The organism is Paenibacillus alba, from assembly GCF_013204855.1.
GTDB classification, from domain to species: domain Bacteria; phylum Bacillota; class Bacilli; order Paenibacillales; family NBRC-103111; genus Paenibacillus_E; species Paenibacillus_E alba.
In genome coordinates this window covers 1-42,444 of sequence record NZ_JABMKZ010000054.1, presented here as the reverse complement: position 1 = coordinate 42,444, position 42,444 = coordinate 1, and the positions used below count along the sequence as shown (strand labels likewise).

The 42,444-nt window shown below is 44.2% G+C and carries 32 protein-coding genes; 6 read left to right on the top strand and 26 right to left on the bottom strand.

The window, feature by feature from the left end; all coding sequences use genetic code 11:
• Positions 1-368 precede the first annotated feature (368 nt).
• Positions 369-1,466, bottom strand: coding sequence for a threonine aldolase family protein (locus HQN90_RS35285; RefSeq protein ID WP_173227524.1), 1,098 nt, complete (start codon positions 1,464-1,466; stop codon positions 369-371).
• Between the two features lie 103 nt (positions 1,467-1,569).
• Here HQN90_RS35285 and HQN90_RS35280 point away from each other — a divergent pair, with 103 nt between their 5' ends.
• The gene (locus HQN90_RS35280) at positions 1,570-1,863 is read left to right on the top strand and encodes a Rieske (2Fe-2S) protein (RefSeq protein WP_173227523.1); all 294 of its coding nucleotides are present in this window, start codon (positions 1,570-1,572) and stop codon (positions 1,861-1,863) included.
• Positions 1,864-1,943: 80 nt separating this feature from the next.
• Positions 1,944-3,284: an amino acid permease gene (locus HQN90_RS35275; protein WP_173227522.1), complete on the top strand. Its 1,341-nt coding sequence runs from the start codon at positions 1,944-1,946 to the stop codon at positions 3,282-3,284.
• On the opposite strand, the gene HQN90_RS35270 is transcribed toward HQN90_RS35275, so the two are convergent.
• From HQN90_RS35270 to HQN90_RS35255, 4 genes are all read right to left on the bottom strand, one after another.
• Positions 3,281-3,907: a LysE family transporter gene (locus HQN90_RS35270; RefSeq protein ID WP_173227521.1), complete on the bottom strand. Its 627-nt coding sequence runs from the start codon at positions 3,905-3,907 to the stop codon at positions 3,281-3,283. The two genes, HQN90_RS35275 and HQN90_RS35270, sit on opposite strands and share 4 nt — an antisense overlap.
• A gap of 218 nt (positions 3,908-4,125) precedes the next feature.
• On the bottom strand, positions 4,126-5,502 hold the full coding sequence (locus HQN90_RS35265) for an MATE family efflux transporter (RefSeq protein ID WP_173227520.1): 1,377 nt from the start codon (positions 5,500-5,502) through the stop codon (positions 4,126-4,128).
• Between the two features lie 135 nt (positions 5,503-5,637).
• A complete protein-coding gene (locus HQN90_RS35260; protein WP_173227519.1) occupies positions 5,638-6,657 on the bottom strand; it encodes a Gfo/Idh/MocA family protein in 1,020 nt (339 codons plus the stop codon).
• A gap of 2 nt (positions 6,658-6,659) precedes the next feature.
• A complete protein-coding gene (locus HQN90_RS35255) occupies positions 6,660-7,502 on the bottom strand; it encodes a sugar phosphate isomerase/epimerase family protein (RefSeq protein WP_173227518.1) in 843 nt (280 codons plus the stop codon).
• A 148-nt stretch (positions 7,503-7,650) separates the two neighbouring features.
• Between HQN90_RS35255 and HQN90_RS35250 the strand changes: the two genes are divergently transcribed.
• The gene (locus tag HQN90_RS35250) at positions 7,651-8,559 is read left to right on the top strand and encodes an AraC family transcriptional regulator (protein ID WP_173227517.1); all 909 of its coding nucleotides are present in this window, start codon (positions 7,651-7,653) and stop codon (positions 8,557-8,559) included.
• Here HQN90_RS35250 and HQN90_RS35245 read toward each other — a convergent pair.
• The 9 genes from HQN90_RS35245 to HQN90_RS35205 form a co-directional block, all read right to left on the bottom strand.
• Complete coding sequence (locus HQN90_RS35245) at positions 8,556-10,280, bottom strand: hypothetical protein (protein WP_173227516.1); 1,725 nt, start codon at positions 10,278-10,280, stop codon at positions 8,556-8,558. The two genes, HQN90_RS35250 and HQN90_RS35245, sit on opposite strands and share 4 nt — an antisense overlap.
• Before the next feature lie 55 nt (positions 10,281-10,335).
• Positions 10,336-11,637, bottom strand: coding sequence for an efflux RND transporter periplasmic adaptor subunit (locus HQN90_RS35240; protein WP_173227515.1), 1,302 nt, complete (start codon positions 11,635-11,637; stop codon positions 10,336-10,338).
• An 11-nt stretch (positions 11,638-11,648) separates the two neighbouring features.
• Positions 11,649-14,762 carry an efflux RND transporter permease subunit gene (locus HQN90_RS35235; protein ID WP_173227514.1) on the bottom strand — a complete coding sequence of 1,038 codons (3,114 nt, stop codon included), beginning with the start codon at positions 14,760-14,762 and terminating at the stop codon, positions 11,649-11,651.
• 115 nt (positions 14,763-14,877) lie between these two features.
• Entirely contained in the window at positions 14,878-16,272 is a 1,395-nt protein-coding gene (locus HQN90_RS35230; protein ID WP_173227513.1) for a sensor histidine kinase, read from the bottom strand.
• Positions 16,269-16,946, bottom strand: a complete 678-nt coding sequence (locus tag HQN90_RS35225; RefSeq protein WP_173227512.1) for a response regulator transcription factor — start codon at positions 16,944-16,946, stop codon at positions 16,269-16,271. Before HQN90_RS35225 ends, HQN90_RS35230 begins: the two co-directional genes overlap by 4 nt.
• 40 nt (positions 16,947-16,986) lie before the next feature.
• Positions 16,987-17,703 (bottom strand): 7-cyano-7-deazaguanine synthase QueC, encoded by a 717-nt coding sequence (gene queC / locus HQN90_RS35220; protein ID WP_173227511.1) that lies wholly within the window; start codon positions 17,701-17,703, stop codon positions 16,987-16,989.
• A 53-nt stretch (positions 17,704-17,756) separates the two neighbouring features.
• On the bottom strand, positions 17,757-18,437 hold the full coding sequence (locus HQN90_RS35215; RefSeq protein WP_173227510.1) for a 7-carboxy-7-deazaguanine synthase QueE: 681 nt from the start codon (positions 18,435-18,437) through the stop codon (positions 17,757-17,759).
• Entirely contained in the window at positions 18,437-18,910 is a 474-nt protein-coding gene (gene queD / locus HQN90_RS35210; protein ID WP_173227509.1) for a 6-carboxytetrahydropterin synthase QueD, read from the bottom strand. The genes HQN90_RS35215 and queD overlap by 1 nt, the downstream gene beginning before the upstream one ends.
• 63 nt (positions 18,911-18,973) lie before the next feature.
• Positions 18,974-19,255: a hypothetical protein gene (locus tag HQN90_RS35205; RefSeq protein WP_173227508.1), complete on the bottom strand. Its 282-nt coding sequence runs from the start codon at positions 19,253-19,255 to the stop codon at positions 18,974-18,976.
• Positions 19,256-19,471: 216 nt separating this feature from the next.
• Here HQN90_RS35205 and HQN90_RS35200 point away from each other — a divergent pair, with 216 nt between their 5' ends.
• Positions 19,472-20,101, top strand: a complete 630-nt coding sequence (locus tag HQN90_RS35200; RefSeq protein WP_173227507.1) for a nitroreductase family protein — start codon at positions 19,472-19,474, stop codon at positions 20,099-20,101.
• Positions 20,102-20,177: 76 nt separating this feature from the next.
• On the opposite strand, the gene HQN90_RS35195 is transcribed toward HQN90_RS35200, so the two are convergent.
• The gene (locus HQN90_RS35195) at positions 20,178-21,251 is read right to left on the bottom strand and encodes a hypothetical protein (protein ID WP_173227506.1); all 1,074 of its coding nucleotides are present in this window, start codon (positions 21,249-21,251) and stop codon (positions 20,178-20,180) included.
• 154 nt (positions 21,252-21,405) lie between these two features.
• Between HQN90_RS35195 and HQN90_RS38395 the strand changes: the two genes are divergently transcribed.
• Entirely contained in the window at positions 21,406-21,495 is a 90-nt protein-coding gene (locus HQN90_RS38395) for a YjcZ family sporulation protein (RefSeq protein ID WP_208629737.1), read from the top strand.
• A 50-nt stretch (positions 21,496-21,545) separates the two neighbouring features.
• On the opposite strand, the gene HQN90_RS35190 is transcribed toward HQN90_RS38395, so the two are convergent.
• From HQN90_RS35190 to HQN90_RS35160, 7 genes are all read right to left on the bottom strand, one after another.
• Positions 21,546-22,979, bottom strand: coding sequence for a glycosyltransferase (locus HQN90_RS35190; protein ID WP_173227505.1), 1,434 nt, complete (start codon positions 22,977-22,979; stop codon positions 21,546-21,548).
• Positions 22,980-22,981: 2 nt separating this feature from the next.
• The gene (locus tag HQN90_RS35185; protein ID WP_173227504.1) at positions 22,982-25,639 is read right to left on the bottom strand and encodes a hypothetical protein; all 2,658 of its coding nucleotides are present in this window, start codon (positions 25,637-25,639) and stop codon (positions 22,982-22,984) included.
• Between the two features lie 110 nt (positions 25,640-25,749).
• Entirely contained in the window at positions 25,750-26,556 is an 807-nt protein-coding gene (locus tag HQN90_RS35180) for a Cof-type HAD-IIB family hydrolase (RefSeq protein WP_173227503.1), read from the bottom strand.
• Between the two features lie 110 nt (positions 26,557-26,666).
• Positions 26,667-33,665: a PKD domain-containing protein gene (locus HQN90_RS35175; RefSeq protein ID WP_173227502.1), complete on the bottom strand. Its 6,999-nt coding sequence runs from the start codon at positions 33,663-33,665 to the stop codon at positions 26,667-26,669.
• Between the two features lie 13 nt (positions 33,666-33,678).
• Positions 33,679-34,728 (bottom strand): S-layer homology domain-containing protein, encoded by a 1,050-nt coding sequence (locus HQN90_RS35170; protein WP_338042430.1) that lies wholly within the window; start codon positions 34,726-34,728, stop codon positions 33,679-33,681.
• A gap of 253 nt (positions 34,729-34,981) precedes the next feature.
• Positions 34,982-35,737, bottom strand: a complete 756-nt coding sequence (locus HQN90_RS35165) for a pseudouridine synthase (protein ID WP_173227501.1) — start codon at positions 35,735-35,737, stop codon at positions 34,982-34,984.
• A gap of 6 nt (positions 35,738-35,743) precedes the next feature.
• Complete coding sequence (locus HQN90_RS35160) at positions 35,744-37,273, bottom strand: RsmB/NOP family class I SAM-dependent RNA methyltransferase (protein WP_173227500.1); 1,530 nt, start codon at positions 37,271-37,273, stop codon at positions 35,744-35,746.
• Positions 37,274-37,478: 205 nt separating this feature from the next.
• Here HQN90_RS35160 and HQN90_RS35155 point away from each other — a divergent pair, with 205 nt between their 5' ends.
• Positions 37,479-37,988, top strand: a complete 510-nt coding sequence (locus tag HQN90_RS35155; protein WP_173227499.1) for a thioredoxin family protein — start codon at positions 37,479-37,481, stop codon at positions 37,986-37,988.
• A gap of 35 nt (positions 37,989-38,023) precedes the next feature.
• Here HQN90_RS35155 and HQN90_RS35150 read toward each other — a convergent pair whose 3' ends face one another.
• From HQN90_RS35150 to HQN90_RS35135, 4 genes are read right to left on the bottom strand one after another with little or no spacing between them, the layout of a single operon-like run.
• Positions 38,024-39,127, bottom strand: coding sequence for a GerAB/ArcD/ProY family transporter (locus HQN90_RS35150; protein WP_173227498.1), 1,104 nt, complete (start codon positions 39,125-39,127; stop codon positions 38,024-38,026).
• Between the two features lie 11 nt (positions 39,128-39,138).
• Positions 39,139-39,372, bottom strand: coding sequence for a hypothetical protein (locus tag HQN90_RS35145; protein WP_338042429.1), 234 nt, complete (start codon positions 39,370-39,372; stop codon positions 39,139-39,141).
• Between the two features lie 7 nt (positions 39,373-39,379).
• On the bottom strand, positions 39,380-40,558 hold the full coding sequence (locus HQN90_RS35140; RefSeq protein ID WP_173227497.1) for a Ger(x)C family spore germination protein: 1,179 nt from the start codon (positions 40,556-40,558) through the stop codon (positions 39,380-39,382).
• A 37-nt stretch (positions 40,559-40,595) separates the two neighbouring features.
• Positions 40,596-42,194: a spore germination protein gene (locus tag HQN90_RS35135; RefSeq protein WP_246362981.1), complete on the bottom strand. Its 1,599-nt coding sequence runs from the start codon at positions 42,192-42,194 to the stop codon at positions 40,596-40,598.
• Positions 42,195-42,444: the final 250 nt, after the last annotated feature.

Below are 42,444 nucleotides of genomic sequence, written 5' to 3'. Positions count from 1 at the left end.
AAAAGGAACTGGAGTCCCCTATTTAGGGAATTTCAACTCGTTTTAGAGCCAAATTCACCAAATAAGGGACCACAGTTCCGTCTGACCTGCTGATTCACCACTTTTAAGCCAATTAACGTACCACAGTTCCGTTTCAGCTCATTTCTGACTTGCCATGCACGTGCACATGCATATTCATACTCACATACTCTCACTCATACGCATACTCTCATACTCTCTCACGTATACTCATACTCATACTCTTACTCTCTACTCTCTCACGCATACGCATACGCATACTCTTACTCTCTCACTCTCACGCATTCGCATACTCTTACTCTCACTCACGCCGAAGCCGAAGCCCGACTCCCCACCGCAGCCTCACTCACCTATTCGGACCTTGCCCGCAATGTCAGATCCAGCCATTCAAACGCATCGCTAAGCACCTGTTTAGGGATATGCCCATACCGGTCGCCCAGTGATACTTCAAACGAACAGCTTGATTCGTCGCTTTCTCTGAGATAAGCAGTTAAACCAACCCCGCAAGTTTCGTACATGGCGATCAAAATGGCTTCCAGCTCCTCCTTCGGGACGTGGATATGGACATGAAACATGTTCGTTACCGGAAGTAGCGGCAGTGTTTCAACAGCATGACAGTGATTGTATCGCTTCGCTAATTCTTTCGCTTCTTCGTAGTATTGACCCATTTTCGTTTGGCGCTGCTTGAAGTAATATTCAGCACTTAAAATATACGGATATAAGCTGATTAAATCTCCGCCATGCCGCCTTTTCCATATCTTAGACTCTTCCGTGAATGCCTCATCACCGGCAAGAACAGCTCCCGCGATTCCGCCAATCCCTTTGTAGAACGACATATAGACACTATCAAAAAGCGCACATATCTCGGCTGCTGACCTCTGGTAATAAGGGAGAATCTCCAACAGTCTAGCACCGTCGAGATGCAGCTTGATGCCTTTCTCGCGACAATAGCTCGAAATAGCTTCTAATTCCTCATAGGCCGGCAGTTGTCCACCGATCTCGCGTTGAGGCAGCTCCAGCAGTAAGCAGGCGATGTCCTCCTTTAGCTCACGCACATCCTCGAGCCGGATCAGCTTGTCCTTATCTGTCAATAAGACGGCTTCAATCTGATGCAACTGCTTTAACCCGTCTTCTTCGTGGATCTCCAGATGACATAACGGGTGATAGGCCACTCGTTTGATCCCTTTGGCATCGCACCAAATTCGCAAAGCGATTTGCTGCGCCATCGTGCCGCTAGGGAAAAATACGGCGGACTCTTTGCCGAAGAAAGCAGCCATTTCCGCTTGAAAGTCTTCAATCACTTTCCCTTTGCCATACTGGTCACTGTCCAGCTCATCTGCATAGTGATTCAAAACTTCTTTTAACACTTGAATATTTCTTTTGCCGTGGCCGCCGATCGGATAAGCCGTTTGCAGAAATGCTTGCTGTAAGGAATTCGTTGTCGTCATTTGTTAATTTCTCCTTTATGGTAGCCTTGCTCCTCCGACTTGGGTTAAAATGAACGTTAGCTTGCAAAATGAGCTTATTCTATGCAAAAAGGGGATTCCCATCATGAAAGAAATCCTGCTCGGAACCAAAGATCAATTTACAACCTTCCCAGCGGAGGTGCATGTACAAGGCAGAGCCTATTTTCTTACAGAGGTTGACGGTACTTATCAACTGCTATCGAGTGTCTGCCCCCATTCCGGTTACACGATAGAACTAGAGAACGGTGAGCTGGAGTGTCCGATGCATGGGTGGACATTCGAACTGCATACGGGTCGCTGTCATAATGTCCCCAGTGCTCGACTAGCCTCCTATGACGTAATCCATAAAGATAGCAGCCTTTTCGCCATAATGGCCTAATAAGCCTCTCCAGTATATTTTACCAATGGTCAAGCTATAATAACAGCTGTTATTATCCTTTATCTGCGTATAGGAGAGCTATGACGAAACAAAAGAAAAATAAATCCACCGCCAAGCTGGCTTGGTGGCAATTGTCTTTGCTGGGCGTGGCTTGTACGATTGGCACCGGTTTTTTTCTGGGCTCGGGCATCGGCATGACAATGGGCGGCGGGTCCGTCATTTTCATGTTTGTACTCGCGGCCTTTGGCACTTATATGGTCTATGATGTTCTGGCGAAAATGACGCAAGCGGACCCACAGCAAGGTTCCTTTCAAACATATGCCAAAAAAGCCTTTGGCCGCTCGGCAGGCTTTGCCAATGGTTGGGTCTACTGGAGTTCAGAACTTCTGATTATGGGAAGCCAGCTTACTGCCTTATCACTCTTCTCCCGTTTCTGGCTGCCAGCGATCCCCATGTGGGTATTCGCCTGTCTCTATGCCATCTTAGGCTTAGGTGTCATCTTGGCCGGGAATCAAGCTTTTGAGCGCACAGAGCGCGTCTTTGCCTTAATTAAAATATCCGCTATCCTCCTGTTTCTCGTCATTGCAGGTGCCGCGGTATTTGGATTTATCTCCGGAAGTCATCATCAACCTCATTTTCCTACGACAAAAGAAGCCTTTCTGCCTTCAGGTCAGCTTGGGGCTTGGTCCTCTTTCATTTATGCCTATTATGCTTTTGGCGGCATTGAAATCTTGGGACTGATGGCCACAAGGCTGAAGCGGCCTGAGGAGGCTCAGAAAGCAGGAAATGTGATGCTTCTCGTATTAACTGCCCTCTATATCGCATCGCTCATTCTGGCTTTAACGCTGCTGCCCCTAGGTGCCGTGCAAGACAAAGAGAGCCCTTTTCAGGCGGCTCTTGGCGCTTACCGACTTCCTTTCGTCCCTCATGTATTCAATGCCATTCTGATCATAGCTGGCTTCTCAACCATGGTCGCCTCTTTGTTTGCCGTAACCACCATTCTCGTTACTATGGCGCAAGATCAAGATGCCCCTTCTATATTTGCCAAAAGAACCAAAGGGATTCGACAAATGCCGCTTCCAGCCATTGGATTTACGACTGGCGGTATTGCGCTTGCTGTTCTTATGGCCCTTCTATTGCCCGAGAAGCTGTATGCTTATGTCAGTACGGCGGCTAGTATTATGCTGCTTTTGAACTGGCTTTTTATCCTGCTCTCTTCGGGTCGGTTGTTGCAGCTCACCCGTTGGGGCAAGCTGAAACGGTATATCGGGATGCTTCTAATCCTCACTGCAATCACAGGAACCCTATTTCATTCGACTAGCCGCCCCGGTTTCTGGGTTAGTCTTCTTTTTATCGTGATCATCGGCCTAGTCACCTTCGGCATGAGCTTCAAATGGAGGAAACAATCGCCACGCCATTAGCCAAAGAGGACATGAAAGGCTTTGAATCCGAAATGCAGGCCAAAGCCAATTAAAGATAATCCTGAAATGATCGAGATGACAGAAAGTGAGCGGGGTGTAAGAAAATGTTTAAAGGTGCTCGCCAAAGAAGCCATAAAGAGATCCCATAGAATAATTCCTATGAATAACATCCCCGTATACAACAGAACGTGATTTCTATCAAATTCAGCAATAGTTTCTGCTAAAACAGATCCGTAAATCCCCACCCAAAAGAGAATAGACAGCGGGCTGGTAATTGACATAATAAACCCGGCGAAGAACGATTTGGCCATCGTTTCTTCTGACTTGTAGTCTTCCTTCTGGAGCTTCCCGGCTCCGATTAAGCTTTCAATTCCCGTGTATAACAAAATAAAGCAGCCAAAAATCCATAGAAAAGTTTTCATGAACGGCGTTGTCAGAAAATGCACGAGTCCGAAATAAATCAGGATGATCAAAATGACATCAGCCAACATGCCTCCAATCCCGACAAGCCAAGCATGAAGAAATCCCCGCTTTATTCCTCTATCCAGCATAGCGGCATTAATGGGCCCAATCGGTGCCGACAGAGATATGCCCAAAAGCAAAAAACTAAGCATCGTTTGCAATTCACTCACCCACTCATTGGTTGATTCACAGCTTGTATCATCCTATTCTAAGGCAATAGCTTGTATAACCAATTGGCACTAAAAAAGTGGTTGACATTCACGTCCTATTGGAACAAATATACCAAAGAAGCGCAGCATTATTTGTAGCATCTACGACATGTCATAACCAAACCAAAAAACACAGATCCCCGATAAAAGGGTCTGTGTTTTGGGGAATACTATTCAGTAAGAACCACGCCAACGGGCTTAACGAGCGCTTTGCTTTTCCAAGCTCCACTTTTCCAGCGAAGATACATCAGGATACCTCGCAGCCATTCATCGACTACAAAAGCAATCCAAATCCCAAACAATCCCATGCCCAGATGAATTCCGAGCCAATAAGCGAGCGGTACGGCAACACCCCACATGGAGATAACGCCCATAAAAACAGGGAATTTAGCATCTCCGGCGGCCCGCAGGGAATTGATAACCACGAGGTTGAAGGTACGCCCAGGCTCTAAGATGATTGAAAGCAGCAAGATCGTTGATCCCATTGCGATAATGTCTGGATTGTCCGTGAATAATCCAAGCAGATTTTTGCGAAAAATAGCAGCAATGCCAACCACGACAAAAGTGACAACAAAACAAATCCGCAGGCTTTTTAGCAAGCGATGATATGCCGCTTTGAATTCACCCGCTCCGACCATATGACCGATAATGATCTCAGTCCCCATGCCGATCGCCATCCCCAGTGCCATGAAATAATTTGTTACGTTCATGACATAGACATGCGTGCTCAAAGCAACCTGCCCAATAATATTCACAAAGCTGACGATCATCAAGTACTGCGACTGCCAAGACAAATGCTCACCCGCTGACGGCAGCCCAATGCTTAGAATCTGTTTCACAATCCGGCTGTCAAAGGTGATGTAGTCTTTTAACCGAATCGGTGCAGGGATTCTACGATATAAAATGACAATGAGTACGATAAGTCCAAGCAACCGACTTACGATGGTTGATACCGCGGCACCAGTGACTCCTAGTTCAGGAAATCCTAAATTACCGAAGATGAGCAGACTGTTTCCCACGACATGAATGATGTTGACCCCAAGCGTAACATACATAACATCTCTAGTTTGCCCGTTCGAACGCAAGACAGAAGAAATGGCGTAGGATAATGCTTCAACCCAAATGAATGCACCAATTAAAGTTAAATATTTCTTGGCAATGTCAACCTGACCTGGGTCCAAATTCATCAAACGCATTAATGATTCACCAAAAACAACTAAGACAACACTTACGATAATACCAAAAATCAAGTTAATTGTGATTGCCAGCGCTGAAATACGGCTCGCTTCTTTCTTGCGGCCTGCCCCCAGATTCTGAGCGACTGCGACGCTAGTTCCGATGCCAACGAAACCAAACATCAGAATACAAAACACAATAATTTCATTCGCCAAGCCAACCGCGCCAGTGACTTGATCCGATATTCGACTTAGCATAAACACATCGGCAGTTCCCAGCATCATCCGCAGAACGGAATCAACGAAGATCGGCCATGTGACCGCGAACAGACTAAGCTTTTTCCAAGATGCTATTGATTCTGTGTCTTTCACTTCGTATGCTCCTTACTTTCAAATGCTTTTAGTTTAGGTTACGTAAGCGATTTCAGTCAAATGCTAGTAATAACCATAAAAAAACCATCAACCCATTCCGCATGGCATTGATGGTTCGTATTCAGCTGTTGCGTTTTATTTGACTTGTACCCAAGCACCGCGGCTGTCTGCTGATGCAATCTCTGCAACGGCAATTTCAATGCTGTCAAGCGTGCTGTAAGCCGTTTCCGTTGGAATAACTGCACCTTGAATCAACGTTTCAACGAAATACTTGATTTCTTGGTAATAACCCATTTCCGCAGAAATCTCTGGTTGAAAGCCTCCGCCTTCATTCAAATTCACTTTCAGAGCATTTCCTTGGAAAATGATATTTCCTTTTTCAAAATTAACGCGGAACTGCATATCGAATCCATAATCGCCTTCGAGTGTCCAGTCGGCTTGCGCATTAATAACTTTGCCATCCTCGTACAAATAGTTGGTGGAGACAACATCGTAACCGCTGCCAGGCACGACATTTTTCGCCAAGCACGAAACCGATTCCGGTTTGCCAAACAACCAATTGATTGTATCAATATCATGGACATGCATATCCAACAAAGCTCCGCCGCTCTTATCCTTCTCGATCAGCCACGGCCCCCAAGTTGGCGTAGCGCCGCCACGGTAGAAATAACCGGATAACGCTTTGCCATACGTTTGTTCTTCCACGGCTTGCTTCAGATAGACGTAAGCAGGCCAGAATCGCAAGCATTGTCCGATCAATAACTGTTTCCCATTAGCTTCTGCAGCTTGGATCATTTCCTGACATTCTTCCGCATTCAGTGCCATCGGCTTCTCACATAGTACATGAACACCGTGATTCAGACATTGAACTGAAATTTCTTTGTGCAAATACGTAGGCAATGTAATGCTGACACAATCCAATTGCTCTTTCTCGAGCATGTTAGCAACACTTGTATATTTATGAAACTGGCTGAAATCAACGCTTGAACCTGTCGTCTCAATATTGCCGCCAGCTCCTTGACCTGAGAGCTTAGTCTCATCGATATCACATAAAGCGACAAGTTTGATCGGAACGCCTTCCGCTTCAAGGCGAACATAATTATCAATGTGCGTGCGTCCCATAAAACCTACTCCGATTAATCCGACTCTCAGCATGATTAGTTCCTCCCTAAGATTGCATTCATAGCACCTGATGTATTGAAAATGATTTGTTCGCCGTAATGGGTATACCCCGGAATCATTTCTGCAATAACATAATCGTCATAACCGATCGCTTCTAGCGCTTTCACGACTTCTGGATAATTCACATCACCGGCAAGCAAATCTACAAAGCCATGCAAGCCTCCAGCTGTGCGGCGATAATCTTTGAAATGTACTTTTTTGATTCGTTTATTCAAAATAGCAATCCAATGCTCAGGGTAACCGGAATAAAGCACGTTCCCTACATCAAAGTAAGCGCCAACAAATGGGGAGTTGATTTTATCAATAAAGTCTCTCATTTCTAAAGGAGACAGCAAAAATTTGTTCCATACATTTTCGATTCCAATTGAAACGTTTTGCGCTTTGGCTTCTGCAGACAGCTCCTGCAGCGCTTCCAAAGCATAGTCGTAAGCCTGATCATAAGGTACGACCTCCGCATCGGGGATGAAATCTACCCCAACGGCTCCTGGCACCACAAGGATCGTATCCACACCAAGAATCGCAGCAAACTCAAGCTGTTTTTTGACGATCGCTTTCGCTTTCTCACGGATCTGCGGATTGCTGCTTGTTAAGGAATAAGTCCAATATAAACCACTAGCTAGGCTGCTGATGGCAATACCCGTTTCATCCGCTAGCTGACGGTAACCTTTGATTTCTTCTGCTGTGCTTTCCAGACTCAACTCACCAGTCTCATTCAATGCGAGCTCAATCCCATCGAATCCAGCGTTTTTCGCTAATACAATCGCTTCTTTCACTTTCAGTGAACTTGGAAATGACCAAATATTGATTCCTTTTTTCATCGTTATCTCCTCCGTCTCTATCATTTATTATAGAAGAGTACATAACGAGAATATTTACCTAAAAAGCCGATTTATTTGCACTTTCCAAAAACGAGTATGGTAAAATTGAGGATGGATTCATTAACCTGAAACAGAAAGGTCGGACAGCATGAAATTTCCACGCTTGCAGCTTCAAGAGTCACTAATCATTCAAAACCTTATTTCCTTTCATTATTTCGAATATGCCAAAGGGTATGTTTTTGAGGGAGAGCAGCATGACTTCTGGGAGTTGCTGTACGTCGATAAAGGCGAAGTTGAGGTGCGTGCCGATGATCAGGTCCATACGCTGCGCCAGGGGAATATGATCTTTCATAAACCAGAGGAATTCCATACCGTTAGTGTGAAGCATGAGCATAAGCCGCCAAATCTGATTGTCATATCATTCGAATGCATATCCCCGGCGATGTCCCATTTTGAGAATAAAATCATTGCTTTAGGCGATCGGGAACGCAATATGCTTTCTTTAATTATCCAAGAAGGATTTCAAGCTTTCCTTCCCCCTTTTGATCAATCTGCCGTTCATCACTTGGCGAGGAATCCGTCTGCACCATTTGGCTCTGAGCAAGTCATCAAATCCAACTTAGAGCTGCTGCTCATTACTTTAATCAGGCATCAAGACCAGTCATTTATCCAAGAGACTGTGAAACAATCTTCTCTACAAAAAGAAAAAGCTGAACAACGAATTGTTCAGCAAATTATTACCTATATGCAAGCCAATCTCTCGCAATCTTTCACCCAAGACCACTTATGTCAAACTTTTCACTTGGGCAAAAGCCGCTTAAAGGAGCTCTTCCAAACGCAATTGCAAACCAGTGTCATGGAAACCTTCAAGTCTCTCAAGATCGAGCAAGCGAAAACATTGATTCGCGAAGAGCCCTACAATTTCACAGAAATTGCTGCAATGCTTGGCTATACGAGCATACACTATTTCTCGAGGGACTTTAAGAAAGCGGTTGGCATGTCTCCCTCTGATTACGCCAAATCGGTGAAAGCCCGTGTTCAGCGGGATCAGAATTAACCCTTAATCACTTTCACCAATCGTTTCGAAGTCCCATTTGGCGTTTCAATCGTTTCATACACGTTCACAGTGTAAGGGTAGCTAACTTGATCAGTCGTAATGTTCGATGCATCAATCGTTTGAACACCGCTAATTAATTTATTCGGTCCTGTGAACGTCGCATCCTTCGAACCTACCACACGTCCGGCACTATCCACGATTTCAAATCTTAATTTGGAGAAATTGTTGTCTACGACAACATTCTCTTTTTGCGTAATCCCCAAATCAAGTCGGAACTTGTACGAATACGTCAATTGTGGCGTCGTCTGCGTGCTTACAGTGACATCGTTGAAAACCAGATCAAACGGATACAAGGAAATCGTTGAATCTGTTCCTTCTTTCTGAACATCCGTTTGCAGAGCAGCAATCGTCGTTGTATAAGGTGCCGCGGCTGCTGCATCAAGCAGCTTCAGGGAGAAGCTTGTGCCCGCTTCTGTTTGCGGAACCACATAAGCATAGCTGACCACGTAGCTTAAGCCTGGATTCAACATCGTCGTCACATTCGTTTGACGTGCTCCTTGATACGTAACCCCTTGTGAACTGACCAATTCAGATTGGAAATTCGGTGTCGCGATAGGCGCACTGCTCGTATTCGTTAATTTGAACTTAGCCACCGCTGTTTGATAACCCTCGCCTGGATTCTCGTGAAGATGAAGTTCCATCAACGATACTTGTGTTTGCTTATCGACAACTTTCGTTAATGGATCAAATGCAATCGGTTGGCCGATCGTATAAGGCACAGCAGTTGATTTCTCTTGATCCGCTTTTGGCCAGCTAATTGCTAGTTTACCCGTTGCTAGAGTCGTTGCTGGACCTTGACCTTCACCTTTAGACGCGAATGAATCCGTAGACAACACAACCAAGTTCGTTAAGGTCACACCATTTTCAACCGGGATCGCATAATGCAGGTATTTCTTCTCTCCGGCTTCCAAGGTTACAGGCTCTGCTTCGGAACGTTTGCCTTCATAGTTTTTCTGTTCGGATTGAGCATCCACGCGGAAAGCAGGTACCGTTTCTCTTCCTTCACCAGGATTGCTAGCCAAGAGCGTAATTACGGCTACGCGGCCTGTTGCCGTATCCTGCATGGACGTTTCAACTGTGGAATAGCTTAAACCGGAATTAACACCTGGAATCGTAAAGGATTGGCCCCAAGCCAAGTTGCCCAAATTTTGCAAAGCGGCTGCTCCTGTCCCGCCATACCAAACGGATGCCGTAGGCATAGTAAGCAGCGTAGTTTCTACTTTAGGGTAGGAATAGATATCTACATTTACAAAAGAAAGCTGGCTGACTTGACCGATTTCTTTGCTGTCAATCGAAGTCATATATACAAGCTCGCCGATTTCTTTGGGCTGCAAGGTTTCTTTGTTCCCTGCGCTAGGTTTCAGTGTATAGGAAACACCGCTCGTTGTTTGCAAACGCAGCTCATGTTCAGGCACTCTGTTCTGAGTCGTACCTCCGTTATACAGTCGAACAGTAACAGCAAGCTGAGAGCCGGACGCTGTTGGCGTCACGGCTACACTTTTAATCGCTGCACGGATATCACTAGTCAGTCCGTAATTTACAGTAGGAGCCGAAGTTACAGCCGATCCCGTATCAGCTGCCCAAACGGTCATACCACCTTGAACGAGCATCGTACCCAGTACAATGGCAGTCAGGCTTGTTTTCCATGGATTCTTTTTCATTTATATACTCTCCTTCATATGAAATGTTCACAGATGTCTATTCGTTCTCTGATGTTTATTTCTTGGCTTCAGGTGTCGCAGACGGAGCTGCTGAAGCAGCAGCACTATCTACTTTTTGCCCGTCTTTCAACGTGTTTTGCCCCGTTACAACTAGATTCTCGCCATCTTTTACGCCTTCAATCACTTCCTGATACTCTCCATTAATACGACCCAATTTTACTTTCCGTTTCGCATATTGATCGCCTTGTTTAACAAAAACATACGTATCTGACTCTTCACGAATGACGCTCAACGTAGGAATCGCCACTACTTTCTCTTCCGTTTCGGTCGTCAACTGTACCATGAACCGGGTACCTGGCTGCAGCTGATGATCTGCGTTGGCTACCTCCAGCTCTAACGTGTACGTTTTGGTTGCAGCACTCATAATGGGTGCTAAGTAGCTGATTTTGGCTGTTCCCTTTTTCTCGGGTTGATCCGGATTATAGTAAACAAGCTCTTGTTTACCTTTCACAAGCTGGTAGTTGGTTTCGGATAGCTCCGTTTTAATTTTAATAGGATCAATCTGCTGTACTTGACCTACTTTGCCTGCCGCGGCATTCACCGATTGTCCAACTACGACATTGAAGTCCGTTAAAATACCGCTGCTTGGCGCTTTGATTTCATAATTTTCTAAGGAACGAGTTGCGTCATCCAGAGCTAGGGTTGCTGATTCAGCTTGCGTCAGAATGGATGAGATTGAATCTGAGTTGTCAAATGCGGACAGCTTGCTTCGAGCCGCGTCCAAATTCATCTGCGCGTTGTCCAGCGCTTGTTTCACTTGATCCACTTGATGCTGAACGACAAGTCCTGCGTCATAATCATTGCGAGTTTTATTATAATCTTGCTGAGCATTGGTAAGGGCTGTTTGCGAACGCGTCACGTTGTCCGCCAAATCTTTGCGGTTATTTACTTTGTTGTCTTTGGCTTGCTGCAAGGACTCTTGTGCGCTTCTTAAGGAAAGCTCGCTCTTGCGCTTGTTTGACACGGCATCCTTATTATCAAGAACGAAGAGGACGTCGCCCTTTTGTACATACTCACCGCGGTTTTTCAGAACTTCGGTTACCTCGCCATTCGCTTTGGCTACGACATCCAGCGTCGTACCTGCCGCTACATCTGCAACCTGTTCAATCGGATTGCTGATTTTCTGTTTCTTAATTTCTTCCGTTTTAATCGTTCGTGGCGCTAATTGAACGGTTGCCGCTCCTTTTGCCCCTGGTGCTGAACAAGCTGAGGCGAGGACCGCGGCTGCTGTAAGCAGTGCGATCACTCCCATCGAGCGATATTTGAATTTACGTTTCCGAGAACTATCGTTAATCATCTATGTGCCTCCTATACCTCTAACGTACTTGTTGTTGTTTGTTCGGAACCTTTTTTGCGTTTGAACATACGACCAAAACGATTCTTCATGCTTTCTATCAATTCATAAATGATAGGCACGACAACGAGTGTCAGCAAAGTTGAAGTAATCAAACCACCGATAACAACAACGCCCAATCCTTTACCGATTAACCCGCCTTCAGCGGAAATTCCTAAAGCTAAAGGCACGAGGGCCATAATCGTAGCGCCTGCGGTCATAATAATCGGACGAAGTCTTACTTTCCCTGCTTCGATCAATGCATGACGTACGGTATAACCTTCTTCGCGCAACTGCTGCGCTCGGTCGATTAAGACAATGGCGTTCGTCACGACGATACCGATCAGCATGAGGAATCCGATCATGGAGGTTACAGTGAGCGGTTCTCTCGCAATAACAAGCCCGAGCAGTCCTCCAATAACAGCGAGCGGTAAAGAGAATAGAATCGCGAAAGGTGCGCTGGCATTGCCAAAAGCCAGTACCATGATCAAGTAAACAACGAATATGGCAGCTGCCATAGCAACGAACAATTGTTTGAAGCTGTCGTTAACATCATCCGACACGCCTGTGACTTTCGTCGTTACGCCTTCTGGCAATTGAACGTCTTTCAATGCAGTGCCTATTTTAGCACTGACGGCTGTTTTATTCTTATCGTTAATTTTCGCTGTAACTTTGACAAGCTGCTGCTGATCTTCACGCGCCAGCGAAGCAGCGCCTTTAGTTTCATTGATTTTCGCAACCTCTTTGAGCAACACTTTAGAGCCGTTTGTAGCGGTTAATGGGATATTACCCAACTTCTCAAGGGTATCTTTATCCACTTTTTCCAGAGATACTGTCGTTGTATAGACAATATTGTCAAACTTCATGTCGCCCAAACTTTGTTTCTGAATCCATGCACGCGCTGTATCTCGAACTGAGGATGAGCTCAAGCCATACGCTCTTGCTTTCTTCTGATCCACAGCGATTTCAATTTCGGTTTTCGCATCACTTAAATTATCGGCAATCTCGCTAAGCTCTGGGAAAGTTTGCAGCTTCTCCTTCACCAGGCTTGCCGCTTTTTCTAATTGCAATTGGTCTTCACCTTGCAAGGTGTAAGCAAAGTCTGTCGATGCACCGCCAAAGTCACCTTCCATGGACTTGGACTCCACTTCTGAGCCGTTTGGCAATTCAGATAAAATGTATGCCTTCATTTCAGCAGTTACCAGTGTAGGATCAACTTTATCATTCAACTGAACGAAAATTTGCGAAGCGTACGGTGTCCGTTCATCATCTTTCCCGGCGTAACCGACTAAGCCTTCAACAAATTTAAACACGGGCTCACCCGTAGAATCCTTCGCACCTAGGAAGAAAGTCTCGATTTCTTTGGTTTTCGCATCTGTCGCTTCAAAAGAAGTGGCATAGGGCAATTTCAATTGGAAGTACAGCGTTGTCGAAGGTGCAGCAGCTGGCAAGAAAGCAACAGACAGGAACGGTACGGTTCCTGCGACCGTGACAACGAGCAGCAGCAATGAAATAAGCAGTGTTTTAATACGATTTGTCAAGCTCCAAGTTAATACTTTTTCATAGAATGTTGTCAAACGTGTCGGTTTGTTTTCATCATGATGCCCCTTGCCTGGCTTACTTCGAAGCACAAGCAGTTTGGACAGCATCGGAATCACGGTTAAGGCAACAATTAAGGAAGATAATAGAGCACAAGCGATCGTTAATGCAAAAGGTCTAAAGAATCCGCCGATTACACCTGTTACCAAAGCTAGTGGAGCAAAAACCCCTACAGTGGCAAGCGTTGAAGATGTAATGGCCATGGAAACTTGTTTCGTTGCTAACGCGATAACAGATTCTTTGCGTTCTTGCGCTTTTTCCAAGGAAGCATAAATATTCTCAATAACGACAATCGAGTCATCGACGACACGTCCTACTGCGATAAATATACCGCCAAGCGTCATCGTATTCAGGGTTAAGCCCAACTGGGACATTAACAGCAAGGTAATCAAAATCGATAACGGAATCGAGACGAGAACAATTAACGTCATCCTTACGTTTCTTAGGAAAACCAGAATCATCAAGGATGCCAGAATGGCCCCAACGATACCTTCACGCACAAGTCCAGCAATCGATTCTTTAATTTGATCGGCACTGTTATAGGTATTTTTGAAAGTAATATTCGGAAGCGTGTGCTCCCATTCGCCAATCATTTTCTCAATAGAACTTGAGAATTCGACGGCATTGGCACTGCCAGCTTTGTACAAAATCATACCGATCGCTGGTTTGCCATCCAATCGACCATTGAAATCTGACTCCGTAATGGCCTTAACTTTGGCCACTTGGTTGAGCAGCACGATATCGCCCTTCGGCGTAGTAATCTCCACCTGTTCTAGGTCGAATAAGCTGGATAAATTACCGGTAACACGGGTCATTTTGTTATTGCCGCTGATTTCGACACTGCCAATCGGACTTGCGGCCGCGGCAGAAGTAATGGCGTTACTCACCATGCCAGGTGATAGTCCATAAACATCGAGAGCAGAAGCATCCAGCTCGATATCAAGGGACGTGCTTCTGGCACCAATAACGTCCATATGGTCAATCCCTTTAATGCCTTCAAGTCCTGGTTTGATTTTATCTTTGAAAGACTTATCAAGCTCGGTTTGACTGACCCCATCATTTGCATAAGCAACTAAATAGTTGGATGGGAAGGATGCTGCCCCAAATGTGGAGGCCTTCGGCGCTCCTGCTGTGGCTGGAAGCTTAACTTCGGCTAGCATGTCTTGCACAGCTTGCTTTTTCTTATCAACGTCGACATTTTGTTTGAACATGATGATAACCATCGAAAAGTTATCACTCGACGTTGATTGCATCGAATCCAAATCTTCTAGATTAGCTAGTTTTTCTTCGATTGGATCCGTAATTTCATCCATGACATCCTTCGGCGCTCCGGTATACGTCGTAGTTACCGCAACTACCGGGAAGGAGACGTTAGGCATGTTCTCAACTTTAAGTTGTGTAGCTGAATAAAGTCCGCCTACAAAAAGCATGATCATGATTATGAATAATGCCGAAACATTTTTCATAGAAAAGTGTGTAAGTCGATTCATTCCTTTACTCCCCTCATCAAGTGATTCTATGTATAAGATACAGGTACAATATGAACCCAATATGAACAAACCAAAAAAACCTTGGAAATAATAATAGCCTCCAAGGTTTTTCAGCTTATTTCTTATGAGAATTGAACATCACGGGGATCGTAACCGTAAATTGTGTGCCTTGATCCATTTCACTATGTACTTCAATGGTACCATGATGAAGCTCAACAATTTTACGGACAATCGCCAGACCCAAGCCGCTTCCATCTGTCTCTCGCTGCCTGGCCGAATCAGCCTTATAGAACCGGTCGAAAATCCGTTCTTGATCCGCAGCCGCGATGCCCCTGCCGCTATCCTGAATCCGAACTCGCACCCGATCATTGAGGGGCTCCAAGCGAATGCGAATCGTGCCTTCTGGCGGCGTGAATTTAATCGCATTACCCAATAAATTCATCCAGACCTGACTTAATTGATCGGCATCTGCTGTTATTTTCACGCGTGGAAGCTCCAAATCCAGCTCCAACTGCTTACTTGTCCATTGCGGTTCATAGAAAACAGCCACTCTGCGCAATTGTTCGTCCAAATCAAATAGGGTTGGGTGAAAAGGATGGTGTTCGGATTCGAGAGAGGCTAGCTTCAATAGATTTTCACTTAGGCGGGACAAGCGTTCACTTTCACGTTCAATGATTTCCAAATAAAAGCCCCGCTCGGACTCATCAATTTCGGAACCTCGCAATGCTTTCGAGAAGCCACGTATCGACGTTAACGGTGACTGAATCTCATGCGAAACATTCGAAACAAAGTCCTGTCTCATCTGTTCCAGCTGTTTCAACTCGCCTGCCATATGATTGAAGCTTTGTGCAAGCTTCCCTAATTCATCTTTCTGATTGGAGGAAACATGCACGTTGAAATTGCCGCGGGATAGCCGTTCAGTAGCCAGAGTCAGCTTCTTCAGCGGATTTACCAAGTAACGCGAAGCGATCAGAATCAGCAAACTGCCCACAGCAAGAACGATGACAAGGACGGAAATAATGATGGTCTGCGCTTGGTGTTTGGCCATTTCATTGAAATTGGGATGAATGAATATCGCATAGGTTTTATCTCCGACATGCAGCGGCAGTCCGATTTTCATGCGATTAAAGGGATCTTTCGGCATCTCATAATCCAAGCTTTTATAAATATTTCCGGCTAGGACATCAGCAACCTCCCACTCCTGAATGCGTGGAACTCCCTTTTTGTCCAATTTAATTGGGGTTGTAGACTCCCCTTTTTCATTAAATAAAGTAAAGCTGTAATTCTCATTGAGCCGATTGCTCCCAGACAGAAAAGAGTCCAAATTCTTCGGTTGTACGTCCTGGCTTAAGGTAATAATTTGCTTGCCCATCGCTAACATTTCCGCTTGGACGTCACTGGAAATCCAATTCGTGAATAGCACCGTAGCAAGAGGAAAAGCGACTAACAAACTGATCACAACGACAGCTAAAAAAGTCAGGACAACTCTCGTATACAGGGACTTAATCATGCTCTCACCTCAAGCCTGTAGCCAAGTCCACGTATCGTTGCAATTCGAAACTCCTCCGTTACAGGTTCGAAGCGTTCACGCAACCGTTTAATATGAACATCCACTGTACGTTCATCGCCTTCATAATCCATTCCCCAGATTTGCTCGATCAGTTGGGTACGAGTGAAAATTTGTCCTGGGTAGCTTGCCAGCTTATATAGCAGTTCGAACTCTTTTAAAGGCAGCAATAGACGTTGATCTTGCAACCGAACCTCTAGACTAGTACGATCAATCGTTAACTGGCCCAGTGCAATCGTCTGAGAAACATTGATGCGGTAGCGTTTCAACAATGCTTTGACACGCATGACCAGCTCAACAGGGTCAAAAGGCTTCACTAGGTAATCGTCCGTGCCCAGCTGGAAGCCTTTCACTTTATGGACAGACTCACTTTTGGCTGTCACCATTAAGAGAGGAAGATCGCTGTACTGCGCCCTTAACTCGCGGCATAGCTCCCAACCATCCATCAAAGGCATCATTACATCCAGGACGACAAGATCCGCTTGCGTCGTTTCAAGCATTTTAAGTGCTTCTTGCCCATTCTTGGCTTGTATGACAGTCAAGCCTTCTCCAACCAAATAAACGCGAATCAGCTCCCTGATATCTGCGTCATCATCCACCACCATCACTCTGGTCATGCAACGCTCCGCCTTTCCACCTGCAGGTGCTTGTACGATATTAAATGAGATATGGGATAGGGTCCTTAGAACCTGCTTCTTCAAAACCTTTCAAGCGCAAGCGACAGCTGTCACAGACGCCACAAGCCTCAGCTTTTCCGTTATAACAAGATGTCGTCAGTTCATAAGGCACGCCAATTTTCAAGCCTTCTTCAATAATCTTGGCTTTGGTCCAATCAATCAGAGGGGTTTCGATCGTGATGCCTTTGCCTTCCACGCCAACCTTCGTCGCAAGGGCGATCACTTCTTCTACTTTATGAATAAACGCTGGACGGCAATCGGGATAGCCGCTGTAATCCAGCGCATTGACTCCGATATAAATGGCTTCTGAACCCGTCACTTCCGCATAGGATGTGGCAATGGAAAGAAACAGCAAATTGCGCCCTGGGACATACGTAACTGGAATTTCTGATTCACCTGCATCTGGATGTGCACCATCCATCACATTAGGCACTTCAATCGTATCATCCGTTAAGGCACTTCCGCCAAAATCGCGCAAGAAATCCAGCTTGATGATCTTATGATGATTGCTCACACCATAATGTTCAGCCACTTGCTTGGCATTCTCGATTTCAATCTTATGACGCTGGCCATAGTCAAAAGATAGCGGATATAACTCATATCCGGCTTCCTTGGCAAGTCCCATGCAGGTTGTACTATCTAATCCGCCACTTAAAATAATAACGGCTCTTTTCTTCGTCACTTCGCTGCTGCTCATATCGACACCTCTTTTGTATTCTTGTGTGGCACAAATCTTAAGCGATGCTCCCGTTACACTCCGCGCATCGCTGGATCCCAAATAATTTTGTGAAGCTGCATGTTCAGCTTCACCTTGGACAACCCTGCAGCCAGCATATGCTCGACAAGCTTATGCGGCGGCATCGTCTCCCACACGGGGCTGAACATCGGCAGCGCCTTCGTCGGATGCTGCTCCAGCACCTCTACCGCGGTGCGGAAGTCCAACTCGCTGCCGATGACGAACTTCAGCTCGTCCTGCTCGCGCAGCAGCGCGAAGTTGCTCATGATCATCTGCTCCATCTCGCCTGAATCCGGCAGCTTAAAGTCCATAATGTAGCGCACCTTCGGCGAAGCGACCCGCTCCACGAACAGGGCAAGATCGATCGCGCCGTTCGTCTCGATATGCAGGTCATCGACCTGCTCAAGCTCAGCGAGCGCCTCAATCAAGGCAAGCGACTTCTCGCCGTACAAGAGCGGCTCGCCGCCGGTCAAACAAATATGCCGGGAGCGGAACGAACTGACCTTGCTGACAATCTCAGCAATGGTCATGACGTTCTCTGCCTCGGCGGGCGGGTAGCTGTACTTGGTGTCACACCAGGAACAGCGCAGGTTGCAACCAAAAAGACGGACGAAGACTGTCGGGAACCCTGCACGGGTTCCCTCCCCTTCAACCGTCTCGAAGATTTCCACCATCGGAATGCGGATATCTCGCATTACAGATCCTCCTCCATCATTGCGCGCGTAATCGCCGCGTAGCTGGTCGGCGTCTCCCACAAGCGAATTTCTTCCAGCTTAATCGCAGGGAAAAGCTGCTCATCCACAAGCGCTTGATGAATTTCTTCGTACATCCAGACGACCATATTTTCAGCCGTCGTATTCATAGCCGGCAGCACATCGTTCAAATATTTATGGTCCAAGCGATCTATGACGCGTTCCTTGGCAATGCGTTTAATATCTCCAAAATCTATCGCGATCCCTCGGCTATCTACTTGTCCGCGCATGATAACTTGCAGCTTATAGGTGTGGCCGTGCAGATTTTTACATTTTCCCTCATAACAATGCAAATGATGCGCACTGTCAAACGTAAACTCTTTGGAAATCAAAACAAATTTGTTGTGATATTTTAATTGGTTCTCTTGGATGTCGCGCCCCAACATTTGCACATCTCTGGGGATGTCGTAGCTCATATCTATCACCTCATAAATTATGAAAAAACAGTACTCTACATGATATCACGAGGAGCACCCTTCTCACAATCCATCTGTCGGATTCCTTCTTCCTTTGTGTGTCCAGTCCAAATGACTGCGAATTTCCTGAATGCGTTCATTTTCACTGCGCAAATCCATTTCAATCAGCGCCGTTAGTGTTTCAATTTGACTTACCACCGTTTCGGGAAGTTCCACCTCTTCAACTGATTTCACAATATACAGCAAGCATTGCAAAGTCTCGTCCATTAGACTCTTTTTCTTCCCTGTTAGAACAACTTCTGACAAAAAAATAAGGTGGCTCAGCTCTTTTTGCGTCAATTTCAAGAGGAACATCCCCTTTCTTCTTTTCATTATCCAACATTTTCCGACATCGCGGAAGACTCTCTTGACAACAATAACTATAACATTTATGATTACAGTATTAATTGTTATAGAAATGTTTACAGTTAAGCAGCTTTTGTACTAATATTTACATGCATGCTTTCTAACCAGATAAAACACACTAAAAAGAATTTATTATCTTTCCTGGAGGGAAACCAAATGAGCACACAAGTTCAAAATGAAGTATTAAAAGTATTAGAAGAGCGTCATTCCGTTAAGCAGTACCAAGTAGGACACCAAATTCCAAAAGAAGTGCTTGAGCAAATTCTAACCGCAACATCCCAAGCTCCATCAGCTTGGAACCTCCAACACTGGAAGCTTCTCGTTATTGACGATCAAGCACAAAAAGAGAAATTGCTTCCTATCGCTTATGGACAAAAACAAATCGTTGAAAGCTCCGTAGTTATCGCTATTCTGGGTGATCTTGAAGCAAACAAAAATGCTGATGCCGTGTTCGGTCCAGCCGTAGACGCAGGTTTCATGCCGCAAGCGATGAAAGACAACCTTGTTGCTCAAATCGAAGGCGCTTATCAACACCCGCAAGTTGCTCGCGACGAAGCTATTCGCAACGCTTCCCTCGCTGCGATGCAGCTTATGGTTGCCGCTAAATCCCTTGGCTATGATACTTGCCCAATGGGCGGCTATGACGCAGGCAAATTCGTCGAGGCGTTCAACGTGCCATCCCGTTATGTGCCTGTTATGCTAATCAGCTTAGGCCTGGCAGCTACTCCTGCAAGATCCGCAGGTCGTTTCTCCTTAGATCAAGTTGTTGTTTCCAACTCTTTCTAAGTTCAAATAAGAAAAGGCATGCCTTCCATCTACTTATGGAAGTCCATGCCTTTTTATATGTTTATATAAGCATCTATCAATGAAATTGATCGGTCTCGAACCAGATTTCATCAATAAGCTTATTTCTGTAAAGCATCGAGACATTGAAGGTTTCATAGTCTTTTTCCTTATCCAGCTCATCCAGCAGCAAAGAAGCTATCAGCTCCCGATCATCCGAATCTCCTGGCTCGCGGAAATCAATGAACCCGGTTAATTGTCGTGAACTAACATCAACAGTTGCAGTACCAATGGGTAACCCACCGTAGGATTGCTGATAAATTTCATACGTCAATGTATCTCCATCATCCCTGGCCATTACGATCGTATAATCCTCTGGATTGGGTGGAGTCAGGGCATCCACTTGGATCTCATCAGCCAAGTCTAATAAATCAATATGTGTCAATTCGATTGTATCAATCGTTTCTCCCTTATAAATCATGTTGAAAACAAAGGAATCCGTCTCATCCTCATTGAAATCAGCGACGATCAGCTCCGTTACCAAATCCATCTCTTCCACAAAAGGATCAAACTTCCACTTCACATCTCCTACCACATCTGAACCATACACATGGGTTGCCACTTCAGCAACCAGCTCCGATTCTTTATCATACACATGGTACTCCACACGATTTCTGTTCTCGCCAACAATCACAAGCTCATAGCCTTGATTCTTCTTGCGCTCCTCAATCATATCCATTTGATCCAGCCCATAATCCGCATCAATATCCTCAAAGCGGTTCTCATCACTTACCCACTCAAATTCGACTTCATCCTGATGCAAATCGGCTAAAGCATCCACTTCGAAGATAGCTGGTTGCAAAGCATGATCTGTGGCAATCACAAAATCATACTCACTATAGCTGACTAACACCTCGCAATCCTTTATGCTGTATGCATCAATCACATCCTGAATATAAGACTGTACGAACTCGTACACCTTATTTTTGTTTGTAATCGTTATAGACTGCTGCTCCAGATGAATCGAGCCTTTAAGTCGATCCGATTCCCTGTAGACTAGCGTTAACGTACCGACAAACTCTCCATTATACATAATATCGCAGACTTCACCGCCTGCTGTTTTCAGGTCAGGTCTAAGCATAATATCGGCCACGACTTTATTCGCCTCCTCTACAGATCTTATGATTCTTCCGTAGATTCCCCCAACATCGGCCAAATTATGAGTAATCAGGATAAACGTCTATACACATTTGTCCCCGGGTTCATATCCTATCTTATAAACAGTAGTTAAAAGGAGGAATTCATACATGTCCGCTGTCGGAGGTTACTCATCGGCTGGTGCCATTCTGGTACTTTTCATTTTGTTGGTCATTATTACTAGTGCTTTTGTACTCTAAGATAAAAGCAAAGAGACGGTTTCCACCACGTGGAGGCCGTCTCTTCTTATTTAAGCATGATCCTTATTTAAACGTTGACGCTCGGATTCGATTGCTGTGATCTTGGATTTCATTCCTTCTGTTATGTCCGGGTGATTCAGATGTTTGTTGAAAATCCCTCTGGCTCTGGATAATTTCCCGGCACGCATCGCAAGCTCTCCTAACGCAACCTCAGCTTTCCATTCTCCGATCTGGTAATCAGCACTTACGCTGCCGCGATAGTTTGGCAAACAGGTTAGCGATTTCTTAATACTACTCTCCGCTAATCGGAGTAAAGCATCTGCTTGTTTCATCCGTACCTGAGCCAAATTAAAATGCATATCTGGGAAATCCGGATTTAAGGTTATCGCTTTAAGACAATATGTCTCAGCTTGCGAATAGTCCTTGCGTACCATCATCATTTGAACAAGGAATTTGTATACGTCAGGCATCCTGCCGAATGAAGGCGTTTGAAGCCCTAATCGTTCTGCTTCCAGCAGCGCAGCTAATGCCTGTTCCTCTTCCCCTGCTCCAAGTGACTCACGACCGTAATATAACCAATGTCCGGGATTATCAGGTTCTTCCTGCGTCATAAGCTTCAATAAGCGAAGATTTCGCTCAAATTTGGCTCTGCTTTGCATAACAGACGGCTCATATCCGTGATGCTGCAGTCTGATTTTAACCGCTCGTCGGTAGATGTCATTGTGAAATATCCCTTTGCTAGTTCCAATCTGCTCATGAACACGTCCAAGAAATCTAAGTCCTCTCCGTACTGGGAACATACGAATTTGCGAGAAATCATGGTACACCGTGCCACTTACCTGATTCAGATGCCAAACATGCAGAGCAGGAACGATGTCCAGATGATGAAATACACCAGCTGCTTCTCGGACTGAAGCAACGTCTTCAGGCACTAGAATATCATCAGCATCTACCCATATGACCCAGTCCGATTCCACATGTGGAAGTCCACTATTTCGAGCTCCCGCGAAATCGTCCTCCCATGTAATGGGAATCACCTTTACTTTCGGATAGCGAGCTGCAATCCTTCGTGTTTCATCCGTTGAGGAATCAACGACAAGAATTTCATCAACCGCACCTTGCAGAGCCATGATGCAATTGGCAATGTTCGCGGCTTCATTTTGAGCCAGAATGGCCGCTGCAACAGTTACCTTCGGCACCTTCAGCAGTTCATCTATATCTTCGCGTCTCTGGGCAGAAGAAACTTGTCCCAGCTTCTTGTAAATATGATTCACCCATTGGGCTTGAGGATCAAGCAGCCAGGCACGATCGAATACGCGCTTGGCCGCTTGGCCTTGATTCTGAAGGAGGAGAGCTTCACCTAACATGACCCAGAGTTGGGCATCTAACGGATTTTTACTTATGGCTTGTTTTAAAACATTTTCGGCCTCTGTGAATTGCTGCTGCTGGAATAACGCAATGATGGATTCTTGTAGTTGCTGCATATTTACTCCGTTGGCTTAACAAATGGGACGATAAACTCCCGACTTTCGCTCTCTGGTGTACCTTTTTCAGGATCAATAATGAATATGGTGTTGGTATGTGTGGTTTCCGCATCTGAAATCCTCATCGTGTAACCACCCGTTTCATATGTAATTTCTGAAACAGTCGTTACCGTTAAATAGTTGAAGAAATTACCGGCAAGCGTATTTGCGTCAAATGCTGGGTATAGACGCTTAAAACTTATGGCTGGTTTGCTTGTCCCATCTTCAGGAGTACTGCTTGGCGAGATCACGTTGATTTTAAAATCGTTTTGATACCAATCATACCCTCTGAAACTTGCAGACAAGATTTTCATAGAAGAACTTGTACCAGCACCGGAAACGGCAGCATCGAATTTCAAATAATTATTTTCATAAACAGCAGCAGTTACCGAAGAAACATTACTTGATTTGGCACTGAGCAAAGTTTTATCTGAACCTAACCCCCAATAGCTATTGATATCCAAAATAAAGCTGCTGGTCCCCGCTGCATTTGATTCATACATATCCATTTCATTATTGATTTGAGGGAATAAAGTATTTTTATTATCAATCTGAACTTTTAATATCGTGGGAACTTGGTGTATAGCGTCATAAGCTTGTATTTCTCGAATGACAGATGAAGAATTGACTACTGAACTTTTTAACATACTTCCTGTAACAGGCATTTCGTAAACCGATCCACTGAATGGCACAATCTTAACTTTATAATGCATTTCATCAGCTTCAGGATCTGTAAAAATTTCGCTTAAATCAATCTCTGATCCACCAGATAAATGAAGTGCCGCGACACTTGGATCATAATCAGGGTTAGAGGCATCATTTGAAAAGTGTTTGACTAGCTCATTTCCAACATTTAATGCAGGAGCTTGGTTAGGAGTACCAGGCGATTCACTAACAGTAACTTTAAAAGTTTCTGCCTCAGAATAACCACCATAGTTATCCATCCCTCGCACAGTAAACGTGGTCTCACCTGCACTAATCGGCTTTATGTACCAATTATGATTATCTTCATTGCGATAAAGCTTAACATTATTATTATCCGAAACAATATCAAGGGATATGGAATCTTCATCTTCATCGATAAAATAGTCTTCTAAAATGCCTAAACTTATTTCCCCGCTTGTTTGTTCGATCGTCCGATCTACAAATGGATTTGGCAGTCCATCGAGTACCAAAACAGGACTATGGTTTTCCCTTACTGTTACCTGAAAAGAATGAGGTTCCCCTATTCCGCCGCTGTTATCTTTTGCAGTTACTGTAAGCGTGGCAGTACCTGCTTCCTTCGATCTTAGACGTAAAGTCCCTTCAATATCGACAATGTCGGCAACTTCCGGATTGCTGGAAACTTTCTCAACGGTTATCGGATCGGCATTAGGATCAATAAACAGCTCTTCGATTCTTCCTAAATCTACAAATTGCCATTCAATTGTACTTCTATTAGTAAACGAATGCCCTTCTTGTAAAATAGGCGCCCCATTCACTTTCACTCTAAACGAAAGCGGAATGGAACTACCGCCATGATTATCGTTGGCAGTAACTGTGATTATTGCTTCTCCTGCTGTATTTGCTTTTAAATACCAACGATTATCTACTTTTCTAACCAATTCTGCATGATTATTATCCGTAGTTACAGATAGAGTAATAGGATCCTCGTCTGGATCAGTAAAAAATTGTTCCAATACGCCTAAATCTATTTCCACCGTACCATTCTGTATCGTGCGATCCTTAAATGGATTGGCTTGACCATTCAAAGTAAACACTGGAACGTGATTCTGCGTAGCAGTTTGAACCGATACTGTAAATGGAGGCAATACTACACTATTTCCATGATTATCAGTTGCTGTAATTGTAAATTCTGTTATCCCAATACGATTAGCCTTGATGCTCATACCTGGGGGTTTGGCTTGAAGTTCAGCGGCATGATCACCTTCCACGTTAACTGCCGATGAACTTACAGAAATGATATCGCCTTCATCCGGGTCAGTAAAATAACTGGCAAGACTATCTAAATCAATCTCTTCCCCTATAGTAAGATCTTGATCATGAAATGGATTGGTTTGATTTACAAAAGGAGGATGGTTGCCTTCGGTTGTTCCAGGAATTTTGGCGGGGCCGATTGTGGAGAGAAGATTCTTAACAGAAGCAGCATCCGTGTAATGAGATGGATTGGCAATCATTTTTTGGACTGTATCTACAATGTTGAAACTTCTTGGTTCTGCAGCCAATGCATCTACGATCACGTCAAAAACTTCTTTAAATCGTGCTCCATCGTTCCTATAATTTATCGTAAAAGTTGCTGTCCCGACTGAACCAGGATGAATTTTCAACAAACCCGCTGATTGGTAACTAGCTTCAAAACCGGCAATGCGTGGATCACTCGAGGTAATCTCAAAATTAGAGGCATACGTACCTAAAATAGATTTCAAATCGATTATTTTCAACCTGTCGGATAGCGGAACGACCAGATTGCTCATCTCATCGACTAATGTAGGTTCTGTTTCATAGGCAGATACATTCAGCTCAAAAGGCGTTCCTGCCACAAACGGCATGCTTGCCAGAACAGAAGTCAATGCTACTGTAGCCGCTTTCCTCTTCTTGCTTGGCCTTATCTTGTTTCCCAAAATCATCACATCCCTGACTAGTATTCATGCTCTCATTCTATCATACGCTATAATATGGAAACACCCCTGAAACGACAAAAATCCCCAAAAAGCGAGGATTTTATCCAAATTTAATATGATAAACAATATTTAACTAAAGCTTCATGCACACCTTGTTCATTATTAGAAGATGTGACAGCATCCGCGGCTTTCAACACACCCTCAGGAGAATTGGCCACAGCGATACCTAAGCCGGCAAAATCCATCATTTCCAAATCATTATAATAATTGCCGATGGCCATAATTTCGCTCGGATCAATCTCCAGAGACGCTGCCAATGCTTTTAGAGCGTTGCCTTTATTAGCGGCTGGGCTCATGACATCAATAAATAAATCCCCGCTTCTAATCATCCGCAAATGACCATATAATTGCTGCTCTTCCCATTCCTTCTGAACTCGGTCCAAAATATCCGATTGACTAAAAAGCGTATATTTCACAATTGGAAGTCCAAGCTCTGATACATCGGTTACCAGTTTGGGGGTTATCAGGAACTTCTTGTACATCTGCTTCTCATATGCACTAATCCGTTCAATATACATATTAAAAGAGGTGCACACATCGAAATGAATCCCCTCTTTTCTCACATAGCCTAACATAGATTCAATTTCTGGTAATGTAAAAGCAAACTCATTGACTAAGGTGAGTCCACGTTCATCTGCATAAACCGTTGCAGCACCGTTATGCGTAATCATCGTTCCTTCTAAACCAAGCTGCTGAAGAAGAGGCAGCGTACTGTCAGGAGCCCTTCCAGTGCACAGCACAATGTGTGCTCCTTGATCATGCACTTCACGAATGGTTTGAATCGTTTGAGCCGTCAGTTCATGCTCATCCGTTAAAAGCGTTCCGTCTACGTCCAGAGCAATTAGTCGATATGTCAAAGTATTCTCTCTCCTTGTCTCCCATTTAGATCGTTTAATTGTACCATAGGCCAACAGGTTATTCACCGATTTCATGTTAAAAGCAGCTATCCGAAGATAACTGCTTATTATTATTGTACTCTATGAACGCCGATTGATTTATTGACATTACCAATGATATGGACAGGAATATCCTCCGTTTTGACGGTTCCATTGTGATAACGAATTCGAAAATGGATCGTTTGCAAGCCTTGTGGCAAGCCCTCCGTAAAAGATTGAAATTTCGAGTCAAAAACTTCGCCGATAAACTTAGTCTCGTCCCCAGAGGCAGCAACTAGTTGCTCAGATACATAAAGCGATTTGCCATCTAATCCTACTGTATCTAACCAAGCAGTAACTTCATCCACAGGAGCAGGCGAGCTTCTACTGGATACCATGAAAATTTCTCCGGAATAAAAGTCTTTTGGTGCTGCCGAGGTTTGATGTCCACTTTTTTCGTGTATCGCATGCCAATTAGCGGTGTATGTTACATCAGATTGGATCGTTAACGGGAGTACGCTAATTATTTTGGCAGCAGTACTGGATACATAACCATCTGAAACGGTTAATGAAATTCGGTAGCTGCCAGGATCAAGGAAACGATCCGTCACATTTGTATCGGAAAATGACTTCACCATCCCGTTCGGTTGCTCTATTTTCCACGAATAAGTTAGTGCATCGCCATCCGGATCATAAGAGGAATTAGTCGTTTGTACGCGATCCCCTTCCCAAACCGGTTTTGGAGACCAATCAAAGTCCGCGATAGGCGCCCGATTGATATAAAACCATGTTTGTGGCGAATAATCAGACCAAATAAACCCATCAAAAACTCTTGCGCGAACACGCAGCTTTTCTCCCGCAGGAAGATTTTGCGTTGCTGCCCAACTTCCCGAATTTGAAGTCGTTCCTTGGTACAACGGCCCAGAGTCCAACACCATGACATCGTTCGTTTCATTTGTAATTTGAAGCTGAAAATAAGTGAATGTTGTATTGGGATCAGGATCATTTTGATGCCATCCAAAAGTTGGCTTTAGTTCTGAAAAAAGAGTTGGCGCTCCCTGAGTCCCACTCGGAACAATCATAGTGGCAGAAGGCGGACTATTGGTAAGAAACCAACCTGTGTTTGACCATTCCGACCAATACTTTCCATCATGTACACGAACTTGCACCTGCATCGGTTTACCATCATTCGGTAAATAGGCAATGGGAAATGGATTCTCTGCCGTCCAAGATGTATGGCGTGTGTAATAGGAACACCTGTATTTCAAACCAGAATCTGAATCAATACTACACCCATGTTCATAGGAGCCGCTTTTCAGTGAATCATAGAAATAGCCATCTCCGGAAGTATATTTAAGTTGTATCCCATTTTCATCTAAAATACGATATTGCCAGTTTTGGAATAGGGTGTCAGTATCAACATCCGTTTGGACCCAAGCAGGTATCAACGAATTCCCTGTAATAGCTGTCGGATTCGCTTGCGTTCCAGAAGGGTAGGTTAACACGGCCTTTGGCGGAGAACCGCTGCTGAAATATTTTTCATCCCAATCGGACCACAATCCATACTCATCTTGAACTCTTACCCTCACCTTGTATACTTGATCGCTGTTCAACGTCATATAATATGTCTCGGACATAGGAACAACGACTCCATCACTTTTCAAATGGGTAGCTCTCGCAACATTCGGATACGTGTAGCTAACCCAGCGATACTGTGGTGTGCTGTAATAATCATACAAATAAAGCTGTACATCCATCTCATAAGCTCTAATGACGCTTTCTGCATCATAATCTATGGCATTCCACGTAAAGAGAGGGTTGGATGAAGCGGAACCCGTTGGATGATCATAATCAACACCTGTTGGGGAAGTCAGTTGAACAAATGGTGCATGATTAACTAGAGGCGCATTTAACCAAATAAAGGCTTCCGCCCAATCAGACCATGCTCCATATTCATCTTTTGCAGCGACTCGGAACGTATACATGCCCATTTCTTTCACACGATGTAATTGTCCATCAACCGAAGTACCGTCTGGCAAAATATATTCGTATCTTCGATCAACGATCCCACGATTAGAGCAATAGTTAATTCCCGTTGGTTCAGTAGAACACGATCCGCTGGGCAGCCATCGATCAGGATCATAACTTTGATCAACGTAAGTAACATTGTAATAAATATCTTGATTAACCTGAAGAACAGCAATGGGGCGCCTGTGGATCAATACATTCCTTGCATAAGGATCAGATTCTGCTTGATACATAGCAAATGTCGGATTGGGATAAGCGTAGCCTGCAGGTGCTGGATCATCCTCTCCGATCAAAGTCATCTTATAGATTCCGACTTTATCAAGAATTTGCACTGGGCTTCCAGTTACAGTCTGGTTGTGGAAAGCAGAAATGCCACTTTTTCCATCTTCGGCATCCAGAAATTTGGTTGAGCCCCTATGTTCGTACGTCCATTTATCCTTAACAGCCAAATGTGCATCTGCTTCAGGATCATTAAACGCTGTTGTATAAGTTAGCTCTTCCCCCACAATACCTCTGTCACTTATTTTTGTATGATCAACAATAGGAATTTTGACAGAAACATTTCGAAACTGTGAACCAAAACCTCCGATGAATGCCCCGTAAGTACCTGAAGTAAACGTAGAATCCGTTACATCAAATATAGGTGTTGCTCCTAGCCTAACTTTTATTTTAGATCCTCGAACGGATATTTTAAAATTAGTAAAATCGGTTGTGTTTAAAGCAATAGGACTTACTCGCAGCTCTGTTCGTACACCGTTTACGATCTTAGATAACGACAATCGGTTTGAAATAACTTCAAGCCTGTACATATTATTGTTATTTTGCGCTCTAAAGCTCATACCGGATGGTGTATGAATACTATAGTTTGGACTTGTTTGCAGGAAGTCAAAGTAATAATCAGCATCCGTTACATTCGTATCTTTCTTCATAATTTGACCCAGCTCGTTTGCACCATAATCAGCATTCGTCGCTACTGTGCCTTTAATGGTGTAATAGTAATATTTCTCATAAGAACCTGAATAATCATCGTCATAACTTGATATGTAGCTGCCAGCACTACAAGACCCGCAAGATGTGCGGACGATGTTGTATCGCCGGTCCTTGAAATGGCGCTCATGTGCGATGACATAAAACTCCCCATCTGATCCAAAACCCGCACCATCAATCGTAAATTGATAATCTTCGTACAAAACAGAATAACTTTTCGTACTAACAGGCCTTATTCCGGCAGTCGTGTATTCTGCAATTTTAACAGCGTATTTGTCTGTTACGACAATTTTATTTAGCCCGTCAACGATAAACACATACCCATCGGCTGATACGGTAAAGCGAATATCACGTAAAGATTTTCTTTCTGTATATTCCCCGCCATTCAAATAATTACTACCGCTATATCTCTCTGCGTCATCGTAAGGAACCGAACTGATATCAAGCCTTGTAGTTACACCCGTATGCTTATTGTAGGAAGTCAAGTAGTTAATCATCGTACCTTTGTTGCTCATATTGTAATTACTGCTGTTACTGCTGTTGTTATAATTGTAATACGTATTAACATCATCACTATGACCAGTAATGACAACGTCAGCATCTTCGAATACAGCACCACTCGCCTGCGGCGGTCTAACAATAGATGCTGTTGGCACTACCACCCCTGTTTCAACATCTATCCAATCGGAAGTATCTGAACCACCACAGTACCAACAAACATTTGGTTTAAACAATACCGCTGGAAGCTTGATTTTCGTTCCATCCTCATTAATTTCCATGATCGATGAAGTACCTACTTGATAAGCATGTGCAGGAAGCTGCATGTAATTCAAAACACCACTATTGCCATATTCAAAACTTTTTACCCAAGAGACGTTCCCACTTGCATTCTTTCGGGTGTAATCACACCAATAGCGATACACATCATCATCACTAGAATCATAGTAATAATATCTACACGACAACGAGTATGTCCCACCTTTAGCGTCATAAGACAAATAGTTGCCCGTATTACTTGCAGTTGATACTGAGTTAAGACCTGTTTCATACGAAACCTTTGGATCAGAATAAAGCTTTCCAGTGTAAGCATTTATCGTTCCACCACCTGAATCAGCTGTAAGGATTGTTACAGGTATTCCGCCTATCGATGCAACACCGTACCTTTTGCCTAGATATTGTGTACTAAAAAGCTGTGGTACATAGTAGCTATGTCCAGCATCTTTGCCCAAAGTTATCGTAGTGGGAGTAAATGTCAAATTTGTAACCGGAGCATTGTAGGGAGCTTTGCCATAGTGTGAGGTAAAACCTTTTGTCACCGTGTTGTAAGTAAGACCAATATTCTTCACTTTATCTAAGATTTGGTTCGTCAAACTAGAGCCCTGCCATTGATCACCAAATGCCATGAGCATTTCACTCTCATTCATCGTGTTGAAAAGTGGAGGTTCAGGGTTTGCACTAGTTACCGTAAATGAAACTTCAGGAGAATCATTTGTAATGGAAATAAAAAACGGTTTCGTATCCGTAAGCCCCCAATCTTCCGTTGTTTTAACTGTAATTCGATAATTGCCAATCACAGCTGCTGGTAATGATGTGTACCCACCAACAGTCAAAGGAATATGTACACTGGAATGTTCATCGAAATTACCGTCATTATCACTATCATACTGGTAGCTGGCCGTTGTAGAAACGATGAGATCACCATCAGGACTATATGACATATCCTTAAAAGGCACGCTCCCCCGAACTGCTACAAGCGGTAAATTAATTAAAGCTACTGGTGCTTTGTCTTCGACAACATTGATTTGTTTGATCGCCATATTCTCAGGCAAACTTCTTACACCACGATTGTCACTAACTTCTAGCGTTATTGTTTCAAAACCGACATTCGGATAAACCGTCCGTTTATTCGTCCAAAATTCCTGCTCAATTGTTCTGTTTTTTGCAGGTTTACTGCATGCGCCATTGATTGCGTTGGCTGTCAAAGGTCTGTTTTGAACTACACGACTGGGGACGTTAATACAAGGAATTGGCTCGGGGCGCATAATATGGATGGTTGCGTCTTTTTGTGTACAAGCACCTAGTTGATCGCACATACGGGCTGTGATTGTATGATCACCGACGGAATGGGGAGCGGTTAACCAAGTTAACTTATCTTCTCCTTTTAAATAACCTTGTGATGGGAAGCTTTTGATCCATGCACTTGTGCTTTCTGCAAATCGCCATTCAAAATTAACCAGATCATCATCAGGATCGTAATGGTTAGGAGCTACTTCTGGTAATAGTCTCACGTTAAGTCTATCTCCAACAATGGCATCCGGAATCGGTGTCCGACTGTAATAATCCGCATCCGGGAACCACCCAATTTCAAACTGTGGCGGGCGGTTCGGAGGCTTTGGACCAATAGTAAATGTACCTGTTCCAAAATAGGAGGTTCCTCCGCAGCTGTCTTCCAGCTTGTATTCAATCCGTACACTGCCACTTTCCATATTCCCTGGGTATCCAAGATAACCCATCATCCCATAAGCAAAAATGGACATATCGTTGGTAGAAGCTGCTGTTAAACTACTCCAACCATACTGGACATAACCACCTGTCGATTGTGATAGAACGAACCTTCCTCGCACAGGCGTACAACCTGAAGGAATCGTCCAATCCGCTCGAATGATGTTGCTTTCTTTCCAAGTTATTGAGGGCTTATCCGCTCTAGTGGTACCACTAAAATTGCCACCACTTGGTGAACATGATGCTTGTGGGGTTATAATTTGATTCAACGTGTTGTTAGATGAACTGGTTTCGGAGATTGTATCACTGGAATCAACCACGAGTGTTAAACTCTTGGTTCCACTGAACGTGTAGGGGATCGTTTCGGTAATTATCTGCCCAGAGCTAACTCCAGAGGTGTAGGTGAAAGTTTTGAAAACTGTGCCATCAGCGGCTAGAGTCACATTAAAAGTGGAGCCACTCGGGATGTCTATGCCGAGATTTTTGAACTTGATTGAGACATTAGTGCTGATATTGACGACGACGCAAGAACCAGCGTCGATGGAAATGGAAGCGAGGTCGGGTTTGACTGGTGGGGTGTAGGTTACATCTATGGACATTTGGTATTTGTAGGTGGTTCCTTGCCAGATGGCTGTAGCGAACATTTCATAATTTCTTAGTAATCCTCCTGAACCATCCGAATCTGGAGATTCTTGAATTTGATCTGCTGGAACGGATGCATCTAATAACATTATAGTTCGTATCATTCCTTGGCCATCCAAATCACCTTTGCCAAAAGCCAAAGGCTCTGCTCCATAACTAGTTCTTGGTTTCACAGCATCAATAATACTGATAGTATTTTGATCTAGCTTACCTCCATCATTTATCTCTGAACCCACACCAGAAATGTTAGCTGAAGTTTCCGATAAAAACCAATTATCAGGTCTATTAACGGCATAAGCAGTTGTGACAGAATAACCTTCTTTGTTATAATCAGCTATCCTATCACCACTAGCACCATTATTGGAGTATAGTGAGGACTGATAAGCATACCTCAAATCTGGCCCAAATGTGTTCGCATTTGTGTAATCAAATGTGGTGGATGTGTACCTTTTACGACCATATAGAGGAATCTTTCCTGGGTATAGGGACGGAGTACCCCCAGCACCTTCGAATTCAATTGGATAAGGAGTTTTCGTTGCATTATGTTCCCATATATTCCCTAATGGTTGCCGGTAAATTTGATGCATTGGTTTAGTTTCTGTCTTCCCATATACAAGGGTGCTTCCTCCACTCAAATTTGTAATAGTTATTGTATTTCCACTATTTGTTGCGACACCTCCAGAACCTCCTTGATTACTTAAGGTAATATTAGTAATTGTACCAGCGACAAATGAACTAATATCCTTAACAATTATTTTTGTTTGAGAAGCAGAGTATTGTGGTGACACAATTGAGGGACTAAAAATACCTTGTTCGAAATTGTAATATAATTTTACTATTGAAGAAGCCTGCGCACCCTTGGGATCGAAGAACTGTAATAACAACTCCATTAATATTAAGAAAAGCATTGCTCTGTTTATAAAAGTCCGCAATTCAATTCTCCCCTTATTTAACTGCCAATTTAGTATGTTTTCCTAGAATGTCGAAGACAATCATTTCACTTGCTATCTTTTTCGGAAGTGCGTATGCTACATAACCTTCATTTACTTGATCTCTTGTAAATCTCATCCATCGTGTTAACTGATGACTTGCATTAAGGAGTAATTGATCTGAAGCATCAAGTTGTGATAATAGTTGTGAAGGATGCAAGTCCGGTGCCCCTACCCCTGTCTCAGTTGCCACAACAATGAAATTAGCAAAGACTACAACATTATCTATGTTGCTCGTTGTCTTGTCCCAAGTACTCATATCCACCAACTTCATATAAGGATCATCCACATCCGCAGGATCAGCCACAATCAACTTATTCAACCTAACCGTAACACCCTCTGCATAAGTCCAGGTGGTTCCTATTTCTTTGGGCTTCAAACCCAACATCGTCCCAACGTTGCTTCCCGTTTCATCGATCTCAGCTCTACTCGCCGCATGCTTGTCAACAGGCAGCTTGTCACCCCGTTTTACAGAAAGAATACGTTCAATCATTGTAATTGCCTGCGCACGTGTACTTGTTCCATATGTATCCAAATCCGTTGTACTTACACCATGTATCAATCCAAACGAAGTCGCTTCGCGCATTGTACCCTTTAATGCTTTATTCGTGCTTTTTACAGAAAGCATGGCCATTTCGTAGCGCTGCAAAGGCTCAGCGTATCCTTCCGGGAATATATCAGGGATAACCCCCTTCTCTTTGAGTCGCTCCACATAGGGTTTGTACCAACCATCGCCATCAACTTTGGTTACTTCCTCTCCTGTTGCAACTGCTGCCATCTTAATAAACTCAGCTCGAGTAATGGGGGAATCCGGTTTAAAACTGCCATTAGCATATCCATCCACATAGCCTGATTTGACAGCTGCTTGAATGGCTTGCTCGGACCAATGACCAGAGATATCCTTGAATCGATCCCCTTCTTGTGCCAGAGAACTATAAACATCATACCCAAGAGATAGCATACTGAGAACTACAACTACAATTAAAATAAAGCCTTTCTTCTTCACTTTATATCCCCTCTTTCTTCTTGATTCATAAATTTAAATATACAAAATATGACTTCATCATTATCGGTAGTATCTCATTATTTCGCCACCAACGTCCACCTTATTTATCCATAAATGCCAAATTAAACAACAAAAAACCGCCCTGCAATCGCATAACACTCAGCGAGAGTACAGGCGGTTCTTCCGCACGTTCACAACCAAAATCTTCTAAACCAAAAATACCATATGTTCGTATTTTTGTAAATCTAAAATTTTAGCCTTCAAGCGTTGTGTGAGCATGCTGCAAAGCAAGAAGCTCTTCCTTCGTCAGCTCTCTCGCCTGACCCAACGCCAAATTCGGATCAAGGACAAGCGGACCCATGGAGATACGTTTCAAGTAAGACACCCTTTTGCCAACTGCTTGAAACATACGCTTTACTTGATGGAACTTGCCTTCCATAATCGTAAGCTCAATTTCGGAGAGTTCACCATTCGACTCGTTCCCGCTCTGCAAAATTTTCAAAATACCAGGCAGCGTTTCATAGCCATCATCTAAGGTGACACCTTGGGAAAAAGCTTCGCGATCTGTTTCTGTAACTTCCCACTCCACTTTGGCAAAGTAGGTTTTGGGAACATGTTTACGCGGCGAAAGAAGATTATGCGCGAGTTTGCCATCATTGGTTAACAGAAGGAAGCCTTCTGTATCTTTATCCAGGCGCCCGACCGGAAAAACTTCGAATGGCGCATAAACGTCATCTAACAGATCAACAACCGTGCGATCACGATTATCTTCAGTAGCAGATACAACTCCTTGCGGCTTGTTCATCATCAGATAGACGAACTCACGGTAAAGCACGGCCTCCCCATTCACCTTGATGACATCCGTTTCAGGATTCACTTGCATGCCGCTGTCTTTGACTTTCACACCATTGACATAGATCGCGCCTTCTTTGGCCAGGCGTTTGAGTTCAGAGCGCGTGCCGATGCCCACATGGGCGAGTATTTTATCGAGCCTTTGTGTTTGTTTCATGACCGCTTAGGTCCACCTCCAGCCGGGCGGGTATTCGTTCTTCAGCATCCCGTCGTGCCATTTGCCCCAGCCGACGGGATGGTCGTCAATGCAGACCAGGCAGTAGCCTTTGGCTGCCTGGGTCACTTCCGGGTCGCGTACGATCTCGCTCTCCGCGACTTCGAGCGTCTCGCCCTTCAGGTAACGAAGGGCTCGCTCGTCGCGCGAAGCCAAGCTCAGCGCTCGCTTGGCTTCGCGCAAGCGCAGTCCCATGGCTAGCGCATGGGACGGTTCGAATCGGCCGCGATGCAGCGCGCCGATGTACCAGCCTGGCCGCACGACTTTCAGTCCGTGCAGCTCGGGCAAGCCCTCCGGCGACGCATACGCATGCTCGCCGTAACAGACGAGCCGCCCAGCGGCAAAGGGCTCACTGCGCAGCAGCTCGCCCTCGAACGCCTGCAGCGGCTCCAAGCTTACAGCCGGCCGCGGCGTTGCATCAGCGCGGCTCTTCCCCCGCAGTGCCTCACGGCCGCCGCGCTTCCTGCCACTCGACGCCGACACGAAGTCGGCGTCACGCCCTCCACTGCCCACATCACCACCCGCAGCGCCATTTCCAAGACCCCGCTGCAAAACGGCAACATAATGCCCCTCGCCCTTTAGGCGATGCGGCCACAATCTTGCTGTTCCGGCAACGGCCTCCATAGAGCGAGATGAATAGGCGCCTTCTTCACACCAAGGAGCTCTCAGCCAATCCGGCCGTCCCGCACTGAACTGATCAACCGGTACCACGTTGAAATCCAGATGTTTATCCAGAAATTCAGCAATCTGGGCTTCGTTCTCCTCTGGTGAAAACGTACAGGTCGAATAGACAATTCTGCCTCCAGGGGCAAGCATCTGAGCTGCTTGTTCAAGCAGTTCCCGCTGCATCTCAGCAAATTCCTGAACGGAATGACGTTCCCATTGCTGCATCATTTCTTCTTCCTTGCGGAACATGCCTTCTCCTGAACAAGGGGCATCAATTAATATTTTATCAAAATACCCGCTAAAAGCAGATGACATACGCCCTGGCTTCTCATTCAAAACAACTGCATTCCTGACACCTAGCAGCTCCAAATTTTTCACTAATGCCTTGACTCGATCGGAATGGATATCATTCACAACGAGCACGCCTTCGCCTTGCATTTTGGCTGCAATCTGTGTAGACTTGCCGCCTGGCGCTGCGCAAAGGTCAAGCACACGCTCTCCTGGTTCTACCTGTAGCAGCTCAACCGGCGCCATAGCGCTTGGCTCTTGGATGTAGTATAAACCCGCATGATAATAAGGATGCTTCCCCGGACGTTCACCTTCTTGATAATAGAAGCCGTCAGCAGCCCAAGGCACCTTGCTCAGCGTGAATGGACTTCGGGCCGCGAACTCTTCCTTGCTGATTTTAGCCGTGTTCACTCGTAACCCGAACAATCTCGCTTGATCATAGGATGCCAGAAATTGTTCGAATTCCTCTGCCCCTAATAAATCCATCATTTTAGTCTTAAATAGATCAGGTAACTGCTTCGTCATTCAACATCTTCGCTTTCCTAGTTAATCTATATCTGTTCAATCTATCATACTCGCACAGATGATTCTTTTTCCATTCTTTCAATAACCTATCGGTATTATAGCTGAACTGTCACGAAACAGCCAATAATTTTCAAAATCCAAACAGGATATGCTATACTTTTCATAGAAGATATGTAGATAGTAAACATCATAAAGAGGTGCATGAATGAAGAAGCTGCTTATTTATCTTGGCATTGTTATCGTTTTATTCGGGGGCTTATATTTGGTTAATCAGCAATCGACCAAAACATCGGACAAAGCAAATGCGGGCAATCCTTATGGCGTCGCGGCGTCCAAACTCAATCCGGAAACAGTGAAGCAATTGAACGACCCTAATTATCAGAACTTGATTCTTCCCAAAGATTTGGATCAAAGACTGAAGAACAAAGAAACATTTTTCCAATATTATTACGCATCAACCTGCCCTCACTGCAAAATTACCACACCTGTACTTGTTCCATTGGAAAAAGAGCTCAATATTGACGTAAAACAGTTCAATTTAGAGGAATTCAAGGATGGTTGGCAAAAATATAACATCGAATCCACACCTACCCTCGTCTATTACAAAAATGGTGTAGAAGTTGATCGTATGGTTGGCGGCGTTCCTGAACAAGGCGCCACAGGCGGCAACACACCTGAAATGTTCAAAGCTTTTTTCCAAAAGTATAAAGGCTAATAGATGAACAAAAGCAGCGGATATCCGCTGCTTTTTCATTTGCCAAGCTTCTTCGTTTTTTTTCGATAATAAGCTAAAGCCAATAAAATCAAAGGAATAAGCAGACCGAAGGTTCCTGAATAGAAAACCCAAATTTTCGAGACGAACTGAATAAAGTACGCAACATCCGGAAAAGAAACAATCGAAAGAACAATTAAAACCATCCCCAAAGGCAGATAAAGTTGTTTAACCTCCTTCAGCTTAAAAATTTCGCCAAATGTCATTGTAGCGGCATAGAAGCATATCGTTAATTTAAAGTAGATCGTAATGAACCAAATCCCCGCCATAATAACTTCCAGACGCTCGAGGAAAGAACCGATGCTAATTTTTTTAGCCAAACTAAAGCTTGGGTACATTTGTACGGCCGTTAATTTGTCACCCAACACAAGAATAGAAAAAAGGGAAATGAGAACTAGCAAACTTCCTCCGATCGAAACGCCAATGAGAAATGACTTGCCTAGCTTTTTGGTTGTTTTCACAAAAGGGATGATCATTAAGAAGACAACAAGCTCCAAATACGGCGTACCGATCAGAGGGAATGAGGCCCGAATAATAGGCTTCAACCCATAGCCAAACACGGGCAGCACGAATTTGGGATCAAATTGGAAAGGCAGGAATATGAACATAAGAAAGAAAAACAACAGGACCCAAGGCAGGAAAATTTCTGATGTTCGCGTAAATGTCTCCAGACCATTTCGGATACCGAGTATAACAATCGTTAAGAAAAAGATATGCGTAAATTGCAAGGGTGTATCCACCAATACCTGTGTTGTGATGAAATCCCCCAAATTCCGCAAGACAAGCGCAGCCAGAATAAAGAAAAAGCAAAAATACAGAAAAGAGACTGCTTTTCCAAGCCATTTCCCCATCAACTCTTCACAATACGCAACAAGGGTTTTGCCAGCAAACCGACTTCCCAATGTGTAGAATAGGATCACCAAAAGCAATCCTACAAGCAAACCCAAGAGTGCTGCAATCCAAGCATCTGTCTTGGCCTCATAGGCAAGTCCCGAAGGTGCAATAAGAATGGAGCTGCCGACAGTAAATAGAATCGTGAGGATCGTGAATTGATGAACACCTATTTGGCCTTTCTCGATCATTGGATACACCTCTACTTTAAGATACCGAAAACAAAATCACTAATTGGCTTATAAATAAACGTAAGCCAATCCAAGGGATTAGGAATTGGCATACGCAATTCTAACAAGATACTTAGCAGGATTCCCATAAGAAGGAGCGCAAAAAAGATCCAAATCTCCCTTCTTAGCTTTTTTCGAAATAAAGCAGGACCTTCAATGAAAGCAATCATGGAACCGATTAATATCGTCGTGATGGACGTTAACACAATGAATTCACTCCTCAGGCCGCTCAATCAAAGAGTTATTGATTGTTCCTACGCGGCGAATCTGGATGTCAACATCAATTTTCACCTTTAACTTTGCAAACTCATTGCCCCAATCTGACTTCATGAGGGTCCACGTTTTAGGGGCTACATCTTCAATTGCTTCGCCAAATCCGAAAATGTCGGCTTTATTTTGTTTCGCTTTTTGGATGACAGCATACATGATCTTGGTCAAATTTGCTTCGGCAATCCCCTCTAATTCCGGAATGGTTTGTGGATCAAGTAAATTAATATGACATTGAACCTCACTCACATTCTCTTCCACAAAGACATGGATATTAATTTCAGGCTTGCCATTAACCATTTTCCCTTTCATTTTTGTTTTTTCTCTTATGATTTCAAGAGATAATGTTCCGCCTTCGGGGCAAGTTAGATGCCCCATTGTGCTTTTTACATTTCCCATGATGTAGTTATATCCCTTGCTTTCATCCTCATTCAGCCAATCAACTAACTTATCTTGTTTGAAGAGGGCTAATCCCGAATATTCCAATATGGACAAAGGCGAGGTTTCATTTAAATTGGTTCTGGACTCTCCTTTTTTACTATAGCCTTTGATCACAAGTCCCGTAAGCACGGCTTCTCTTGTTGGATCTCCCAAATTCGTTAAAAACCGATCCAATTGAACACTCACGGTAGGTGACCAAGATTTTTCGGAAGTTTCCAAAGTCTTAAACATTTTATTTGCCGGAATTCGTTCAATTGGCGTCAACACTTTCAGCACTTTGCTAGCCGTAGTGCCTTTGGCCACAATGATATAGAAATCTGATCGGACTTCGTGATCTCTGGATATACCATCCATCACTTTATTGATGCCTTGACGTGCTAGATCTTCTCCAATGACTAAAATACGCAAATGAGAAGCAAAAATTTTCCGAGGAGCCATCGTTGTCAGCTTGCGAACAGCCTCTAACGTCGAAACTCCCGTAGCTGAAAGTGTCGTAACTGGCGTGCTGTAGCCGCTCCCCTTTTTGGCAGCAACTTCGTTCGGATTCACAATTTGTGCTGTCACCAAATATTGCTTGCCGCTCGTATCAAACCCAATACCTACCGTAATAGCCAAATCATTCAACTCATGCCGATCCCAGCAGCCAGATAGTACAAAACCAAGTAAGATGAGTATGCAACTCATACACCCCAATCTCTTCATATGGCAATGACCTCCTTTTTTACTTCCGCTTCGGCTTAGAGAGTGGAGCATTGTTCTCACGAATTTGATTCTTAGGACTGATGAAACGCGGTCTAGAGAAAAGTCCCCACTGCGGAAGTCTTAAAATCGTATCTTTCTGATCCGCTAGAACGAAGGGAGCCATTGGCGACATATAGGGCACACCAAAGGACCGTAAACTGCACAAATGCTGGACCATTCCGATTAAGCCAACTGTGATTCCGAATAATCCAAAGGTTGCTGCAAAGATCATCAGAATGAATCGCAAAATACGAATAGGAATCCCCATACTGAATGCAGGAATAACAAAATTCGATATCGCTGTAATCGCAACAACAATAACCATGGCCGGTGATACTAATCCCGCATCCACCGCTCCTTGACCGATGACTAGAGCGCCTACGATTGAGACAGCTTGACCTACCGTTTTGGGAAGACGAACACCAGCTTCACGCAAGATCTCGAAGGTCACTTCCATCAAGAGGGCCTCAACAAAGGCAGGGAATGGAATCCCCTCACGCTGGGCCGCCAAGTTAAAAAGCAAAGAGCTCGGCACCAGTTCTTGATGAAACGTAGTTACCGCGATATAGAAGGAAGGGGCCATCAAGGAGATAAAAAAACAAATATACCGCAAAATGCGAATCAGTGTGGCGAATTCTGCCCGTTGATAATAATCTTCCGAGGATTGAAAAAACTGAACAAACAAGGCAGGTGCTTCCAGAACGAAGGGTGTCCCATCGACAAATATGGCTACCCGGCCTTCCAAAAGTCCTGCAGCAATGACATCGGGTCGTTCTGTGTTATATATGGTAGGAAATGGTGTGAACGTTTCATCCTGAATAAGCTCTTCGATATTTCCGCTTTCCAATATCCCGTCAATATCAATGCGATGAAGTCGGAGACGTACTTCTTCCACGATTTTGTCGTTCGCTATGCCATGAATGTGCATCATCGAAACGCTCGTTTGTGTGACTCGGCCGATACTCATTGTTTCCAACCACAAATTGGGACTTTTAATACGTTTGCGAATGAGCGATATGTTAGTCCCAATAGATTCTGTGAAGCCATCGCGTGGTCCTCTTACAACAGATTGGGTGGTAGGCTCCTCCACGGAACGTTGATCCCCTCCTCCTGTGTTTACCGACAACGCAAGAGAGTATCCGTTCATGAAAATAATCGTGGCACCGTTTAACATGCTTTGGCAAATGTCATTAAACGTCTCCAGCGTATTTACTTCTCCACTGGTATGAAGAATGTTCTTCACTAAGTCGGGATACAGATAAAAGCCCGTGTTCATTTCTTCTATCAATTGAGCTGATCGCGTATTCAGCATCGACATCATTTCTTGAAAAAACGTTTTGTTCACCAGCTGTTCAAGAAATACGTAGCCAAAGGTATGGTTGGTCTCAACATCTATGCACAATTCGCCAGAACTAATATCCGAGCTGTTCCCGAAAATCGTTCTAACTTCCGCAATATTCAATCCGATATCCTGAAATAGACTCATTTGCAGCAGCGGCTGCTCGATATCTTCGGAAGTATCCGTTGGTATTCGCTCACGATTAAATATTTGATGTAGCGTTTTCTTCCAGGTTAGCATTTGTTCGCCACCACCAAACTTCATGGAATTACATATGTCTTATGGGAAAGTTTTCCCTAACTCCGGGAAATTATGTATCTATTTTCTCCCCAGCCGTCTCCTGTACGAACAAAAAGACCCCACACCTTGTGATCTGGACCCTCTGTCAAGGACACTTTAAAAAACTCGATTTAACCTAGGCAGCTAACAAAAGATGATTCCTGTATTGCACAGGGGTCATCTTTTTTAATCCCCATTGGTATCGATTATT

Excerpts from the sequence above, each read along its gene's own strand:
- HQN90_RS35280 (WP_173227523.1), top strand. The coding sequence starts at position 1,570 with ATGAAAGAAATCCTGCTCGGAACCAAAGATCAATTTACAACCTTCCCA.
- HQN90_RS35165 (WP_173227501.1), bottom strand. The coding sequence starts at position 35,737 with ATGAAACAAACACAAAGGCTCGATAAAATACTCGCCCATGTGGGCATC.
- HQN90_RS35250 (WP_173227517.1), top strand. The coding sequence starts at position 7,651 with ATGAAATTTCCACGCTTGCAGCTTCAAGAGTCACTAATCATTCAAAAC.
- HQN90_RS35255 (WP_173227518.1), bottom strand. The coding sequence starts at position 7,502 with ATGAAAAAAGGAATCAATATTTGGTCATTTCCAAGTTCACTGAAAGTG.
- HQN90_RS38395 (WP_208629737.1), top strand. The coding sequence starts at position 21,406 with ATGTCCGCTGTCGGAGGTTACTCATCGGCTGGTGCCATTCTGGTACTT.
- HQN90_RS35240 (WP_173227515.1), bottom strand. The coding sequence starts at position 11,637 with ATGATTAACGATAGTTCTCGGAAACGTAAATTCAAATATCGCTCGATG.
- queD (WP_173227509.1), bottom strand. The coding sequence starts at position 18,910 with ATGAGCTACGACATCCCCAGAGATGTGCAAATGTTGGGGCGCGACATC.
- HQN90_RS35155 (WP_173227499.1), top strand. The coding sequence starts at position 37,479 with ATGAAGAAGCTGCTTATTTATCTTGGCATTGTTATCGTTTTATTCGGG.
- HQN90_RS35190 (WP_173227505.1), bottom strand. The coding sequence starts at position 22,979 with ATGCAGCAACTACAAGAATCCATCATTGCGTTATTCCAGCAGCAGCAA.
- HQN90_RS35160 (WP_173227500.1), bottom strand. The coding sequence starts at position 37,273 with ATGACGAAGCAGTTACCTGATCTATTTAAGACTAAAATGATGGATTTA.
- HQN90_RS35225 (WP_173227512.1), bottom strand. The coding sequence starts at position 16,946 with ATGACCAGAGTGATGGTGGTGGATGATGACGCAGATATCAGGGAGCTG.
- HQN90_RS35285 (WP_173227524.1), bottom strand. The coding sequence starts at position 1,466 with ATGACGACAACGAATTCCTTACAGCAAGCATTTCTGCAAACGGCTTAT.
- HQN90_RS35215 (WP_173227510.1), bottom strand. The coding sequence starts at position 18,437 with ATGCGAGATATCCGCATTCCGATGGTGGAAATCTTCGAGACGGTTGAA.
- HQN90_RS35230 (WP_173227513.1), bottom strand. The coding sequence starts at position 16,272 with ATGATTAAGTCCCTGTATACGAGAGTTGTCCTGACTTTTTTAGCTGTC.
- queC (WP_173227511.1), bottom strand. The coding sequence starts at position 17,703 with ATGAGCAGCAGCGAAGTGACGAAGAAAAGAGCCGTTATTATTTTAAGT.
- HQN90_RS35260 (WP_173227519.1), bottom strand. The coding sequence starts at position 6,657 with ATGCTGAGAGTCGGATTAATCGGAGTAGGTTTTATGGGACGCACGCAC.
- HQN90_RS35245 (WP_173227516.1), bottom strand. The coding sequence starts at position 10,280 with ATGAAAAAGAATCCATGGAAAACAAGCCTGACTGCCATTGTACTGGGT.
- HQN90_RS35275 (WP_173227522.1), top strand. The coding sequence starts at position 1,944 with ATGACGAAACAAAAGAAAAATAAATCCACCGCCAAGCTGGCTTGGTGG.
- HQN90_RS35135 (WP_246362981.1), bottom strand. The coding sequence starts at position 42,194 with ATGCTAACCTGGAAGAAAACGCTACATCAAATATTTAATCGTGAGCGA.
- HQN90_RS35200 (WP_173227507.1), top strand. The coding sequence starts at position 19,472 with ATGAGCACACAAGTTCAAAATGAAGTATTAAAAGTATTAGAAGAGCGT.
- HQN90_RS35140 (WP_173227497.1), bottom strand. The coding sequence starts at position 40,558 with ATGAGTTGCATACTCATCTTACTTGGTTTTGTACTATCTGGCTGCTGG.
- HQN90_RS35150 (WP_173227498.1), bottom strand. The coding sequence starts at position 39,127 with ATGATCGAGAAAGGCCAAATAGGTGTTCATCAATTCACGATCCTCACG.
- HQN90_RS35235 (WP_173227514.1), bottom strand. The coding sequence starts at position 14,762 with ATGAATCGACTTACACACTTTTCTATGAAAAATGTTTCGGCATTATTC.